This is a genomic window from Nocardiopsis sp. RV163 (assembly GCF_001029525.1).
In the GTDB taxonomy this organism is placed as follows: domain Bacteria; phylum Actinomycetota; class Actinomycetes; order Streptosporangiales; family Streptosporangiaceae; genus Nocardiopsis; species Nocardiopsis dassonvillei.
The window spans coordinates 1-47254 of record NZ_LEKI01000025.1 but is presented as its reverse complement, the minus strand read 5'-3'; the positions used below and the strand labels follow the sequence as shown (position 1 = coordinate 47254).

The following is a 47254-nucleotide window of genomic DNA, read 5'->3' as shown; positions in this document are numbered from 1 at the left end:
CTCCCGGGACCGGGCGGCGGCGCGGCCCCCGCCCGGTCCCGGCCGGTGTGCCCTACCACCGCGTCCTCGCCCACGAGAAGCGGCGCGTCTGGCGCGGCGTCGCCGCCCTCGCCCTCTTCGTCGGCGGGATGCTGGTCTTCTCCTTCGCCGTCGGGCTCCTCGGCGCGTTCGTCGACCTGGCGCTCGGCCGCTCCAGCGTGATGCTGGGCGGAGACGAGTTCACCCCCGTCGCCCAGGCCTCCGCCCTGCTCGGGCTCGCCCTGCTGCTGCCGTGGAGCATGCTCCTCCAACGGTGGCTCTACGGCGTGCGGGGCACCTCGCTGCACTCGGTCCGGTCGCTCTTCCGAGCCGACGTGTTCGGGCGGACCCTCCTGGTGATCCTGCCCGTCTGGACGGTCTACATGGCCGTGTTCTCGGTCTTCACGCCCTATCCCGAGACATCCTGGCTGTTCGCCGACCTCATCGCCATGTTCGCCGTCATCCTGCTGCTGGCGCCTTTGCAGTCGGCCGGTGAGGAGTACGGTTTCCGCGGGCTCGTCTTCCGTGTCGCCGCGAGCTGGGGCCGGAGCGCGCGCACCGGCCTCGTTCTCGGCGTCCTCGTGTCGAGCCTGCTGTTCATGCTGGCCCACCTGGCCTTCGACCCGTGGCTCAACCTGTACTACTTCACGATGGGCGTCGCCCTCGCCCTCATCACGTGGCGCACGGGCGGTCTGGAGTTCGCCGTGGTCGTCCACGCGGTCAACAACACGCTCGCCTTCCTCATCACCGTCATCACGCGCACGGACGTCATGGAGGGGATGGACCGGTCGATGGGCGCCGGGTCGCCCGTCATGCTCGTGCCCTGCGTCCTCCTCGCCGCGGTCACGGCCGCGGTGTGGCTGCGCACGCGAAGGACGGGACCGGAGGCGACGCCCGCGGAGCGGGCCCCGGCCCCTGCGGAACGGAACGCGTGATCGGTCAGGGGGAAGCGGGCCCTGTCCACGGGCCCGGTCCGAGTACCGGGCGGGAGCGTCGGACCCGGGGCGCACCCGTTCTCCGGGTTCGGGGGCGGACCCTTGGCGGTCGGCTACTCGGCGGCGGCGTGCGCCCTGGAGGCGGGGACCCTCATGCCGCGGTCGCGGGCGTAGTCGGCGAGCATCTCGCGGAGCTGGCGGCGGGCGCGGTGCAGCCGGGACATCACCGTCCCCAGGGGCGTCCCCATCCGCTCGGCCACCTCCTTGTAGGCGTAGCCCTCGATGTCGACGAGGTAGATGACCTCCTGGAACTCCTCGGGCAGACGGGCGAGCGCCTGCTTGATGTCGGAGTCGGGCAGGTGGTCCAGGACCTCATTCTCGGCCGACCTCATGCCGGACGACGTGTGCGCCTCGGCGGCGGCGAGCTGCCAGTCCTTGATCTCGTCGGTGGTCTCCTGGCGCGGTTCGCGCTGCTTCTTGCGGTAGCTGTTGATGAAGGTGTTGGTCAGGATCCGGTAAAGCCAGGCTCGCAGGTTCGTACCCGCGCGGAACTGGTGGAAATTCGCGAAGGCCTTGGCGAAGGTCTCCTGCACGAGGTCCTCCGCGTCGGCGGGGTTGCGGGTCATCCGCAGGGCCGTGGGGTAGAGCTGGTCGGCGAACGGCGTCACCGCGGTGGCGAAGTCCAGCGCCTGCTCCCCGTCGCGGGTCTCACCGGTCGTGGAGGCCTGGTCCATTTCGATAGTCGTCAAGATTCCCCCTCAGGACGACCGGACGGTCACTTCCACTCTGTAAGACGCCGCCGAAGGCCTCCAATGATGACATCAATCCGCGTGATACGAGTCACGGGACCCCCGAAACAGTCACCGGCACTGTCCAACGTGGGGTAAAGGCCCGGCGCGCCTCCTGGTCAGGATGCCTACCCGTTTGCGCGTGCCGTACGCTTGCGACGTTCCCCTCCCCGCCGGTCCGGGGAGGCGGCCCGCCCGCCGCAGGCACGTGCGGCACACCCCTTTTCCTTGTGGAGGACCCTGTGGCCCGCGTCGTTGTTGACGTCATGCTCAAGCCCGAGATCCTGGACCCCCAGGGCCAGGCCATCGCCGGGGCCTGCTCCCGGCTGGGCTTCGAGGGGATCGAGCAGGTCCGCCAGGGCAAGCGCTTCGAGGTCGAGGTGGAGGGCGCTGTGGACGAGGCCAAGCTCGCCGACGTCCGCCGCCTGGCCGAGACCCTCCTCGCCAACACCGTCATCGAGGAGTACAGCGTGCGCGTGGAGGACTGACCTCCGGGCATGTGATCCGGAGCACCTCTCGCGCCGCGCCCCACCCGGAATCCGCCGCCGCAAACCCGCGGAGAAACCCGCGGGAATTCGTCCGCACGGCCTCCGACGTGCCCGGGACTCCGGAGAGAACGACCGCTTCCCCGCCGGGGACGCGGTCGTTCGTTTTACTCCGCACGCCCTCGGGGAAGGTTCCTAACATGCCGGGATGAACACGACGACGGAGCACGAGAGGTGTACGAATGGACGCCGATTTCTCGATCTCCCTCCCCAGGCAGGCGTACACGGTCGCCGTCGCACGTGATGTGCTGGGCACCCTCCTCGTTCGCGCGGGAGTGTGCCGGGACTGCGTCGACGACATCCTCCTGGCCGTCTCCGAGGCCTGTGCCAACGCGATCGACCACGGCGGACCGGTCTGTGACTACAGGGTCGAGGCGGAGATGGGCGGGCGATGGTGTGAACTGCGGATATCCCATACCGGGAGAGCGCCCGATCCCGTGGCGCTCGCGGAGCGGTTCACCACTGACCACACGCCCCTCCCCGGTCTGGAAGCGGAATCGGGCAGGGGCATTCTGCTGATGCGCTACCTCATGGACGAGGTCGCCTTCGAGGGGGAACCGAAGACGACGGTCCTGCTGCGCAAGCGGCTCACGGCTTGCGACGAACCGCCGGAGGAGAGAGCCGCCGAGCGGGTGCCGGACCAGCGCTACGCCATGATGTGAGCAGGCCGGGCCGCGTGTTCCCCGGCCCCGGGGCGCGGCGGCCGGGGCCGAGACCGCGCCGACCGCGCGCGTGCCCGCCGCCCCGCAGCGAGCGCGGGCCGCTCCCGTGACGCATCACACAGGGCCCTGCCCACAGCACCGGTCCCGCCTGTGGAATGCCACACCGGAACGCGGCGGGTGACCACGGGAGTTCGGAGCATCCTCCAAGGAAAAGGCCCCCGAGGGGCTCCGCCGTCGTACCCGACCACAGGTGAGCGGGTACGCTGCGGAGTGCGGACGCACCGTCCCCAGGGACGGGGCCAGGCAGCGGCGTCTCCCTCGCCGCACTCTCCCCGTGCACGCGGGGACGGACTCGACCCGATCTCTCGGAGTGTGCTCATGACAGCCCGTGTGGGCGTCGTCACCTTCCCCGGCTCCCTCGACGACAAGGACGCCGCGCGCGCCGTCGCGCTGGCGGGCGCCGAACCCGTCCCGCTCTGGCACGCGGACGCCGACCTCAGGGGCGTCGACGCCGTGGTCCTGCCCGGCGGCTTCTCCTACGGGGACTACCTGCGCTGCGGGGCCATCGCCCGGTTCGCCCCCCTGATGTCGGAGCTGGTCCCCGCCGCCCGTTCCGGCGCGCTGCCGGTCCTGGGCATCTGCAACGGCTTCCAGATCCTGTGCGAGAGCCACCTGCTGCCCGGAGCCCTGACCCGCAACTCCTCGCTGCGGTTCGTCAACCGCGACCAGGTGCTGCGCGTGGAGAACACCGGCACCGCGTGGACCGGCGCCTACACCGAGGGCCAGGAGGTCCTGGTGGTGCTCAAGAGCGGAGAGGGCAGCTACGTCGCCGACGAGCACACCCTGGACGAGCTGGAGGCCACCGGCCGCGTCGTGGTCCGCTACGTCGGCGGCAACCCCAACGGCTCCCGCCGCGACATCGCCGGGATCACCAACGAGCACGGGAACGTCGTCGGCCTCATGCCGCACCCCGAGCACGCCGTCGAAGCGCTCACCGGCCCCTCCGACGAGGGCCTGGGCTTCTTCTCCTCGATCCTCGCCCACCTGGCCGCCGGTTCGCCGGTGAACGCCTGAGCCGCATCCCGAACTGGAGGGTTGGCCGATGATGGGGCTGCTGCGCTCCAGAAGGACGATGTTCGTCCTCGTGGGGCTGGTCGTGGTCGGACTGGTGGTGTCCGCGGGCATCGGCCTGTTCAACGCCATCGGCTCGGCGCCCGTCGCCTCGCCGCCCCCTCCCCAGGGCCAGCAGGACGGGGGCCGGGACGGCGCCCCGCCCCAGGACCCGCCGCCGGACGCGGACGTGCTCGGTCAGGCGCCCTCCGGTCTGAGCTACGTCTCCGACCCGGAGGCCGACGTCTACTGCGAGGGCACCGAGTGCGTCCGGCTGGTCATGGTCATGACCGAGGACGGTGAGCTGACCGAGGACTCGCGCGAGACCGTCGACACGGTGGTCTCCCACCTCCTCGGCCGGGGCTGGGAGGAGCAGGAGCCCCAGGGAGCGCCCGCGGAGCAGGTCTTCCTCAGCGACGGCGAACACATGCTGGCCGACACCTCCGCCCACGACGAGCCCGAGTCCCCGGCGACGCTGATGCTCGGCGACGCGAGCGGGCCCCGAACGCCCTGAACCGACCTTCCGCGCCGTTGGTCGGACGCCACGGCCCGGCTTCCACCCGCACACCCCGAACGGAACCACGCATGTCTGAAGCACCTGGTCTCGACACCGTCGCCGTGGCGCACGACAACCCCGACACACCCCAGCCGTACGCCGAACTGGGCATGGCCAAGGACGAGTACGAGCGGGTACGCGAGATCCTGGGCCGCCGCCCCACCTCCGCCGAGCTGGCCATCTACTCGGTCATGTGGAGCGAGCACTGCTCCTACAAGTCGTCCAAGGCGCACCTGCGCCAGTTCGGGGAGAAGGCGCCCGAGAACGACGCCCTGCTCGTCGGCATGGGCGAGAACGCGGGCGTGGTGGACGTCGGCGACGGCCGCGCGGTCACGTTCAAGATCGAGTCGCACAACCACCCCTCCTACGTGGAGCCGCACCAGGGCGCGGCCACCGGCGTGGGCGGCATCGTGCGCGACATCCTCACCATGGGAGCCCGCCCCGTCGCGGTGATGGACGCGCTGCGGTTCGGCCCGGCCGACGCCGACGACACCAAGCGGGTACTGCCCGGCGTGGTGTCGGGGATCTCCTTCTACGGCAACTGCCTGGGTCTGCCCAACATCGGCGGTGAGATCGGCTTCGGAGCCGGGTACATCGGCAACCCGCTGGTCAACGCCCTGTGCATCGGCGTGATGCGGCACGAGGACATCAAGCTGGCGCAGGCGCCCGGCCCGGGCAACAAGGTGGTGCTGTTCGGCTCCACCACCGGCCCCGACGGGATCGGCGGCGCCTCGGTGCTGGCCAGCGCCACCTTCGACGACGAGTCGCACGCCAAGCGGCCCAGCGTGCAGGTCGGCGACCCGTTCATGGAGAAGCTGCTCATCGAGTGCAGCCTGGAGCTGTTCGAGAAGGACCTGGTCGTCGGGATCCAGGACCTGGGGGCGGCGGGCGTGTCCTGCGCCACCACCGAGCTCGCGGCGGGCGGCACCGGCGGCATGCGCGTCCAGTTGGACCGGGTCCCGCTGCGCGACCACCGGCTCACTCCCGAGGAGATCCTCATGAGCGAGTCGCAGGAGCGCATGATGGCGATCGTCGAGCCCGCGAAGCTGGACGAGTTCCTGGCCATCTGCGACAAGTGGCAGATCCTGGCCACCGAGATCGGCGAGGTCACCGACGTGACCCCCGAGGAGGCCGAGCGCGGCGGCCGCCTGGTGATGACCTGGCACGGCGAGACCGTGGTGGACATGCCGCCGCGGACCGCCTCCGACGAGGGTCCCGTCTACCAGCGCCCGTACGCGCGCCCGGCCTCGCAGGACGCGCTCCAGGCCGACGACGCCGGGAAGCTGCCCCGGCCCTCCGACGACGCAGAGCTACGCGAGCAGGTACTGCGCGTACTGGGCGCCCCGGGCGTGGGCGACCCGACGTGGGTCACCCAGCAGTACGACAGCTACGTGCGCGGCGACACGGTGGTCTCCACCCCGCACGACGCCGGGATGATCCGCGTCTCCGACGACTCCCAGCGCGGCGTGGCCCTGGCCACGGACGGCAACGGCCGCTTCACCCGGCTGGACCCGTACACGGGCACGCAGCTCGCCTACGCCGAGGCCTACCGCAACGTCGCCGCGACGGGCTCGCGCCCGCTGGCCGTGACCAACTGCCTCAACTTCGGCTCGCCCGAGGACCCCGGGGTGATGTGGCAGTTCGCCGAGTCCACCCGCGGGCTGGCCGACGCCTGCCAGCAGCTCGGCACTCCGGTGACCGGCGGAAACGTGAGCTTCTACAACCAGACCGGTGACGTGGCCATCAACCCGACCCCGGTGATCGGTGTGCTCGGCGTGATCGACGACGTGCGCACCCGGCTGCGGACGGCGTTCGACACCGAAGGCGCCCGGGTGTTCCTGCTGGGCGAGACCCGGCCGGAGTTCGGCGGCTCGGCGTGGGCCGACACGGTCCACTCCCACCTGGGCGGGCTGCCGCCGAGGGTGGACCTGGCCGCCGAGGCCGCCCTGGGCGAGGTGCTGGCCGCATCCGCCGAGCGGGGCCTGGCCGAGGCCGCGCACGACCTGTCCGACGGCGGCCTGGCGGTCGCGCTGGCCGAGTCGGCGATGCGCGGCGGCCGGGGCGTGCGGGTGACCGTGGACGGGGACGTGTTCACCGCCCTGTTCAGCGAGTCCGGTGCCCGCGCGGTCGTCGCGGTGCGGCCGGGCGAGGAGGAGGCGTTCGTGGCGCTGGCCAACGAGCACGGCGTGCCGGTGGAGCAGATCGGCGTCGTGGGCGGCGAGGCCCTGTCGGTCACCCACCCCGGCGGCGCCGTGGAGATCGCGCTGACCGACCTGCGCGCCTCCTACGAGGCGGCCCTGCCCGCCCTGATGGACGGCGTGTGACACTGACCGTTCGCGGCGGGGGCGTCCTTCGGGGCGCCCCCGCCGCGTCGTCTCGGCCGCCCCCCATCCGCTCGTCACCGAAGTCGGCGACGACCACCGGGGCCCGCGCCCAGCGCGGAGACGTAGCGGTCCAGGACGTCCCCCTACCGGACCCGGTGGCCGCTCCCGCGCCTTCGTGTACGGCGCCGGAGGAGGTTTTCCGCGTGGTTGCCGCTGGCTGGGTAGGGGACCGGGAAGGAGAGGGGACCGGGCCCCCGCGGCACGCGCGGAGCGCCCGGAGGCCGAGGAGCGTACGGCGACGGAAGGGAGCGGGTCATGCGACGCGGCAGGTTGAAGGGCCCCCTGGGCAGCCACGAGCGTCCGGCGAGCGCCCTGGGTTTCCGTGCGGTGCTGGCCGTGTTCGGCGCCCTGGTACTGCTGTCCGGCGCGATCGCCGCGTACGTGTGGACCGACCAGGCCTGGCTGGTCGTACTGCTCGGCGCGGGCTTCGTCGCCGCGTGCGTGAACGTGTACTGGGTGTCCAGGCGCCGCAGGTACGAGCACCGCTCCCCCTGACGGTCAGGGGACCGGGGTCAGCGCGACGGCCACCGGCCGGTGGTCGGTGGTCGGAGTACGGTGCGTCCGGGTCGGCCGTATCGCCGGGCGCCGGGTCGCCGGTGCGCGGGACGTGGTCGACCTGCCGTTCGGAGCCGGTCTCCCCGGCGGGGTGGGGAAGGGACGCGCGTTCCGGAGGGCGTCGAGCGGTCCGCGCCCGGTGAGCGGGCCCCACACCGGGTCGTCCAGCTCTGGTGCGACGACCGTGGAACGGGTTCCGACCGCGAGCGATACGGCCATGTCATCGACGACGTCACTCGTGTTCGACGCGCCGAGGACGACTCCGACGCGCTTCGCCGCGACCTCGTCGGTGCCCACCGTCTCGCAGCCCTCGGTGATGCGGTCCAGTCCGGCCTGAGGTGGTCCTCCTCGCCGGGTCAGCGCGAGAAGGACAGCGGGCGGCAGAGGACGCCGGCCCGCTTCGGACCCCTCGCGACAGCAGCTCCGCACCCGGCCCCGGGGGTCGGCTTGCGCCGCGCCTTCGGGTTCTCCCGCGCACGGGAATCGGCGGCCCCGGACACGGGGGCGCTCACCGCGCGTCCTCCCCGGCCAGGGCGTCCTGGCGGATGAGGTCGGCGGCGCGCTCGCCCAGGGCCAGGACCGTGACCATGGGGTTGGGCGTCGGCAGGGTGGGGAACACCGACGCGTCGGCCACACGCAGGCCGCGCAGCCCGCGCACGCGCAGGCGCGGGTCGACCACGGCGCCGTCGTCGTCGGCGGCGCCCATCCGGCAGGTGCCCGCCGGGTGGTAGACGGTGTGGGCGGCGCGGCGGCCGTACTCGGACAGCTCCTCGTCGCTCCGCACACCGGGGCCGGGGGCGACCTCCCTGGTGATCCAGGACCGGAACGGCTCGGTGGCGGCGACCTCGCGGGCGATCCTGAGGCCGTCCACGATCGTCCTCTCGTCGTAGCCCTCGGGATCGGTGAAGTACCGGAAGTCCAGCGCTGGCTTCTCACCGGGGTCAGCGCTGGTGAGGCGGAGTTTGCCGCGCGAGCGCGCGCGGGGGACGTTCGGCGTCATGCAGACCGCGTATCCGTCGGGCGGGGACTCGTAGCCCAGCCGCTTCGTGTTGTCGTCGAAGGGGACCTGGTAGATGTGGAACATCAGGTCCGGGCGCGGGTCGGAGTCGTCGCGCCGCACGAACAGGCCCGCGTCGGAGTGCATCACCGTGTTCGTCGGGACCGGCCTGCTGGTCTCCCACATGATGATCGACTCGGGGTGGTCGAGCAGGTTCTCGCCGACGCCGGGCAGGTCGTGGCGGGGCTCGACGCCCACCTCTCGCAGTTCATCGGCGTTGCCGACCCCCGAGAGCATGAGCAGCCGGGGCGAGTCGACCGCTCCCGCGCACAGGATCACCTCGCGGCGGGCGCTGACGGTGGTGCGCGCGCCGTCCGCGTCCGCGGCGCTGACCCCCGTGGCGCGGTCGCCGTCGAACAGCAGCCGGTCCACCCGGGTCTCCAGCATGACGGTGAGGTTGTCGCGCACGTCCATGATCGGGTGGAGGTAGGCCACCGAGGCCGAGGAGCGGTGGCCGGTGTAGGGGTCGTAGGCGATGGACAGGAAACCCGCCCCGCACGTGAACCCGCCTCCGTGCGAGGTCAGGGCGTTGAAGTCCTCCACCACCGGGACGCCGGCCGCCTCGGCCGCCGAGGCCACCCAGTCCTTGACCATGGTGTTGCGGTCCTTCTCGGCGACAGGGACGATGTTGCACCTGATCCGGTCCGCGTAGGACTGCACGGTGGCGTTGTCCCAGCCCTGGGCGCCCGCCGCGACCCAGTCGTCCAGGTCCTCGGCGAACGGCCGGAAGCTGATGAGCGTGTTGTGCGAGGAGCACCCGCCGAGCACGCGGGCCCGCGAGTGCAGGATGTGGGAGTTGCCGCGCGGCTGCTCGACGGTGGTGTAGCCGTAGTCGAGCTCCCCGTCCAGGACGCTCAGCCAGTCGCGCAGGCGCAGGACGTGCTCCAGGCCGCGGTCGTCGGGGCCGCCCTCGACCAGGCACACGGTGGTGCCGGGGTCCTCGGTGAGCCGGTTGGCGATCACCGATCCCGCGGTGCCGCCTCCCACGATCACGTAGTCATAGGTGCTCTCGGTCGGGTCCACGGTCCGGTTCCTCTCGTCGCTCGTCACCGTCAGCCGAACCAGCGCTGCGGTTCGGGGGACAGGTTGCGGTAGACGTGCTTGGCCTCGCGGTACTCGTCCAGACCCGCGAGCCCGAGTTCGCGGCCGATCCCGCTGCGGCCGTAGCCGCCCCACTCGGCGCCGGGGAAGTAGGGGCCGTAGTCGTTGATCCAGACGGTGCCGTGGCGCAGGGCCGCCGCGACGCGCTCCCCGCGGGCGGTGTCGTCGGTCCAGACGCCGCCGGAGAGGCCGTAGTCGGTGTCGTTGCCCAGCTCGACGGCCTGCTGCTCGGTCTCGAAGCGCTCCACGGTCACGACCGGGCCGAACACCTCGGTCTGGACGATGTCCATGGCCCGGTCGCAGTCGACGAACACGGTGGGCCGGTAGAAGTAGCCCTGCGCGAGGTCCGGGTCGTCGGGCCGCCTGCCCCCGGCGATGATCCGGGCGCCCTCCTCGACACCGCGCGCGACCGCGGCCTCCACCTTGGCGCGGTGCTCGGCCGACACCAGCGGGCCGCAGCGCACGCCCTCGTCCTGCCCGCGGCCGATGCGGATGGCCTCGGCCCGGCGGGCGAGTTCGGTGGTGAAGGCGTCGTGGACGCCGTTGTGCACGATGAGGCGGGCCCCGGCCGAGCAGACCTGCCCGGAGTGGAAGAACGCGGCGCTGAGCGCGTAGTCCACGGCGGTGTCCAGGTCCACGTCCGGGAAGATGATGTTGGGGTTCTTGCCGCCGAGTTCCAGGGCGATCTTCTTGACCGTCTCGGAGGCCGCCGCCATGATCCGCCTGCCGGTGGCCAGACCGCCGGTGAAGGAGACCAGGTCCACGTCGGGGTGCTCGGACAGCGGGGCGCCCGCGTCGGGCCCGCTGCCCGTGACCAGGTTGACCACCCCCGCCGGGACTCCCGCCTCGGTGGTGAGCTCGACCAGCTTGGCGGTGGTGACCGGTGTGATCTCGCTGGGCTTGACCACCATGGTGTTGCCCGCGGCCAGGGCCGGGGCCATCTTCCAGGCGAGCTGGAGCAGCGGGTAGTTCCAGGGCGTGATCATGCCGCAGACGCCGACGGGCTCGTAGACCACCTTGCTGTGCACGCCCTCGGGCGCGGAGACCAGGCGGCCCGCGTCCTTGTCGGCGAGACCGGCGTAGTAGCGGAAGACGCCGGTGACGTCGTCGACGTCGATCCCGCCCTCCTCGATGGTCTTGCCGGTGTCGAGGGACTCCATGACCGCGATCTCCTCGCGGTCGCGCTGGAGCAGGTCCGCGATGCGGTCGAGGACGCGCCCGCGCTCCCCCGCGGGCGTGCGGGGCCACTCCCCGCCGTCGAAGGCGCGGCGGGCCGCGGCGATGGCCTCCTCGGAGTCGGCCCTTCCGCCCTCGCTGACGATGGTCAGGACGGAGGCGTCGGCCGGGTTCAGGATCTCCCGCACCCGGCCGTTGCCGGCCGCCCGCCAACGACCGTCGATGTAGATGCTGGTGGCCGTCGCCGACCCCGGTTCCGCCAGGTACGGCACGGACGGCAGGGTTGCGTAGAGCTCGCTCACGGGTCCGGTTTGCCCCGGATCGTTAGTCACAAACAGCCTCGTCTCATCCGACTCTTCCGCCATGTCCGCCCTGGAGACCGGACCGATCTTCGGGGACGGCCCGGCCCGGCGGGGCCACCCGTGGTCCGGCCCGCGCCGCACCCGGGCCAACAACTACTCGGGGTGGCGATCGGGGGAGTCGCGGAACACCCGCGCCTGGGGAAGACGGGGACGAGAGTTTGACGTACATTGAGGTGTGCCCTTAGTTGAGGCATACCTAAGCGGGTTCGTCAGGACTCCCGAGCCCCCGCGGCACGGACCGCGCCCACCGCGCACCCCTTGAGGAAGGCATGCTGCTCGAACAGGAACGCCGCGACGTGTGCCTGACCGCCCGCGCCCTGGCCGCGGACCCGGGCACCGCGCCCGGCGAGTCGGGGACCGTCAGCGTCCGCAGCGGCGACCTGGTGGTCGTCACGCCCCACGGCGTCCGCCTCGACCAGATCCAGCCCGCCGACTGCCCGGTGATGTCGCTCGACGACCGCGTGCTGGAGGGAAGGCGCGACCCCGCCGCCGAGGCCACCCTGCACATGGCCGTGCACCGCCTGTCCGCCGAGCACGACCGCGACGTCACAGCCGTGGTCAACGCGTTCACGACCGACACCGTCGCGGTGTCCTCGGTCCTGGCCGAACTGCCCGCCGTCCACCACCGCGCCGCCGGTCTGGGCGGAGCGGTCGCCGTCACCCCGTACACCACCTACGGAACCGGCGAGATCGCCGACCACGCCGTCAAGGCGCTCAAGGGCCGCGACGCCGCGCTGCTCGCCGACCACGGCGGCCTCGCCCTGGGCCGCGACCTGGGCCACGCGCTGGAGAACCTGCGGCTGCTCGACTGGCTCAGCGGCGCGTACCTGAGGGCCCGCCAGCTCGGCGAGCCCCGTGTTCTGTCCGAGGACGAGCTGGCCCGGGTCCGCGAGCGCGACACCTACGGCTGGGCGGGCCCGGACATCCTCTGAGCCCCGGAGCGCGCCCGCACCGCCCGGGACGGCCCCCGCACCGTCACGCGTCCTCGTCGTCGGGGACCTCGTTCGGCCGTGTCCAGGCCAGGAGCAGTAGGGGGGTCGAGGCGTGCACCATGTAGATCATCCACAGCACGGGCAGGGCCAGCTCGCTGGTGAGGGAGGCGGGGAGGAAGCCCCCGATGACCCCCGCGAGGAACACGACGAGAATGAACACCGACGTCGCGTTGTGCCCGATCCTGGTGGCCCGGTCCAGTTCGGTGCGCTGGCGCTCGTCCAGCCTGCGGTAACCGACCATCAGGTCCGTGGCCTGGCCCAGCCGCGCGTGGACCGCGAACCACGCTCCCAGGAGGCCCACCATCCCGATCGCCTGCAGGAACGACCTCACCGGCCCGGGGTCCGGCTGGGTGGCGGCCCACGTGAGCACCGCGACGGCGAGGGTGATGAGCACGTGCAGCACCGCGTAACAGCGGCGCCTCGTCCGGGAGGCCCGGAGCCGGTGGGGGTAGGGCAGCACGAAGACGTCGTCGAAGAAGGACATGGCATCTCTCCTCTTGTTGGTGCGGGTCGGTCACTGGCCGATGCGGGGGAAGGGCTCGGTGGAGAAGACGACCTCCACCGGAACCTCGAAGTAGCGGGCGATGCGCAGGGCTAGGTGGAGGCTGGGGCTGTACTCACCCCGTTCCAGGTAGCCGACCGTCTGGTAGTGCACGCCCAGCGCCTCGGCCAGTTGGCGGCGGGAGGCGCCGCGCTCCGCCCGCAGCATCGCGATCCGGTTGTAGACGGCCTCGGCGCCTCCGGCCGCGGCCCTGGGGCGGCGGCCGGCCCCCCCGCCGCTCTCAGCGGGCACTCCGCACCGCCTTCCGCCGTACCGCCGCGGCTTGTGCCTCGGCGCCCGACCGGACATGCGCACTCATCACACTGATCCTCCGTTCCGTTATCTTCCTGCTGCCTTTGATAGTACACGTACTACATTCTGAATAACAGGAGATACAGCGCAGGGGCGAAGGTGGACCACGGAACGCGGTGGACCGCCCCCGGTCGGGGAGCCGAGCCGCGACGCGGAGAACGCGTTTCGAACACGGTGCCGGAGAAGACGAAAAACGGGGTGTGGACAACCCCCCACGCGGCTCCCGGAACGGGACAATGGTGCTGACAACGACGCCGAACGGCAGGAGGCCGCATGCGCTGCAGCTACATCAGGCTCCTCGTCAACGACTACGAGGCCTGCTTCCGCTTCTACTCCGAGGTACTCAAGCTCCCCGTGCTGCGCGGGGACGAGGGCAGCCGCTACGCGGAGTTCGACGTCGAGTCGGGGACCCGGCTGGCGATCAACCAGCGCGAGGTGATGGCGGAGGCCCTGGAGACCGACACCGCCGACCCGGCGCTGCCGAACCAGGACCGCTTCGCGGTGGTCTTCGAGGTGGACGACGTCGACGCCACGGCCGCCAGACTGGTCTCGGACGGCGCCCGGCAGGTGATGGAGCCGCGCGACTGGACCGCCTGGGGCATCCGCGCGGCGCACTTCCGCGACCCCGACGGCTACCTGCTGGAGGTCAACAGCCCGCTGATCCCCGCCGCGGATGTCTGATCCCGCCCCCCGGACGGGTTCCCCTCAGCCGGACAGGTGCTCCATCACAAGCTCGTTCACCCGGCCCGCGCGCTCGACCCCGAGCAGGTGCGCGGCGCCGGAGACGACCTCGAACCGGGCGTCGGGAATCCCGTCCGCCAGCCTGCGGCCGTGGCCGGGCGGCAGCACAGGGTCGTGGGCGGCCGACACCACCAGGGTCGGCACCCGCACGGAGGCCACCAGGTGGCGCTGGTCCATCCCGGCCACGGCTTCGCACACCGCGGCGAAGCCCTCCGGGTCGAGCCCGCCGAACTCCTCGGCCAGGCGGGCCACGACCCGCGGCCGCTCCTCGCCCATGTCCGGGGTGAACCAGGGCCGCACCACGTCCGCGGTCACCGACTCCAGGCCCGACGAGCGCACCCGGGAGGCCAGGAGGTCCCACCGGTGCGTCCGCGGGGTGCGGGGCGCCGCGGCCAGCAGCACGAGGCGTTCCAGGGTGCGCGGCGAGTTGGCCGCGATCCACACCAGCAGCGACCCGCCGAGCCCCGCGCCCACAGCGTGGACCCGGGTCAGCCCTTCGGCCTTCAGGACGCCGAGCAGGTCCAGGGCGAGTTCCTCGACGGTGTAGGGGCCTTGCGCGGCCGGAGAGGAGCCGTGCCCCCGGTGGTCGACCCTCAGGACCCTGTAGTCGCGGGTGAGTTCGGGCAGTTGCGGTTCCCAGACCGACATCGTGGTGCCGAAGGGCGGCACGAGCAGTACGACGGGCGCGTGCCGGGGACCGTCGAACCGGTACTGGAGCGGAATCAAGGTCATGGAACCTCCGAGTCGCCAGAACGCCAGGCTATCGGCAGAGCCCCGCTCGGGGCCGCACCCCTTCTTCCGCTTTCCGTCCGGTGGAGGACCGCAACTGACCTCCACGCTTCCTAGAGTCATCGCGTACCGGGTCGGACAGGGTGGAAAGCGGTGGTCATGGTGGTCACGACGGCGACGGGCACGGTGGACGTGGAGCGCGCGAGCCTTCTGCGGTTCCTGGAGGACCAGCGAGACCTCCTGCGCCTCACGGTCCGGGGCCTGGACGACGAACAGGCCGCACGGCGCACCACGGTGAGCGAACTTACCCTCAGCGGACTGGTCAAGCACGTGGCCCGGGCCGAGCGCGACTGGATCGGGTTCGTCCGCGACGGGGAGGTCCACCCGAAGGCGGACTACGGGGACCCGGCCACCTGGGAGGAGCACACCGACAGCTTCCGGTTGCTGGAGGGCGAGACCCTCGACGGCGTCCTGGCCGACTACGCGCTGGCCGCGCGGGAGACCGAGGCGTTCGTCAACGGCCTGCCGGACCTGGAGGTCAGCCACCGGCTCCCGGACGCGCCGTGGTTCCCCGAGGGCGGCTCCTGGTCCGCCCGCGACGTGCTGCTGCACATCATCCGCGAGACCGCGCAGCACTGCGGGCACGCCGACATCCTGCGCGAGGCACTGGACGGCCGGAAGAGCATGGGCTGACACGGCGCTCCCCCCGTCGGCGGACCATCGTGACGATGCGCTGTCGTCGGTGGACCCGCTCATCGCCGCCACGGCCGCCCACCGCGGAATGGTCGTCCTCCACGACGACAACGGCTTCGCGACGGCCGCGCGCCACCTCACCGGCCTGAGGGAGCGCCGGATCCGGGGCGCCCCCGGAGAGGACTCCCGGGAACGGTGGGAAAGCGACGGGGGCGCCCCCACCGAACAGTGGGAACGCCCCCGGCTACGAGGTGGCGAGGGTCGCTTCCGCATCCCCCCTCAAAGTACGGAAGCGACCCTCGCGCTGGGAAGCGGCCAGCGACTCCTCCCCCCTGGAGTCGCGGCCTTGAAGGCCTGCCGCGGAAACGACCCGGTCGTTCCGCGTTGATGGAGACACTACCCACCACAACCTCGAAGAACAACCCTGAGTCACGATGAACTACTTAAAGTGATCGTCATTCCTCGGCAGATGGCGGACCAAGCGTGTGTGCGTAGGGTCAAACCGGGGTCATGACGGGGCGCTCGGGGGCCGCGCTTAGCCTGGTCTGGTGAGATCACCGCTCCTCAGCCCACGGTGGCTCGGCATCCACCTGCTCGCCGTGCTGGTCGGCGTCGTCTGCGTCGCCGGTACCGCCTGGCAGTTCGTCCGCGCATTCGAGCCCGACCGCGAGGTCATCACCAACCCGGCCGAGGACCTGGCCGGTGCCGTGCCCGTCTCCGACCTGCTCGAACCGGGCCAGTACATGCGCCCGGACTCCTTCGCCAACAGCGCGGTGGAGGCCAGCGGCAGCTACGACGCCGATGCCCAGCTACTGGTGCCGCGCGTCGTGGACGGCGTGCTCGGTTACGACGTCATCGTCCCCCTGGTCACCGACGACGGCGCCGCCGTCACCGTCAACCGGGGCTGGGCCGAGGAGGGCCAGGACATCCCGCCCGCACCGGGCGGCGAGGTCACGGTCACCGGCTGGCTGCTTCCTCCGGCGGGCTCGGAGGGGGTCGTGCCGGTGGACGTCTCCGAGGGCCAGGTCGAGCGCATCGCCGCGTCCGTGCTCGTCAACGAGTGGGACCACCCGCTCTACGAGGGCTACGTCACCCTGCCCGAGACGGACCCGGCCACGGCCTCACTCGTCCCGGCGCCGCCGCCCGAGCCGCCCACCGGGTTCACCGTCAACTGGCGCAGCCTCAGCTACACCGTGCAGTGGGCGATGTTCGGCGTCTCCGCCGTGGTCTTCTGGGTCCTGCTGATGCGCCGGGAGCTGCGCGAGGGCGGCTCCCGGGAGGATCAGCCCGCGGTAGCGGGCTCCTGAGCCCGTCCGGCCTCGCGGTCCTTGGCCCGCTCCGAGCGCACGATCCGGTGCTCGACCACGAAGCCGAGCACGGGGATGGTGCCCGCGAGCGCCACGCCCAGTGTGCGGGAGGCGCTCCAGCGGCGGTCCAGGGCGACCCACAGGACCACGAAGACGTAGGCCATGTAGATGTAGCCGTGCGGCATCGCGATGTAGAGCATGAGCGGCGACTCGGGGCCGAACCACTGCTCCAGGCCCTGCGGCGCGGCCACCAGGGAGAACCGGGCGGTCTCTCCCACCAGGTACTTGGCGGGCATGGCCACGAAGGTCAGGCCCACCAGGAAGACTCCGGTCACGTACGCGAGCACCCGGTACAACGCGAACGACACGCGCCTCTTGTCCACGGCTGATCCCCCTCAGACGACTGCGTCCCCGCTCGGCAGGACAGGTCCGCGGGCGGGCGAAAATCAGCCTAAACGCTGTCCGGCACCCCGGACGCCCGGGGTACCCGGGGCCGGACGATCCCACATCACCGCAGGTCGGGTCACCTGCCCGATACGCGGTCCGGGCTGCTCCACCGGCCGTCGGACTCGGTGGTCCACGCCTTGGGGATCATCCGCAGCGCGAGGTAGGCGTCCACGAGCCGGATCGGCAGGAAGAGCAGGCCGTAGACCAGGTAGGACGGCCGCCGCCGGATGGCCGCCATCAGGCAGGTGAGCATGTAGTCCGGGATGAACAGGCCGATGGCGATCACCAGCAGCGGCAGGAAGGCCGTCACCGCCGTGAAGGCCTCACCGGCGAACGGCAGGCTCAGGAAGAACTCGCCGCCCAGCGTCCCCGCCAGGACGAACAGGCCGACCACGGTGGTGGCCAACAGCACGGCGGAGACCAGGACGACCTCCAGGATGTACAGCGCCAGGCAGGCCCAGAACAGGCTCGGCCACACCCGGTGGCGCCGGACGGTCTGCCAGAAGCCCAGCGTCCACCTGGTGACCTGCTTGTAGTAGTCCCGGAAGGTGAACGGGTCCTGGCTGTAGGCCTTGGTGTCGGGGTTCATCGAGACCCTGCCGAGGCGCTTGTGGTGCACCTCGAAGGTCATGTTGAAGTCCTCGATCACCAGCCCCCTGGGGTTGATGTCGATCTCCCTGAGCGCCTCGCTGCGGTAGACGCTGGCGAAGCCCGGCACGATGAAGGCCGTGTTGGCGTGCCGCCAGGTCTGCCCGAAGCGCATGAGGTACTGGAGCATGAAGTACAGGCGGTCCCGGTAGGCCGAGATCATCCGGCCGACGAAGCCGCGCTCCTTCGGCTTCCACTCCGAGACGACGAAGCCCGCGACCGCCGCCACCGACGGGTCGGCCAACTGCCGCCGTGCGCCCTCCACGTACCCGGGGTCGAGCTCGGTGTCGGCGTCCAGGATGAGGACGCCGTCGTATTCGTCGGTCAGCGAGAACTCCTCGATGACCGCCTCGATGGCCCCCGCCTTGCCGCGGTTGGTGAGGAGTTCGAGGACGTTCACGCCGGTCTCGGCCGCGATCCGGGCGGTGGAGTCCCTCGACGAGTCCGAGACCACGTAGACGTCCCAGCGGTCGAACAACCCCGTCGCGGAGGCGATTGCGCCGCCGATGACGGGTTCCTCGTTGTGCGCCGGGATGATGACGGCAAGGGACAGCTCCCGCGCGGGAGCCGCCGCCCGGGCAGCCACGGCCGCCGAGGCGCCCACCTCGGAGGCGTCGCCGCCCCGCTCGGCGAGAGTGCTGCCGCCGGAACCGCCCGCGCCCACAAGGACGTGTTCGCGGGCCCCGCCCCCGACGGCGCCGCGGTGTCCGGCGCGCGGTGGCCGGAGCACGGCGCGCACCGAGTCCTCGCCCAGGCGCACGAGTCCGACAACGGACCACAGCAGCAGGTTGGCGCCGAAGGCGAGCCACAGGAACACGTAACCCAGGGCGCCGAGGCCGGAGGCCTCGGCCACGTCCGTCGCGTAGCCGAACCAGTAGACGAAGAGTGCCGCGGCCAGGGCGAGGGCGATGAGCCCGATCAGCAGGCCGCCTATGAAACGTGCGGTACGCACAGCGCTAGGTCCCTCCGAAGTTCTCGGTTTCGGACCGACATCAACCCGCAAAGTCGGTGTTAGCTTGACGCTCTATGACACAGAGAGGTTCACTCGGTTTCGCGTCCTATGTAGGCCACACAAATCGTATACACGGGCTTGCGGAAGATGGTAACCATAAGAGGATATTTGTGAGCTGTAGCTACGACTCGTCTGTGGTTTGTCCAACATTGTCCAGATCCTAGAAAAATCTGCGGAAAGTGATCAACGGAGTGAAGGAGAATGCTCGGAGTGATCGACGTTCCGCCCTCATCCTCATCCGGTTCCACTCGAATCCCACAGGCCACCAGCCCGGGGGTTGATCCGCTATGAGCATCCAGAACGGCGCGCCACCCACCGTGGCCCTGCACCAGCCGCACTACCTTCCTTGGCTGGGGCTTTTGGATAAAATTGACCGTTCCGACCGTTTCGTCATCCTCGACAACGTCCAGTTCGAGCGCCGTGGATGGCAGAACCGCAACTACGTCGGCGGCGGCGGAAAACCCGTCCTGCTGACCGTTCCGGTCACCCAGGGCAGTCGGAACGACCTCATACGGGACAAGGCTGTTGATAACAGTCAGAATTGGAAGTCAAGACACTACAAGTCACTCGCGGAACACTGCTACCGCAAGGCGCCCTACTGGAAGGATTACCGCGACGAAATCGCCCACCTGTACGAACAGGAGTGGGATGGTCTCGCGGAGCTGTGCGTAGCGACCACGCGCATGCTGATGCGGTGCTTCGGGATCGACACGCCGCTGCTGCTGGCCAGTGAGATCGGAGACTTCCCCGGGCGCAAGAGCGAGCTCCTCGCCCAGATCTGCGCCAAGACCGGCGCGCGGACCATGCTCTCGGGCGACGGCGCCCGGGACTACCTGGAGCCCGAGACCCTGCGCCGTTACGGGATCGGCGTCCGGTGGCAGGACTTCCGCCACCCGGTGTACCCGCAGCGCGGGCGCGCCCCGGCCGACTTCGTCCCCCGTCTGTCGGCGATCGACCTTCTCCTCAACACCGGCCCGGAGGCACTGAACGTGCTCAGGCAGGCGAGAACCCAGAGCTGACCCGGACACGGGTCCACCACAGCGCCGCGCCGCCGGGTGCGGCGCCGCTCCCCGGGAAAAACCCGATCGCTCGATAGGCAAAGGACGGGAAACGGTATGACGACGGACTGGTCCCAGGAACGCATCCTGGTGTTCGCGCCCCACCCCGACGACGAGACTCTCGGCTGCGGCGGCCTCATGGGCAAGGCCAAGGCGGCCGGCGCCGAGGTGTTCGTCCAGTTCCTCACCGTCGGGGACACGGCCGACATGTCTCCCAAGGGCTTCTCCACGGCGACGGAACGGTACGCGGAGATCAAGAAGGTCGCCGACCACTTCCGCTGGGACGACTGGCACATGGCCCTGCCCGGCGACCAGTACCACCTGAGGCTCGACTCCGTCGCCCGGGTGGACCTCGCCCAGCTCATCGAGCGCGAGAGCCCGCTGTCCATCGAGCGGCTCCGCCCGACCGTGGTGCTCGGACCGCACCACTCCAGTTACAACCAGGACCACCGGGCCGTGGCCGAGGCGGTGCACACCGCCCTGCGCCCGTCCAACACCGCGCTACGCCACCACCCGCGCCTGGCCCTGGCCTACGAGGAGGCCGCCGACCACTGGCGCTCGGAGCCGCTGTGCCCGCCCAACCTCATCGTCGAACTGGACGAGGTGCAGGTGGTCGACAAGCTCCACGGCATGCAGTTGTACGGCTCACAGTCCCACCAGCACCCGCACACACGCTCCGAGCCCACCCTGCGCAGCCTCGCCGTCCTACGGGGCATGCAGGCGGGCGTGGCGCTCGGGGAGGGCTTCCACGTGCTGCGCTGCCTGGCCTGAGCGCTCCCGAGACCGCTGTCGGCGGTGCCGTGCGCCGCCCCACCGCGCGCACGGCCGCGACGACCGCGCACACCCGCCGCTCCCAGTCGGGGAACGGCGGGAGAGAACACCGAGTGGAGGGGAAACCATGAAGGCTGTAGTCACCGGAGGAGCCGGCTTCATCGGCTCGCACCTGTGCGACCACCTGATCGCCCGGGGCCACCAGGTCACCGTCCTGGACGACCTGTCGACCGGGTCCCCGGCGAACCTGGCCCAGGCGCAGGGCTCGCCCGGGTTCCGGTTCGTGGAGGGGAACGTCCTGGACCGGGAGCTGGTCGATTCCCTTATCGCCCCGGCGGACGCCGTGTTCCACCTCGCGGCCGCCGTGGGCGTGTACAACATCGTCGACAACCCGCTGCACTCCCTGCGGATCAACCTGCACGGGACGGAGAACGTGGTGGAGGCGGCCGTGGCGCACCGCGTGCCCTACATGGTCGCCTCGACCAGCGAGGTCTACGGCAAGAACGACGCCGCCGGACTGAAGGAGAGCGATGACCGCGTCTACGGTCCGGCGACCAAGAGCCGCTGGTCCTACGCCGCGGCGAAGGGGCTGGACGAGCTCGTCGGCTACGTGCACGGCGTCGAGTCGGGCGTGCCGTGCGTCATCACCCGCTTCTTCAACGTGGTCGGACCCCGCCAGACGGGCCGCTACGGGATGGTGGTCCCGCGCTTCGTGGAACAGGCGATGGCGGGCAAGCCCATCACCGTGTACGGGACGGGGACGCAGCGCCGCTGCTTCGGCTCGGTGTTCGACGTGGTGCCCGCGCTCCTGCGGCTGATGGACACCCCCGAGGCCCACAACCAGGCCGTCAACCTCGGCGGGCACGAGGAGGTCTCCATCAAGGGCCTGGCCGACCGGGTCGTGGAGCTGACGGGTTCGAGGAGCGCGATCACCTACGTCGACTACGAGGAGGCCTACGGCGAGGGCTATGAGGACATGCAGCGCCGCTACCCGGACACCTCGCTGGCAGCGCGGCTGATCGGGTACCGCCCCGAGCGCGACCTCAACGACATCATCCGTTCGATCATGGAGCACCGCCGCGCGGTCGGCTCCGTACCGCAGCCGGCGTAACCGAACCGGAAGGGACCGGTCCGGGGCGCCCTCTCCGCCTCGGCCGACCGAAACGGGACGGGACGGAGAAGGGCCAGGGCTCCTGCCCTTCGCCCGACGGGACGGCCGCGCGGCCCGGCCGCCTCCCGGTGCTCGCCCGTGCCCGCACGAGGACGACCGGCGCCGGTGGACCGCAGGCCCGCAGAGGGCATGGACGGGTGCGTCCGCCCCCGGGCGCGCCGACGACGGGGCCGGGCCCTCAGTGCGCCAGCAGCACCGTGACCACCAGGACGCAGCTCAGGGCGAGCACTCCCGCGCACAGGAGCGCCATCGCCCACGGGTCCGCCACGGACGGCGGGGGCCGTCCGGTTCCCGGAGCGGGCGCGCCGTGCCCGCCCGCCCGCCACCGCAGCCACACGTGCGCGGCCAGCACCCCCGCAAGGAGCAGCAGTCCGACCGCGGTGGCCACGCGCACCTCGGGCGGAGCCTGCGGGAAGGTGTCGTCGCCGGGAGCAAGGGAGCCGCGCAGGAACAGCAGCCCCACCACGACCAGCAGGGCGATCGTGCGGTGCCAGGACATCAGGGTGCGCTCCGGTTGCATGCCGGGGTCGCGTTCGCCGGGAATGGTCACAGCAGGCGGCCCAGCAGGACCAGGGCGCACACCAGCCCCACCGCCAGGGCGGTGACGAGCGGGAGCGCGCTCAGTCTCAGGTCCGCGCCGCGGCTCATGAGGCGCTGCACGCGGTACCAGCGCAGCGGGGCGTAGACGGTGATGACCCCGGCCAGCACCGCCAGCAGCAGGCCGACCGCGGTGCGCGGCCCCTCCGACCAGCCCAGCGGGAGCAGGTGCAGGACGGCGACGGCGCCCGCGAGCAGGGCCAGCGCGGTGCGCACCCAGGCGAGGAAGGTCCGCTCGTTGGCGAGGGTGAACCGGTAGTCCACGGAAGGACCCCCCGCGTCCCGCGGAGAGGCTTCAGAACCCATCCAGCACCCCCTTTCAACAGGGAAGATCCCTGATTCGCCCCCGAACCGGGCCGGGCCCGCCCCGTGGGGGCCGCGTCCCTCCAGTCGACACTAGCCGTCGTCCCTCTTTCCTCCCAAACAGGTATGCAAGGCGTGTTATTGCGCAAAACCACCGGGGTGAGGGGTGGCTCACCGGCCGAGGCAGGCATGCGGAACAAACGAACGGGCACGACCGCTGTAGCACTGAGAGATGGCGGTTGGCCGACGGTCGACACCAACCAACGAACAGATACAGGAGACCACGTGCCCACGGTCGAGCTCACCAAGGACAACTTCGCGGAGACGCTGAAGGACAACGACTTCGTCCTCATCGACTTCTGGGCGGACTGGTGCGGTCCCTGCCGACAGTTCGCCCCGGTGTTCGAGACCTCCTCGGAGAAGCACACCGACATCGTCCACGCCAAGGTGGACACCGAGGCGCAGCGCGAACTCGCCTTCGAGTTCAAGATCCAGTCCATCCCGACTCTGATGATCGTGCGCGAGCGCACCGTCATCTACAACGAGCCCGGGGCGCTGCCCTCCGAGGCCCTGGAGAGCCTCATCACGCAGGCCAAGGAGCTGGACATGGACGAGGTGCGGGAGAAGATCGCCGAGCAGGGCGGCTCCCCGGAGTAGTACTTCCCGGGGAAGTAGTCCCCGGAGCGGCAAGAGCCGGTCCCGCGCGCCCCGGACGCCCCCTACCTTCACGGAGGGCGGAGTCCGGGGCGTTCGCGGGTCCGGACGGGTCCGGCCGTGAGGGCGCGGCGGCGGCCTCCGGGCGGGACGCCGTCCCGCGTCCCGGCAGGAGACCGGACCTCCGCCCCAGCAGGACCGAAAAGTTGATATTGAGAAGACCGAAAAGTCATCAAGAGGTTTGGGGCCGGTCACCTGTCCACCCGTCCGGCGAGTTTCGGCCCGCCCGGAGCCTGATCCCCCCGGACGGGAGGAACCGCACTCCAGAGGCGGTCCGCACCTCCTTCGGTGACGGGAGGGCAACGCCTCGCGATCGCTACGCCTCCGAGTTCACCGCCCACGTTCACCTTCGCCACGGGGTTCGTTCACCGTTGCTTCATACGGACATATTTGCATGGGTTCGACCGCGCTCCGCGGCTCCGGCCGCGCACCTCCCGCGCACGCACAGTCCGACCCGGAAGTGGCCTCATGTCTGTCAGCAACACCGCCTCCCCTCGCGGCACCGAGACCGGTCGCGGCGTCGCCCCCGACACCGTCCGGTACAACCGCGAGGTTCCCGACCTGGGCGACCCCGTCTTCGACGTCTCCGGGCTCTCCATCTACTACGGCTCCAACAAGGCAGTGCGCGACGTGGACCTGAAGGTGGGCCCCCGTCAGATCACGGCGATGATCGGGCCGTCCGGTTGCGGTAAGAGCACCGTGCTGCGGACCCTGAACCGCATGAACGACCTCATCCCCGGCGCCCGCGTCGAGGGCAAGGTCACCTACCACGGCGAGGACCTGTACGCCTCGGAGGTGGACCCCATCGAGGTGCGGCGCCGGATCGGCATGGTCTTCCAGAAGCCCAACCCGTTCCCCAAGTCGATCTACGACAACGTGGCCTACGGCCCCAAGATCAACGGCGTCCGCGGCAACATGGACGACCTGGTCGAGGAGACGCTGACCAAGGCCGCCCTGTGGGACGAGGTCAAGGACAAGCTCAAGGAGAGCGCCTTCGCCCTCTCCGGCGGCCAGCAGCAGCGCCTGTGCATCGCGCGCACCATCGCGGTCAACCCCGAGGTGATCCTGATGGACGAGCCCTGCTCGGCGCTCGACCCCATCGCGACCCTCAAGATCGAGGACCTGATGTACGAGCTGGCCAGCGAGTACACCATCGTCATCGTCACGCACAACATGCAGCAGGCGGCGCGCGTGTCCGACCGCACGGCCTTCTTCACCGCCGGGGTGGACGACGCGGGCGACCGCTACGGGAGCCTGGTGGAGTTCGACGAGACCGCCACGATCTTCAGCAAGCCGTCCGACCAGAGGACCGAGGACTATATCAGCGGTCGCTTCGGCTAAACCGCCGGCCTTGAGCCCTCCCACGGACCGGGACCGCTGATCGGTGGGGTCGCTTCGGCTAAACCGCCGGCCTTGAGCCCTCCCACGGACCGGGACCGCTGATCGGTGGGGTCGCTTCGGCTAAACCGCCGGCCTTGAGCCCTCCCACGGACCGGGACCGCTGATCGGCGGGGTCGCTTCGGCTAAACCGCCGGCCTTGAGCCCTCCCACGGACCGGGACCGCTGATCGGCGGGGTCGCTCCAGCCAAACCGCCGGCCTTGAGCCCTCCCACGGACCGGGACCGCTGATCGGCGGGGTCGCTCCAGCCAAACCGTCGGCCTTGAGCCCTCCCACGGACCGGGACCGCTGATCGGCGGGGCGTTTCGGTCAGGCCGGAGCCCCCCGGGGATCCGCCCCACTGTTCCTTCGACGAAGTGGACCTCCCATGCCCGCGCTCACAACGTCCGCACCCGTCCCCTTCCCGGGCACCCCGGTCGAGGACGAAACGGTCGAGCGCTCGGAACGGTCGGAGGGACCCCTCCGGGTCCTGCTGGTGGAGCCCGAGTCGGAGCAGTCGCACCAGTTGGTGCTGTCGCTGAGCGGGCACGACGTGGACATCACGGTGTGCGTGGACGGCGCCGAGGCGCTGTTGCGGGTGGGGATGATGCGACCGGACACCCTGGTCACCAGCGCCGCTCCGCCCGAGGTGGACCTGGAGACACTGGTACGGGTGACCCGGCGGGCGACGGACATCCCGATCCTCATCGGGGTGGGCCCCGGCGACTCCCAGCGGGCGATGCGCGCGCTGGCGGCCGGAGCCACCGCGTGCGTCAACCGCCCCTACCGGATCCCGGAGCTGGCGGCGCTGCTGCGCGGCTCCCTCCCGGGACCGGACGGCGGAGGCCCGGACGGCACCGTCTCCTCGGCCGCGCTGCGTTCGGGCGCCCTGGAGCTGGACGCGCTGGGGCACCGGCTCTTCGTGGACGGCAACCCGGTCAACCTGGCGCTGCGGGAGTTCGGGATCATGGACTTCCTGCTGAGGCACAGCGGCAGGGTGGTCAGCCGCGAGGAGCTGTGGACCGAGGTCTGGCACAAGCCGCTGCCCCCGGTGAACAACACCATCGCCGTGCACATCCGTCGCCTGCGGCACAAGCTGGGTGACTCCGAGGCACAGCCCAGGTTCATCCACACGGTCCGCGGGATCGGCTACCGACTGGACACGGCGAACGGTTCCTGAGCGGAGGGAAAGAGCGGGGCGGGGTTCGTGAATTCTCCTCCGCCGGGTCCTTTCGGTGATGCCGAAGAGACCCCTTGTTCATCTTCACGTCACCTCAATCCGAGACGAACGCGAAGATGAAGCGCCGAACAATGCGACGCGTCACCTCCACCACCGGGGAACCACCGCGCCACCCCGGCATCCACGGCCATACCCGCAGGTCATCACCGCCTGTCCCCGGAGCATGACAGAATCCGCGCGGAGCCGGAAAAACAAACCCGTTATCAGATGGTTACCGCCATTCACTTCGCATTCATCCTTCTTCTACCATCCCGCCTTCATTTCGATGACACAGCGTCTTCCTGCGCACTTACTGTCGTTTCACGTCAGCCCCGACAGCGGTGATTCAACGAGGAGAACTACGACATGCGCAACGGGCGTTCCAAGCTCGCCGTCCTGGCGGCCATCCCCCTGCTCGCGGCGGCGTGCAGCAGCGGAGGCGACACCGCCGGTGACGGCTCCGGCGGCGGCGGGGGCGACCTCAGCGCCTCCCTGACCGGTGCCGGCGCCAGCTTCCCCGACCCCCTGTTCCAGGACTGGATCTACACCTACTCCAACGACGTCCAGACCGGCGTCAGCGTCAACTACCAGAGCGTGGGCTCCGGTGCCGGCGTGGAGCAGTTCCTGGAGCAGACCGTCGACTTCGGCTCCTCCGAGGAGCCCCTGGACGAGGAGGACCTCGCGGCAGCCTCCGAGGCTCGCGGCTGTGAGGCCGTGCAGTTCCCGGTCGTCTTCGGCGCGGTCGTCGTCGCCTTCAACAACCCCGAGCTGGACGGCCTGGTCCTGGACCCGGCGACCATCGCGGCCATCTACGACCGCGAGATCACCACCTTCGACGACCCGGCCATCGCCGAGCTCAACCCGGACATGGAACTGCCCGGCGACGAGATCATCCCCGTCCACCGCTCAGACAGCTCCGGCACCACCTACGTGTTCTCGCACTACCTGAGCACCGAGGTCGACTCCTGGGCCGAGAAGTACGGCGAGGGCAAGGAGATCGAGTGGGCCGACGGCCTGGTCGGCGGCCAGCAGAACGACGGCGTCGCCCAGGGCATCACCCAGAACCCCGGCGGCATCGGCTACGTGAACCAGTCCTTCGCGCAGGAGGCGGGCCTGTCCGTCGCCCACATCGTGAACGAGGACGGCAACCCGATCGAGCCGACCCTGGAGTCCACCATCGCGGCCTCCGAGGAGGCCGAGATCCCGGAGAACTTCCAGTTCGCGATCGACGACATCGGCGGCGAGGGCTACCCGATCGCCGGTTCCAACTGGATCTTCACCTACACCTGCGGCTACGAGCAGGCCAGCGCCGACGCCATCATCGACTTCTGGACCTGGGCCCTGACCGACGAGGGCGCCCGCGAACTGGCCGGTGAGCTGGGCTACGCGCCGCTGGGCCAGGAGCTGACCGACCGCGTCGTCGCCGAGCTGGAGAAGACCAACTCCGCCGAGGGCGGCGCCGAGGCCGGTGCCGAGGAGGAGGCCGGTGCCGAGGAGAGCGCCGAGGAGAGCGCTCCCGAGTCCGAAGCCACCACCGAGTAGGAACGCCCCGCGGGGCCGGGAGGGTCGTCCCGGCCCCGCACGCCTTCTTCCCGACCTCCGCCCCCGCCCCGGGGCGGGACCGCTCTCCACTCCCCACGAAAGCCACAGAGGAGAAGCACATGTCCACCGAGGCCCGTGAGGCCCCCCAGGCCCCCGAGGACTCCCGGCGGGGGACGCTGAAGTCCGGCAAGGGGCGCCTGGGCGATCCGATCTTCAAGTGGGCCGTCGCGGCCTGCGGCACCCTCGTCCTGATCATCCTGGCGCTGATGGTCATCCGGACCACCAGCGAGGCCTGGCCGGTCTTCGCCAAGGAGGGCTTCTTCGGCTTCCTCCTCGGGCAGGACTGGCAGAGCGGCGGCTCGCGCACGGAGATCACCGGCGTCTACGGCGCCTGGCCCTTCATCTACGGCACCCTGGTCACGGCGGCCATCGCGATCGTCATCGCGCTGCCGCTGGCGATCATGGTCGCCGTCTACCTGACCCACCTGGCCCCGCGCCGCCTCGCCAAGCCGCTGTCGTACACGGTCGAGCTGCTCGCCGCCGTGCCCAGCGTCATCTTCGGCCTCTGGGGCCTGCACTGGTTCCTGCCGAACGTGATGCGGCCCTTCTTCGTCTGGCTGGAGAGCACGTTCGGCTGGTTCTTCCTCTTCGAGGGGCCGGTGCGCGGTGTCGGCTACCTGCCCGCTGGCATCGTGCTGGCCATCATGATCCTGCCGATCATGACGGCGCTCATCCGCGAGGTCGTCGTCGTCCAGCCGATCGAGCAGCAGATGGCCGCCTACGCCCTGGGCTCCACCCGGTGGGAGGTCATCACCAAGGTGATCCTGCCGGCCAGCTTCTCCGGGATCGTGGCCGCGGCCATGCTGGGGCTGGGCCGCGCCCTCGGCGAGACCATCGCCGTGCTGATGCTGATCGGCGGCACCCAGGGGTGGAGCGGAAGCCTGTTCGGCACCGGAAGCAGCATGGCCTCGCACATCGCCGCGTCCTTCGGCGAGGCCTCGCCCGAGGTCCGGACGGCGCTGATGGCGATCGGCGTCGCCCTCTTCCTGGTCACGATGATCGTCAACATCCTGGCCCGCGTCATCGTCTGGCGCCTGGGGCAGTTCACGGGAGACTCCGCCGTATGAGCACAGCAACCACCACTCCTCCGGACGCCCGGCACACCCCCCTGAGCCAGCGCCCGCCCGGCTCGGGCTTCCGCAGGTTCAAGGACCGCTCGGCTTCGGTGGCACTGACCGCCGCGATGGTCCTGGCGATGATCCCGCTGGTCCTCATCATCTTCGAGGTCACCCGGCGCGGCATCGGCGTCGTCAACCTGGAGTTCTTCACCGCGACCGAGCCCCCGCCCCGACGCGAGGGCGGCGGTTACGCCGCCGGGTTCTTCGGCACGCTCTACATCATGGCTCTCGCGGTCGCGATGTCGATCCCGTTCGGCATCGCCACGGCCGTCTACGTCGTGGAGTACGGCCCCAACCGCCTGACCGGCGCGATCCGCTTCTTCACCGACGTGATGACGGGTATCCCCTCGATCTTCGTCGGTCTGTTCGTGTACGGCCTGGTCGTCATCGGCTGGGGCCAGATGGGCTTCGGCACCTTCGCCGGCGCCCTGGCGATCGCCATGATGATGCTGCCGATCGTGACGCGGTCCGCGGAGGAGATGCTGCGGCTCGTGCCCAACGAGATGCGCAACGCCAGCTACGGCCTGGGCGCGCGCAAGTGGCAGACCATCGTGCACACGGTGCTGCCCGCCGCCGCCCCCGGTCTGACCACCGGTTCGATGCTGGCCGTCGCCCGCGGCATCGGCGAGACCGCCCCGCTGCTGCTGACCGCGTTCGGCACCGGCCTGGTCGTGACCGCCTTCCAGGGCGAGCCGCAGGGCGCCGTGCCGATGCAGTTGTACCGGGGCGCCATGCAGCCCTTCGAGGCCGGTATCGACCGCGCGTGGGGCGCCGCCCTGTGCCTGTTCCTGCTGGTGCTGCTGTTCACCGTGATCGCGCGGTGGATCGGCTCGCGGGCCTCCGTGGGCAGCCGCTAGCGACCCTCCCCGAGGGGCCGTGCGCCGGAGAGCCCTCCGGTACGCGGCCCCTTCTGCTCTGCGGGCGCCGGCGTCCCGTCGGCTTCCCGAACCGCCGCCGCACCGGTAATCTTGCGCCGGACCCGCCACCGCGACTACCTGGAGACGAACGCAGATGCCCGACACCAACGAGTACGCGACGACCTTCGCGTTCGTCGACGCCGACAGCGACGGTCTCATCTCCGCGCAGGAGTACGCCGACCTGATGCACCGCCTCGGGGACAGCTGCACCGAGGAGCAGGCACTGGGGGCGATCGCGGCCATGGACCAGGACGGCGACGGGCTGATCACCCTGGACGAGTTCACGGCCTACATGTCCGACACCGGGAACTGAGCCCCCGGCGGGGGCCGCCCCTCGGTGCCGCCCGCGGTGGCACCGCAGCGAACGCGGCCGCCCGCCTCAGCGCGGATCGCGCGCCAGGTAGACGGTGTCGGGCACGCCGCGGGCGACCGGCACCTCGATGACCTCCACCGATGCGAACCCGTCCCGCAGCGACTCCTCGAAGGCGGGCACCGCGTTGGCGCTCCAGAAGGCCAGGACCCCGCCGGGGGCGAGCAGGCGGGTGAGCCGTTCCAGCCCGGCCGCCTCGTAGAGGCGGTTGTTGCTCTCCACCACCGTCCAGTCGGGCCCGTTGTCGGTGTCCAGGCAGACCACGTCGTAACGGACGGGGTCCGGAGCCGAGGACGCCTCCTCCAGCCAGGCCACGATGTCGGCGTTGACCACCCGGCAGCGCGGGTCCCGGTGCACGTACTCGGCGGCCTCGCCCAGTTCCCCGTCGTGCCAGGCGATGACGTGGGGTTCGAGTTCCACCACGTCCACCACCGCCACCCGGGGGTGCTCCAGGGCCTCGCGGGCGGAGAAGCCCACGCCCAGGCCGCCGATGAGCACCCGGGAGCGCGAGCGGCCCGCGGGGAGGGCGGCGAGGCCGGCGCGCACCATCTCGCGCTCCGAGGTCCCGTCGCGGGTGTCCATGAGGAAGACCCCGTTGGAGTAGATCTCGTAGTGCGCGCCCACGCGGCGCAGCACGAGGTCGCCGCCGGTCTCCCCGGTAACCCTCGCCAGCGTGACGGTCTCCTCCTCGGGCTCGCGGAAGGCGGGGGCGGTGTACGTCGTCGGCTGGTCCATACCCCACATTGTGCCCGCCGGGCGCACGCGCCCGCGTTCCCGCCCGAGGGCACGGACGGCGCTCCGCTCCGGGGGCCGTCGCGGACCACGGGATTACCGAAGAGTAGGGTCGGCATCCACCCCACCGAAGGAGTCTCGATGAAGTTGTCAAGCCGCCTGCGGGACCGGGTGCGCGGGGCCGCTCCCTACGCCCTCGGCGGCCTGTTCGCGGCTTCGGGCGTGCTGCACTTCGCGGCGCCCGGGCCCTTCCAGGCGATCATGCCCCGCTGCCTGCCCGCGCCGCGAGCGTGGGTCTACGGCAGCGGCGCGGCCGAGCTGGTCTGCGGCGCGGGGCTGCTGACGCGCAGGGCGTGGGCCGGACCGGCGAGCGCGGCCCTGCTGCTCGCCGTGTGGCCCGCCAACGTCCAGATGGCCCTCGACTCGGGCACGGGCAGGCTCCGGGGCCCGGCCGACAACCGCCTCTTGGCCTGGGGCCGCGTGCCGCTCCAGATCCCGCTCGTCTGGGCCGCCCTCCAGGCCCGCCGCGGGGACCGGGAGGGCTGACCGGCGGCAGCCCGCGCCGGGGCGTCGGCGGGCCCGGAGCGCCCGCTTGCCCCTCCCCTTGGGTGAGGAGCCACAGTGGAACCATGCTTCCCATCGGTTCCTTCAGTGAACTCACCGGCCTCTCGCACAAGGCGCTGCGCCACTACCACTCCCTCGGGCTGCTGGTACCGGCCCGCGTGGACGAGGACACCCAGTTCCGCTGGTACGGCGTCGACCAGATCGAGCGCGCCGGGCAGATCGCCGCCCTGCGCCGCGCGGGCATGGGCCTGGACACCGTCCGGCGTGTGGTGGACGACCCCGGCCTGGCCCCGGACGCGCTGCGCCGGCACGCCGAGGACCTCCGGCGCGAGCGGGAGGACCAGGACCGGGCGCTGGCGGAGGCCCTCGCGGTCCTGGCGTGGAAGCCGGAGGTGGAGGTGCGGCCCCGGCGGGCGCGCACGGCCCTCACGGGGGTGGCCGCGCTCTCCCCGGACGGCGGCTTCGACCTGGACCGGGAGCGCGCCGAGGCGCACGCCCTGGCCGCGCGGCTCGGCGCGCTGGCCGACGAGCGCGGGTGGCGCGCCGACGGACGGTGGTGGAAGAGCCTGGAGCCGAGGGCGGACGAAGCGGGCTACCGGGTGTGCGTGCCGGTCGCGGAGGCCGGGCCCTCCCCGCACCCGCTGCCGGAGGGCGTGGAGCTGGTGGAGTACGCGGAGGGCACCGAGGTCCGGCTGCTGATCCCCGGCCGGGAGAGCCTCGGCGGCCTCACCTTGGCACTGACCCACCTGTTCGGGCACGAGGTCGAGGGCGTGTTCGCCGACGTGGGCGCCCTCCGTCAGTCGGAGTACGACGGAGGCGTGGAGTTCGCCGTCGGGTTGCGGCCCCTGGCGGATGCTCCGGAGTGAGGGCCCGCGGACCCGGCTCCCGCACCCGGGGCTTCCGTGTCCTCGTGCCCCGTGTCCGGGGCCCGCGTCGGCCGCAGCAGGGCGCCGAGCGCGGCGGCGCCTTCGAACAGGGCCGCCGACCGGGTGTCGATGCTCGCGTCCCGGGCGGCCAGCGCGGCCGTCACCTCGTCCCACCGGTGGGCGCGGCGCAACTGCGGCATCAGGGTGCGCAGCGGTGCGACGCGGTAACCGGCCATGCGCAACTGGTGGACGATCCGCGCGTCCCGGGCGTCGGCGGGCGAGTACCTCCGCGCTCCGCCGGGGGAGGCGCGGCCGGGCACGACGAGCCCCTCGGCGTCCCAGTGCCGCAGCGTCGAGGGCCGGACACCGAGCGCCGCGGCGAGCTCTGAGACGCCCATGGAGTCCGCCGGGCGGACGTCCCCGACCGTCTCCGCGGCGATCGCCTCCGCGGCCTCCCTGGCCAGTCCGATTTCCCGTCGCTCGGTGTGGAGCCGGGCGTGCGCGGCGTCCAGGAGGGCGAGCAGGTCCGAGGCCGGATACCCGTGCGCGGCGCGCACGATCCGCCCGGCCTCGACCGGGCCGGTCCCGGCCGCGAGGGCCCGGTAGGCCAGGGCCGAACGCACGTGGGCCTCGGCGTAGACCCGGTAGCCCGAGGCCGTGCGCGCCGCCGGGGGCAGTACGCCATCGCGTTCGAGGTTGCGCACCTGCTGGACGGAGTACCCCGAGCGCCGGGCGACGTCGATCGTGCGCAGGGCGGTCGATTTGCGACTTCCCACTCCCCCACCTCGCACTCCTCGGGGAAAAGCCTCCACAAGCACATGAATGTAACGCTGGAACGCATGAGCATCGAAGAGATCACCGCGTTCCTCGGGAGCCTGGAGGGCGTGCTGACCCTCAGACCGGGGCCGGGCGACGGCTCGCCCGAGATCAGCTGGGGCGACACGTTCTTCTACTACGCGCCCGACGGCGCCGTTCCCACCGCGGCCCAGCCCTTCGCGACGGTCGTGACGAAGGACTACCCCGACGACCGGGCGTCGCGGCTGGACCGGCCCGGCGCCTTCCGGCTGAACGTCGCCGCCGGAAGGGAGGCCTTCGTGAGCTGGACGGGCCGTGAGCCGCGCGAACCGGCCGACCCGGGCGCGGACCCGGGCGCGGCGGACACGGTGGTGGCGCACCCCGTCTACGGCGGCCTGGGCTGGCTCTCCGTGGTGAACCCCGGGCCGCGGACCGGGGAGGCGGCCCGGGAGCTGCTGCGCACCGCCCACGGCCTCGCCCGCGCGCGCCGTCAGCGGCGCACCGGGACGGAGCCGGACTGACGGGCGGTGTCGGGCCCGGGGGCGGCTGGGAGGGGCGCGGACATCCCGTGCGGCACCGAAGGAGCGGTGGGGGACGGCGTGACGCCGGCCCCCGCCGGTCCGGTGTTCAGGACACCGCCTACAGGCGGCAGGCGTAGATGTCGGTGACCAGGATGGCGCGGGCGCCGAGCTGCCACAGGTCGTCCATGATCCGCTGGGCGTCCTTGCTCGGCACCATCGAGCGGACCGCGACCCAGCCCTCCCGGTGCAGCGGGGAGACCGTCGGCCCCTCCATGCCCGGGGTGAGCGCGACCGCCGCCTCCAGGCGCTCGGCGTGCACGTCGTAGTCCATCATCACGTAGTCGCGGGCGACCAGGACACCGCGCAGACGGCGCAACAGCGTGTCGAACTTGGGGTTCTCGGGGGCCCCGGACGGGCGGATGACCACCGCCTCGGAGACCAGGATCGGCTCGCCGAAGGTCTCCATGCCCGCCTGGCGCAGGGTGGTGCCGGTGGAGACCACGTCGGCGACGGCGTCGGCGACGCCGAGCTGGACGGAGCTCTCGACCGCGCCGTCCAGGTGGATGACGCGGGCGTCGACGCCCTGCTCGTCCAGGTAGGAGCGCAGGAGGCCGTCGAAGGACGTGGCGACGCGCTTGCCGTTGAGGTCGGACACCTCCATGCCGGCGCCGCCGGGCGCGGCGAAGCGGAAGGTGGAGCCGCCGAAGCCCAGCGGCAGGACCTCGTCCACGGCGGCCCCGGAGTCAAGCAGCATGTCGCGGCCGGTGATCCCCGCCTGGAGGATGCCCTCGCCGACGTAGACGGCGATGTCCTTGGGGCGCAGGAAGAAGAACTCGGTGTCGTTGTCGGGGTCGATCATGACCAGGTCGCGGCTGCTCTTGCGCTGCCGGTACCCGGCCTCGCGGAGCATCTCCACGGCGGGTTCGGAGAGCTGGCCCTTGTTGGGCACGGCGATTCTCAGCATGTCGGGCATGTTCACGGCTTTCTCGTGGCTGCGTGTACGGGGACGTGGCGTCGGTGGCCGGATGCGCGCGGGCGGCGCGTCGGCCTACAGATGCTTGTAGACGTCCTCCAGACGCAGGCCGCGGGCCAGCATCAGGACCTGGAGGTGGTAGAGGAGCTGCGAGATCTCTTCGGCTGCCTGGTCGTCCGACTCGTACTCGGCGGCCATCCAGACCTCCGCCGCCTCCTCGACGACCTTCTTGCCGATGGCATGGACGCCGGCGTCGAGCTGGGCGACGGTCCCGGAGCCCTCGGGGCGGGAACGCGCCTTCTCGGACAGCTCTGCGAACAGCTCTTCGAAGGTCTTCATGGTGTCTTTCCTCGACAGACAGATGCGCTACCAGCGTAGGCGGTCCGGCGCCCCGGTGCCGCACCCTCGCGGGGATGTCTCATCATGTGGGCGGCGGCGTGCGCCACACCGCGCCGCCCCGCGCCGGGACCGTCCCGGCGCGGGGCGGCCGTCGCGCCCGGTCCGCCGTGCCCTCGCCCGGCTCACCACACCCTGCGGGCGGCGGCGCGCACGATCGGCTTGGGGATGAAGCGCAGCAGCCCCGTGGCCGCCTTGTACTGGGCCCCGGCCACGACGCTGGAGCGCCCGGCCGCCCAGGCGGTGAGGGACTCGCGCACGACCTGCTCCTTGGGGACGAACGCGAACGCGGGCATCCCGCTCTCCTGGACGCCCCTGGTCATGTCGGTGCGCACGAAGCCCGGCAGGACCGCGGTGACGTGCACGCCGTGCTCGGCGACCTCGGCGGCCACGCTCTCGCTCCACAGGGACACGAACTTCTTGCCCGCCCCGTACACCGAGCCTCCGGGGTTGGCGGTGATCTCGCCCGCGACGGAGGACAGGTTGATGACGCCGAGCCTGGTCCGGCTCGGCAGGCTCCCGCGGCGGGCGATCTGCACCGGCAGGACGGCGCGGGTCAACTGGAGGACCGCGCGCACGTTGAGGTCGATCATGGCGTCGATCTCGGAGGGCTCCTGCTCGGCGAAGGGGCCGCCGTCGCCCCGCCCGGCGTTGTTGACGAGCAGGTCCACGGGGGCCTCGTCGCCGCTGCCGTCGGCGGACAGGCGTTCGGCGACGAGCGAGAGGCCCTCGACGGCGCCCAGGTCGGCGGGCAGGGGCTGGACGCCGACCCCGTAGCGTCCGCCGATCTCCTCGGCGAGGGCCTCCAGGAGTTCGCCCCGGCGGGCGACGAGGACGAGGGAGTAGCCGCGTTCGGCGAGCCTGCGGGCGTACTCCTCGCCGATCCCGGTGGAGGCCCCGGTGACCAGCGCGGTCCGTGGGTGGGCGGGGGTCTCGGAGGTGCTGGCCGGTTCGCTCATCCCCCCAGGGTAGGCCGTCGCCGGACGCGGGGACAGGGGCCTCGTCGGGCGCCGGAGCGGAGTGCGCGCGCGGCGGCGCCCTGCGGCGCCCCGGCCCGCGCGGCGCTCCCCTCGGCACCGGAGTTCCCCCTCGCGCGGTGGGCATGGACACACACGGTTTCACATGGTTTTTCCCAGAACGCGGCCGCGCCGACTCCCTTCCGGGAGGGGTGAGGCGTTAGCGTGCGTGTATGTCCGAGACCCACAGCCCTGCCGGACCCCTTTCCTCCCTGAGGTTGGACGAGCGCCTGCGTGACACCCGACTGTTCTTCAGCCAGGCGCTGCGCACCTTCCACGCCACCGGTTCCATCCTCCCCAGCAGCGGTGCGCTGGCGCGTGCGATGGCCGAGTACGTCCGGCGCCGACCCGAACCCGACCGCCCGCTGCGCATCCTGGAGGCCGGAGCCGGGACCGGAGCGATCAGCCGCGGGATCGCCGCCTCGATGCAGCCGGGGGACACCCTGGACCTGGTGGAGGCCAACCCCGAGTTCGCCGCCCACGTGGAGGGACTGCTCAAGACCGACCCGGCCATGTCGCGGGTGGCCGACGCCTCCCGCGTGCACGCCAAGCTCGTCAACGACATGGGCACCGACCGGTCCTACGACGTGATCGTGTCGGGCCTGCCGTTCGCGAACTTCACCGCCGACGCCGTCCGGGAGATCCTGGACTACTACTTCGAGGTGCTCGAACCGGGCGGCACCATGTCCTTCTACGGGTACCTGTACACCAAGGAGGTCAAGGCGGTCATCGCCCGCCGCGAGGACTACCTGCGCCAGGCCCGCACGAGCTGGCTGGTCCAGGAGTGGATCGACCGCTACGGCATCGGCTCCGAGAAGGTGTTCGCCAACGTCCCGCCCGCGTGGGTGCACCACCTGCGCAAGCCGGGGAGGGGCTGAACCCGCTCCCCCGCAGCCGCTGACAGGGCCCGCCACACTCGTGGCGGGCCCCTGCGTTGCCCGGGGCGCGCTCGGCCCTCAGGCCAGCGCGGTCCGGATGAGGCTGTCCAGCAGCTCGGGGTACTCCAGGCCCGCCGCCCGCCAGATCTGGGGGTACTGCGAGTGCGCGGTGAACCCGGGCAGGGTGTTGACCTCGTTGACGACGGGTTCGGTGCCCCCGCGCAGGAAGAAGTCCACGCGCAGCAGACCGGAGCAGCCGACCGCCTCGAACACTCCCAGGGCGAGGTCGCTCAACTGCGTCCGGAGCCCGACCGGCAGGTCGGCGGGGATGTCGAAGACCGCGTCGCCCCCGTACTTGGTGTCGTAGTCGAAGAAGCGCTCCGCGTCCGCGACCCGGATCTCCAGCGGCGGCCCGGCCTTGAGCGCGCCGTCGGGCAGCTCCAGGACGGCCAGGTCGACCTCGCGGCCGACGACCGCCTCCTCCACCAGGACCTTGGTGTCGAACTCGCGCGCGGTCTTGACGGCGGCCTCCAGCTCCGACCAGTCGCCGACCCGCGTCACCCCCAGGCTGGAGCCGCTGCGCGCGGGCTTGACGAACACGGGCAGCCCCAGCTCGGCGCGCTCCTGCGGCGAGACCTCGTCGTCCGGTCCGCGCAGCACCACGTCCCGCGCGACCGGCAGCCCGGCCGCGCGCAGCAGCGTCTTGGTGGTCGCCTTGTCCATACCGGCGGCGCTGGCGAGCACGCCGTTGCCCACGTACGGCACTCCCAGGAGTTCGAGCATCCCCTGGATCGTGCCGTCCTCGCCGTAGGGGCCGTGGATGACGGGGAAGACCACGTCCGCCTCGCCCAGCGCGAGGATCGCCTCGCCCAGGCCGTCGCCCGTGCGCCGCTCCTCCCCGCCGCCGGGCTCGGGGGTCAGGGCCAGCAGGCGCTCGGCGTCCAGCGCGGCGGGGTCGTCGGTGTCGGCGCCCACCACCCACGCACCGGCGCGCGTGATCCGCACCGGGACGGCCTCGTACCGCTCGCGGTCCAGGTGGGCCAGAACCGACAGCGCCGACGCGCACGAGACGTCGTACTCCCCGTTGCGTCCACCGAAGACGACGGCGACGCGTGTCCTTGCCTCAGGCACTCGATCTCTCCTTGCTCGGTACGCGCGGCACGGGCCGCGCCAGGTCCTGGTGGAGGCGGGGCACGCGCGCGCCCACGCCGGTGAGAATCTCGTGGGGGATGGTTCCGGCCCAGTCGGCCCACTCCTCGACGGTGGGCTCGCCTCGGTCGCCGGGGCCGAACACGACCACCTCGTCGCCCTCGCGCACGTCCATGCCGCCGACGTCGACCACGAACTGGTCCATGGCGATGCGTCCGGCCACGGGGCACCGCCGTCCGGCGATCCACACGTAGGCCCGGTCCCCCGCCGCGCGGGGTACGCCGTCGGCGTAGCCGAGCGGAACGAGGGCGAGCAGGCTCTCGCGCGAGGTGGTGTAGGCGTGGTGGTAGCTGACGCCAGTCCCAGCGGGGACCCGCCGGACCATGGCCACCCGGGCGCGCAGGGTCATGGCCAGGCGCAGGCCGAAGCGCCTGCCCTCGACGGGCTCCACTCCGTAGAGGCCGACCCCGGCCCGGACCAGGTCGAAGTGGGTGGCGGGTTCGTTGAGGATCGCGGCCGTGTTGGCCAGGTGCCGCAGCGACGGGTCGAGCCCGGCCGCGCGCGCCTGGGAGAGCGCCCCCTCGAAGGCGGTGACCTGCTGCGCGGTGGTCGCCGCGCCGGGCAGGTCGGCGGAGGCCAGGTGCGACCAGACGCCGCGCACCCGGACCAGGCCGTCCAGTTCCAGCACGCGGGCCAGTCCGACCAGCCCGGGCCAGGCCTCCGGCGGCGCGCCGTTGCGGCTCAGCCCGGTGTCGGCCTTGAGGTGGACGTGCGCGACACGGCCCGTGCGCACGGCGGCGTCGGCCACGGCGCGCAGGTGGCCGACCGAGGGGACGGACAGGTCCACGTCGGCGGCGACGGCTGAGTCGAAGTCCTGGTCGGCGCGGTGCAGCCAGCACAGCACGGGGGTGCGCAGCCCGGCGCGGCGCAGGGCGAGCGCCTCCTCCAGTGAGGTCACGCCCAGCCAGGTCGCTCCGGCCTCCAGGGACGCGCGGGCCACCTCCACGGCCCCGTGGCCGAAGCCGTTCGCCTTGACGACGGCAAGAATTTCGGAATTGGTCCGCTTTGCCATGAACCGTACATTGTGGGCGATCGCGCTTATATCAACGAGGGCCTCACCCAGGGGCGAGGCCGGGTGTCCGGGGACGTGGAGCGAGCGCTCCCCGGGGTCGGTCGACGGCATGACCAAGAAGTAGACACGACGCGCTGTGAACAGAGCGTGAGCGCCGCCCCCGCCCCCGGAAGACGCCTGCCGAGCGCGGAGGGAGAAGGAAGAGCGTATGAGGGTGTTGGTCGTGGACCACGGAGAGGACCCCGCACAGCCGACCGCCTCATGGCTGCGGGAGGCCGGCTTCGCCGTGGACACCGCCCCGGACGGGGAGACGGCGCTGTACAAGCTCGCCGTCAACGAGTACGGGGTCATGCTGCTCGAACGGACGCTGCCGGGGTTGAGCGGGAACGAGGTGTGCCGCGCGGCCACCACCCTGCACGGCCAGGTGCGGGTGCTCATGGTGAGTTCTCCCACCAGCCCGGAGGAGCGGCTCGCCGGTTTCGAGCTGGGCGCGGACGACTACCTCATCAGGCCCCTCGACCGCGAGGAGATGATCGCACGGGTCCGCGCCCTGGCCCGGCGGCCCGGCAGGGCCGAACCGCCGGTTCTGGAGCGTTCGGGCCTGCGGCTCAACTCCACCCGCTACGAGGCCTCCCGCGACGGCAGGCCCCTGCACCTGTCGCCCAAGCAGTTCGGGGTGCTGGAGGAGCTGCTGCGCGCCGACGGCGCCCCGGTGTCGGCGGAGGCGCTGCTGGAGAGGGTGTGGGACGAGAACATCGATCCGTTCACCACCATCGTGCGCGTGACCATCCGCTCCCTGCGGCGCAAGCTGGGCGCCCCGAACCCCATCCAGACCGTGCCCCGGGTGGGTTACCGGCTGAGGTGACCCGGGGTCCGGGCGGAGCGGGGACCGACGGGCCGGGCGGTGGCCGGGGTCCGCCACCGAGCACCGACGTGTCCGGCGGCCCGTCCCGCGCCGCCGGAGCGCACGCGCTCCCCTCCGCCGCCCCGATCCTCCGCGACGGTGGGTGATCACGGGCTCGCCCGAGTCGGGATCCGCCCCCTCTGCCCTGTTTTGCGACTGATTCGTGACCTGCATCACTGGAATCTGAGGTCGCAGGTACCGGTGCGACGCAGGTAGTCTCGCGTTGACTTCTTGCGGACCGGATCTTTGCGTTCGGCACCACCTCTCGCCGACGCACACGTGAAGAGCTCCTGAGGATCCCTCTGACGTCCCCGGAAGTCCCATCCCGCGCCACAAGCCCTGGGCCCACCTTTTGCGCACACCCGTATCAGCGTGGACCAGAAGCATGCGCGCACAATCCGACAGATCATCCGATTCCCCAGGTCAACGCGGACCAACGGAGGAGGCAGCGTGACGGTCACCCAAGCGGTCGAAGCGGTTCCGGGCGTCCCGGAGGACACCGCTCCCGCGCTCATGCCCGTGGACGTCAGGCAACGCGTCTCCGCCCTCGCCAGAACCTCGCGGCTCCTGGTCGCCTGCGACTACGACGGCGCCCTCTCCACGGTCGACCCGGCCGACCGGCGCCCGCTGCCGGAGGCCCTGCGCGCGCTGCGCGACCTGGCCGACCTGCCCGGCACCGTGTGCGCGGTCATCTCCGGCCGTCCCCTGCGCGACCTGGCCGCGCTCTCGCGCCTGCCCGCCGAGGTGCGCCTCGTGGGCGCCCACGGCACCGAGTTCGACACCGACGTGACCGTCGACCCCGACCACCGCACCGCCGACTCGCCCTCGGACAAGGCCGCCGCCCTGGAGCTGCTGAGCGCCCAGGTCGAGGCCACCGCCATCCTCTACATCGGCGGCGGCGAGGGCGAGGAGCCCGTCTTCACGCGGCTGACCGGCGCCGACACGGGCGTGCGGGTCGGCGAGGGGCCCACAGTGGCCTCCCACCGCGTGGCCGACACCCCGACCGCCGCGGCCCTGCTGTCCGCGCTGGCCGCCGAGCGCCGCTTCTGGGTCTTCGGCGAGCGCCCCACGCCCATCGAGCGCATGTCGATGCTCTCCAACCAGGGCTCCGTGGCCCTCGTCGGCCCGGACGCGCGCCTGCTGTGGTTCTGCCACCCCGAGCCCGACTCGAACGCCGTGTTCGCCGAGGTCCTGGGCGGCCGTCAGGCGGGCGTGTTCGCCGTCGCCCCCGCCCACGGCGGCCGTCCGCTGGGCCAGCGCTACCTGCCCGGCACCATGACAGTGCGCACCCGGTGGTCGCGCATGGACGTCACCGACTACCTCGCCCACGGCACCCCGCAGGGGCGCACCGACCTGATCCGGGTGATCAGCGGTGTCACCCCGGCCACGGTGGAGTTCGCCCCCCGGCCCGACTTCGGCCGCGCACAGGTGCGCATCACGCGGCGGGAGGACGGCCTGATCGTCGAGGGGGCCGACTTCCCGATGGCCCTGTACTCGCCCGGCGTGGAGTGGGAGATCGACCACGACGGCGTCTCCGACATCGCCCGCGCGGTCGTCCACCCGCGCTCGGAGCAGCCCGTGGTGCTGGAGCTGCGCTGCGGCACGGACTCCCTCGTGCGCGGCACACTGCCCGAGTCTGAGCGCCAGCGGACCTCCGGCGAGCACTGGTCGCGCTGGCTCGACGGTCTCACGCTGCCCGACACCGCCCAGCAGTTGGCGGCGCGCTCCGCGCTCACCCTGCGCGGCCTGTGCACCCCCTCCGGGGGCGTGATGGCCGCCGCGACCACTTCGCTGCCCGAGGAGATCGGCGGCGTCCGCAACTGGGACTACCGGTACTGCTGGCTGCGCGACGGCGCCCTGACCGTGCAGTCGCTGGTCTCCCTGGGCTCGACCGCCGAGGCCGAGGAGTTCCTGGACTGGGTGCACCGGGTCGTGGACTCGCTGCCCGGCCCGGAGACGCTGCGCCCGCTGTACTCGCTGCGGGGCACCAATCTGGGTCCGGAGGAGGTCGTCGAGTCGCTGTCGGGGTACGCGGGCTCGCGGCCGGTGCGGATCGGCAACCTGGCCGACCACCAGGTGCAGTTGGACGTGTTCGGCCCCGTCGTGGAACTGATCGAGAAGCTGTCCTCGGTACGCGGCACCCTGGCCGACCGCGACTGGGACCTGGTGCGGTCGATGGCCGAGGCGGTCGCCCGCCGCTGGCACGAGCCCGACCACGGCATCTGGGAGGAGCGCGACGAGCCCCGCCAGCGCGTCTACTCCAAGGTGATGTGCTGGGTGACCCTGGACCGCGCCGTCGGCCTGGCCCGCGCCTACGGCCGCGAGGTGGACCCGTCCTGGCCGGACCTGCGCGACGGCATCGCCGCCGAGGTGCTGGACAAGGGCTGGAACGAGGAGGCGCAGGCCTTCACCACCGCCTACGACGGCACCGACCTGGACGCCGCGTCCCTGCACATCGGCCTGTCCGGGCTGATCGACCCGGCCGACGAGCGCTTCCAGGCCACCGTGACCGCTGTGGAGGCGGAGCTGCGCAGCGGCCCGACCGTGTACCGGTACCACCGCGACGACGGCCTGCCGGGCGGCGAGGGCGGCTTCCACCTGTGCACCGCGTGGCTGATCGAGGCGTACCTGCTGACCGGCCGCCGCGCGGAGGCGGACGAGCTGTTCAAGCACCTGGTGGACTGCGCCGGACCGACCGGGCTCATCCCGGAGGAGTTCGACCCGGTCACCGAGCGGGCGCTGGGCAACCACCCGCAGGCGTACTCGCACCTGGGCCTGATCCGCTGCGCCCAGCTGCTCGACCGCCTCTGAGAAGGAACCGCCGGGGCGTCCGCGGCGCGCTCCCGGGCCCGTGGGGGCCGTGGGAGCGCATCCGCGGACGCCCCTTCGCGGCGGTGCGGACCCGCGGCGTCCGGCGGGGCACGGTCAGTGACCGGAGGGGCCCGCCTGGCCGGGCCGGCCGCCGTAGCCCGGCTGCCCCGGCTGCCCCGGGTGCCCGGGGTGACCGGGGTGACCGGGCCGTCCGCCGCCGTCGAGGTGTCCGCCTTGGCCCGGCTGAGCCGGGTACCCGCCCTGGCCCGGGTATCCGCCCGGGAGGGGCTGGTGGCCGGGGTCGGTCACGCGGAACCACTCCTGGGCGCTCCCGGTCCGGATGAGCAGCAGGATGACCGCCATCAGGACCACGCCCAGGGCCGGGTTGGACGCGTCGGTGAGCAGGTTGAGGAGCGCGCTGGCGAACCCCAGAGCCACGACGACGAGCACGAGCGTGCGCGCCCTGTTCCCGCCCTTGCCCAGGGCGACCACGACGTAGACCTCGAAGGCCGTGAGGGCCAGGCTGAAGAGCAGGATGGCCGCGAGGCCGCCCACCCCCGTGTCCATCTCCGCCTCGACCTGCGCGCTGGGCAGGTTGGCGAGGGCGACGAGGCCGATGAGGGCCAGGGAGTAGATGACGGCGGCGAGCACGATCCGGATGATGAGGATGACGCGGACCGCCTTGAGCGGGCCGGGCATCGGAGGTGCGGGAGTGTGGGGGTTCACGGGGGAGAAGCCTTCCCGGTCGGGGCCGTGAGCGGGACGAGGGATGTTTCGTGTCTACGACTTCCGCGGGGCGGAAACGGTTCCCTCCCGGGCTGCAACCGTGTTCGAACCGCGCACACAGAGCGGGCGGCTCCCAGGGGATGGGAGCCGCCCGTGACACCGGGGGGCGGTGTTGGTTCTGGTGTCTTCCCTCTGCCGGGCGACCTAATCATCCGCCGGTCCGGAATCGGGCGGGAGGACCCGTCCGCCGCGGACGCGGACCTCACCGGAAGCGCGGGCCCTCCTCCAGGCGCTCGCGCACGCCCGGCCACTCGTTGCGCAGCACCGAGTAGTACACGGCGTCCCGGCGGCGTCCGCCCGGCATGACGTTGTAGCTGCGCAGGACGCCCTCCTCCGTGGCTCCGATGGAGCGCAGGCCGCGCCGGGCCCGCTCGTTGAGCACGTCGGTCTTGAACTCGACCCGCTCCGCGCCCATCTCCTCGAAGGCGTGCCGCAGCAGCAGGTACTTGGACCAGTGGTTGACCCCCCGGCCCCTGAAGTCGCGCCCCAGCCAGGAGCTGCCGACCTCCAGCCGCAGGTCGGGCTCGGACATGTGCCCGTAGCTCATGCTGCCCGCGATGCTCCCGCTCGCCTTGTCGGTGACGGTGAACGTGGAGCGCTCCCCGCCGTCGCTGGCGGCCAGGCAGGAGTAGAAGAACCGGACGAAGCTCGCCTCGTCGTCCACACGGGTCACGAAGTGCGTCCAGATGTCGGAGTCCATGGCCTGTTCGCGCCACCCCTCGCGGTCCGTCTCCACGAGGGGAGTGAGCAGCACGTGCTCGTTCTCCAACCGGACACGCGACTGCTCGGACCACGGCATGGGCACTCCTCCGATGTACGGCGTTATGTCCGTTGCGGATTGTAGTGTCGCCCCCCGGGCCGCCCGTCGAGTGGGGTACCCCACACGGCCGCCGCCCCGCTCGCCGCCCGGGAACGCAACGGGCCGCCTCGCGCGCGACGCCCGCCCGTCGGACCCGGCCGGTAGTGTGCCCCGACCGACCGGCAATCCTGGAGGAGCCGAGCGATGGCCGCCACCGACACCGTCCTCTCCCCGCGTGCGCTCAACCGCGCCACCCTCGCCCGCCAGTTCCTCCTGCGGCGCGTGGACCGCCCGGTGACCGAGGTCGTCTCCCACCTGGTCGGCCTCCAGGCGCAGACCACGCACACCTGGTACGTCGGGCTCCAGAACCGGATCGAGGACCCGTCCCCCGAGGACGTCGGGCGCCAGCTCACCGACGGCGAACTCGTCCGCGCCACCCTCATGCGCGGCACCCTGCACCTGGTCACCCCCCAGGACTTCCGCGCGCTGCGGCCCACGGTCCAGCCCGTCATCGCCAGCGGCCTGGCGCACAGCGCTCACGGGAAGGCCACCGCCGGAACCGACCTGGACGCCGTGGCGGACGCCGGGCGCGCCCTGCTGGTGGAGCAGCCGCTCACCCCCGGCGAGCTGGGCGCGCGCCTGGCCGAGCGGTGGCCCGGGGTCCCCGGTGACGACCTGTCCTACGCGGTGCGCTCCCTGCTGCCCGTAGTGCAGATCCCCCCGCGCGGGGTGTGGGGCTCCTCGGGGCCGCCCGCGTTCGCCCCAGCCGACACCTGGACCGGTCTGGCCATGGACGCCGAGCCCGATCCGGAGGCGCTCGTGCTGCGCTACCTGGCCGCGTTCGGGCCGGCCACCGTGAAGGACGTGCAGGCCTGGTCCGGGCTGACCCGGCTGCGCGCGGTGGTCGACCGCCTGCGCGAGCGGCTCGTGGTCCTGCGCGGCGAGGACGGCGCCGAGCTGTTCGACCTCCCCGACGCCCCGCGCCCGGGACCGGACGTCCCGGCGCCGGTCCGCTTCCTCTACGACTTCGACAACGTGCTGCGCGGCCACGCCGACCGCGGCCGGATGCTCTGCGCCGAGGATCTGGGGCGGCTCGCCTCCCGCAACGGGATGCCGCCCGCCACGGTGCTCGTGGACGGCCGGGTGCGCGGCTCCTGGAAGGTGGTCCGCGCCAAGGGGACGGCAACCGTTGAGGTGACGCCGTTCCGGCAGATCGGGGCCGCCGACCGCGAGGAGGCCGAGGCCGAGGGTCTGCGGCTGCTTGCTTTCCTGGCGCCGGAGCGCGACGCGCACGAGGTCCGGTTCGCGTCGCCCGCCTGACCGCCGCACGTACCCGTGGCCCCCGACGGATCCTTCCCGACGGGGTTCTTCCGGTGTCCGACATCGACGCATGTGACCGGACCACGGACACTACGTGTGGATATGGAAGGATTCACAGGTGACCGATGAGTTCCGTGCCGCGTTCCAACGCGTGCTCGACACCGCAGCCAGCCAGGCACCCGCGTTTCCGGCGGCCGTGCACGACGTGTTCCGGCTGTCCTCCCAGGTACCCGTCGAAGAACTCGCCATCGCCATGGAGGCGCTGGCCCCGGTCCTGGGCGACAGTGAACCCGTCGCCGGGATCGCGGCCGACCTCGCCGTCCTGGCCGGCGCCCTCGTGGAGGCCGGAGCGCCCGCGGGACAGGTGGGGCTGGAGGTGCTGCGCCAGCTCGGAAGTTACGGTCAGGCCGCAGTCGCCTTCATGCACGCGTGGGACAAGACCGGCGGCGGACGGCTGCCAGCGCCCAACGACGTGTCGGCGGCCGACGAGCAGCGCGTCGAGGAGGTCCTCGGTGACAACGCCCCGCTGGCCACCGTGGGCTGGTGGACGTCCCTGCGCTACGGGCTGGCGGCCAAGGCCATGCTGGGCGACCCCGGGGTGCGGGCGGCCGTGCGCGCCGACGCCAGCGCCTTGGAGGGGCTGACCCAGATCGTGCACGCGCTGTCCACACAGCTCAGCGAGTTCGTCGAGGTGAACGAACTGCTGCGGATGGCGGAGGCGAGCACGCTCCTGGTACTGGACCGGACCTCGCGCCGGGGCTTCCAGGTGCGCTTCGACGGGATCGGCGACAACTTCCAGCTGCACACGCTGCTCGCGGACGCGCTGATCGGCAAGGAGGGACGGCTGGTGCCCGGCACCCGGCCCGACCCCCGCTGGACCGCCGCGTGCCTGGACGCGCCGGTGGACCCGCTGGCGGACGTGGTGCGCGGCGAGTGGGACCTGGTCGGCGGCGACGGCACGTGGGTGGGCAACGAGGCGCTCCCCGGGGACATCCCGCTGGTCGACGGCACGCGGGTGCTGGTGCTGGAACCGCAGTCGCTCAGCCACTCCTGGCGGGCCGGGCGCAGGCACCCCCACATCCCCGGGTCGCTGGAGGTGCTGGAGGAGCTGCGCCACGAGGACGCGGCCGCGTGGTGGAACCGGATCCACATGGCCGGTTCGGTGCGCCATCCGATGGCGCCGCCGATCGAGCACGACGAGACCGGGACCCACCGGACGCAGGCGCCCCGCCACTTCGGTGTGGCCGCGCACTTCGCCGAGGTGGACTCGGGCCCGATGTCGGCCTCGTTCCGGTCGCTGGAACCGGAGGCCGATGACGACCTGCTTACCGGGGAGAGCGGCACCGCGGCCGAGCGGCCGCAGTCCCCGCCGGAGCCGTGGGGTGACCCGTCGCAGGACCGGGGTGAGCCGTCCGGGGCCGAAGCGCCCGAACCCCGCCCTTGGGCCGCCGACCCGCTGCCCTCCCGGACGTCTTCGGAACCGCCGGAGGCCCCCCGGCCCGGGGATCCGCTCGCGGACCCGCTCTCGGACCCCTTCTCGGACCCGCTCCCGGGTCCGCAGGGGCCCTGGCGGTCCGGAGGAGAGGTGGAGGGACCGGACTCCTGGGGCGCCGCCGAACCCGCGGAGCCGATGAGCGAGTGGCGCAGCCCCGAGCCGCTGGGCTTCCGGACCCCCACGGAGGCCGACGAGAGCACGGACCGGGCCCGGCCCTGGCCCCTGGCCGCTTCGGAGAACTCCTGGAGCTCCGCGGAGCCGATTAGCGAGTGGCGCAGCCCCGAGCCC

General features: G+C 71.9%; 48 protein-coding genes. 29 read left to right on the top strand and 19 right to left on the bottom strand.

Annotated features, from left to right (window positions below):
• On the top strand, nt 1-953 hold a 953-nt coding region (locus ABD54_RS07425), incomplete at its 5' end, for a CPBP family intramembrane glutamic endopeptidase (protein WP_047868679.1).
• Nucleotides 954-1066: 113 nt separating this feature from the next.
• Here the strand turns inward: ABD54_RS07425 and ABD54_RS07420 are convergent.
• A complete protein-coding gene (locus ABD54_RS07420; protein WP_047868673.1) occupies nt 1067-1702 on the bottom strand; it encodes a sigma-70 family RNA polymerase sigma factor in 636 nt (211 codons plus the stop codon).
• Nucleotides 1703-1983: 281 nt separating this feature from the next.
• Between ABD54_RS07420 and purS the strand changes: the two genes are divergently transcribed.
• From purS to ABD54_RS07390, 6 genes are all read left to right on the top strand, one after another.
• Nucleotides 1984-2229: a phosphoribosylformylglycinamidine synthase subunit PurS gene (purS, locus tag ABD54_RS07415; protein ID WP_013156400.1), complete on the top strand. Its 246-nt coding sequence runs from the start codon at nt 1984-1986 to the stop codon at nt 2227-2229.
• Nucleotides 2230-2468: 239 nt separating this feature from the next.
• The gene (locus ABD54_RS07410) at nt 2469-2948 is read left to right on the top strand and encodes an ATP-binding protein (protein ID WP_047868672.1); all 480 of its coding nucleotides are present in this window, start codon (nt 2469-2471) and stop codon (nt 2946-2948) included.
• 378 nt (nt 2949-3326) lie between these two features.
• Nucleotides 3327-4022 carry a phosphoribosylformylglycinamidine synthase subunit PurQ gene (gene purQ / locus ABD54_RS07405; protein WP_047868671.1) on the top strand — a complete coding sequence of 232 codons (696 nt, stop codon included), beginning with the start codon at nt 3327-3329 and terminating at the stop codon, nt 4020-4022.
• A 28-nt stretch (nt 4023-4050) separates the two neighbouring features.
• Nucleotides 4051-4572 carry a hypothetical protein gene (locus ABD54_RS07400; protein ID WP_047868670.1) on the top strand — a complete coding sequence of 174 codons (522 nt, stop codon included), beginning with the start codon at nt 4051-4053 and terminating at the stop codon, nt 4570-4572.
• A 71-nt stretch (nt 4573-4643) separates the two neighbouring features.
• Entirely contained in the window at nt 4644-6938 is a 2295-nt protein-coding gene (gene purL / locus ABD54_RS07395) for a phosphoribosylformylglycinamidine synthase subunit PurL (RefSeq protein ID WP_047868669.1), read from the top strand.
• Nucleotides 6939-7253: 315 nt separating this feature from the next.
• Nucleotides 7254-7493 carry a hypothetical protein gene (locus ABD54_RS07390; RefSeq protein ID WP_047868668.1) on the top strand — a complete coding sequence of 80 codons (240 nt, stop codon included), beginning with the start codon at nt 7254-7256 and terminating at the stop codon, nt 7491-7493.
• Between the two features lie 568 nt (nt 7494-8061).
• On the opposite strand, the gene ABD54_RS07380 is transcribed toward ABD54_RS07390, so the two are convergent.
• On the bottom strand, nt 8062-9633 hold the full coding sequence (locus tag ABD54_RS07380; protein ID WP_047868678.1) for a GMC family oxidoreductase: 1572 nt from the start codon (nt 9631-9633) through the stop codon (nt 8062-8064).
• 29 nt (nt 9634-9662) lie between these two features.
• On the bottom strand, nt 9663-11159 hold the full coding sequence (locus ABD54_RS07375; RefSeq protein ID WP_394324532.1) for an aldehyde dehydrogenase family protein: 1497 nt from the start codon (nt 11157-11159) through the stop codon (nt 9663-9665).
• Between the two features lie 359 nt (nt 11160-11518).
• Between ABD54_RS07375 and ABD54_RS07370 the strand changes: the two genes are divergently transcribed.
• Nucleotides 11519-12181, top strand: coding sequence for a class II aldolase/adducin family protein (locus ABD54_RS07370; RefSeq protein WP_047868665.1), 663 nt, complete (start codon nt 11519-11521; stop codon nt 12179-12181).
• Between the two features lie 43 nt (nt 12182-12224).
• Here ABD54_RS07370 and ABD54_RS07365 read toward each other — a convergent pair whose 3' ends face one another.
• Together ABD54_RS07365 and ABD54_RS07360 are read right to left on the bottom strand one after the other, a co-directional pair.
• A complete protein-coding gene (locus ABD54_RS07365) occupies nt 12225-12725 on the bottom strand; it encodes a hypothetical protein (protein ID WP_047868664.1) in 501 nt (166 codons plus the stop codon).
• Nucleotides 12726-12755: 30 nt separating this feature from the next.
• Entirely contained in the window at nt 12756-13034 is a 279-nt protein-coding gene (locus ABD54_RS07360; protein ID WP_047868663.1) for a helix-turn-helix transcriptional regulator, read from the bottom strand.
• Between the two features lie 333 nt (nt 13035-13367).
• Here ABD54_RS07360 and ABD54_RS07355 point away from each other — a divergent pair, with 333 nt between their 5' ends.
• Nucleotides 13368-13775 carry a VOC family protein gene (locus tag ABD54_RS07355; RefSeq protein WP_047868662.1) on the top strand — a complete coding sequence of 136 codons (408 nt, stop codon included), beginning with the start codon at nt 13368-13370 and terminating at the stop codon, nt 13773-13775.
• Nucleotides 13776-13799: 24 nt separating this feature from the next.
• Here the strand turns inward: ABD54_RS07355 and ABD54_RS07350 are convergent, their stop codons facing one another.
• Nucleotides 13800-14567: an alpha/beta fold hydrolase gene (locus ABD54_RS07350; RefSeq protein WP_047868661.1), complete on the bottom strand. Its 768-nt coding sequence runs from the start codon at nt 14565-14567 to the stop codon at nt 13800-13802.
• 156 nt (nt 14568-14723) lie between these two features.
• On the opposite strand from ABD54_RS07350, the gene ABD54_RS07345 reads away from it, so the two are divergent.
• Entirely contained in the window at nt 14724-15257 is a 534-nt protein-coding gene (locus ABD54_RS07345) for a DinB family protein (protein ID WP_047868660.1), read from the top strand.
• Between the two features lie 548 nt (nt 15258-15805).
• Complete coding sequence (locus ABD54_RS07340) at nt 15806-16564, top strand: SURF1 family protein (RefSeq protein ID WP_047868659.1); 759 nt, start codon at nt 15806-15808, stop codon at nt 16562-16564.
• Here ABD54_RS07340 and ABD54_RS07335 read toward each other — a convergent pair.
• Nucleotides 16540-16947, bottom strand: a complete 408-nt coding sequence (locus ABD54_RS07335) for a DUF3817 domain-containing protein (protein WP_082166725.1) — start codon at nt 16945-16947, stop codon at nt 16540-16542. The two genes, ABD54_RS07340 and ABD54_RS07335, sit on opposite strands and share 25 nt — an antisense overlap.
• A gap of 140 nt (nt 16948-17087) precedes the next feature.
• Nucleotides 17088-18611, bottom strand: a complete 1524-nt coding sequence (locus ABD54_RS07330; RefSeq protein WP_047868658.1) for a glycosyltransferase — start codon at nt 18609-18611, stop codon at nt 17088-17090.
• A gap of 347 nt (nt 18612-18958) precedes the next feature.
• Here ABD54_RS07330 and ABD54_RS07325 point away from each other — a divergent pair, with 347 nt between their 5' ends.
• The 3 genes from ABD54_RS07325 to ABD54_RS07315 all read left to right on the top strand — a co-directional run bounded on the left by ABD54_RS07325 (nt 18959) and on the right by ABD54_RS07315 (nt 21611).
• Nucleotides 18959-19690, top strand: a complete 732-nt coding sequence (locus ABD54_RS07325; protein ID WP_047868657.1) for a WbqC family protein — start codon at nt 18959-18961, stop codon at nt 19688-19690.
• A 96-nt stretch (nt 19691-19786) separates the two neighbouring features.
• Complete coding sequence (locus ABD54_RS07320; RefSeq protein ID WP_047868656.1) at nt 19787-20500, top strand: PIG-L deacetylase family protein; 714 nt, start codon at nt 19787-19789, stop codon at nt 20498-20500.
• 127 nt (nt 20501-20627) lie between these two features.
• Nucleotides 20628-21611, top strand: coding sequence for an NAD(P)-dependent oxidoreductase (locus tag ABD54_RS07315; protein WP_047868655.1), 984 nt, complete (start codon nt 20628-20630; stop codon nt 21609-21611).
• 238 nt (nt 21612-21849) lie between these two features.
• On the opposite strand, the gene ABD54_RS07310 is transcribed toward ABD54_RS07315, so the two are convergent.
• Both ABD54_RS07310 and ABD54_RS07305 read right to left on the bottom strand, forming a co-directional pair.
• Nucleotides 21850-22221 (bottom strand): DUF202 domain-containing protein, encoded by a 372-nt coding sequence (locus tag ABD54_RS07310; RefSeq protein WP_047868654.1) that lies wholly within the window; start codon nt 22219-22221, stop codon nt 21850-21852.
• Nucleotides 22218-22574 (bottom strand): YidH family protein, encoded by a 357-nt coding sequence (locus tag ABD54_RS07305; RefSeq protein WP_047868653.1) that lies wholly within the window; start codon nt 22572-22574, stop codon nt 22218-22220. The genes ABD54_RS07310 and ABD54_RS07305 overlap by 4 nt, the downstream gene beginning before the upstream one ends.
• A gap of 282 nt (nt 22575-22856) precedes the next feature.
• On the opposite strand from ABD54_RS07305, the gene trxA reads away from it, so the two are divergent.
• The 7 genes from trxA (at nt 22857) to ABD54_RS07270 (ending at nt 29832) form a co-directional block, all read left to right on the top strand.
• Nucleotides 22857-23228 carry a thioredoxin gene (trxA, locus tag ABD54_RS07300; RefSeq protein WP_013156378.1) on the top strand — a complete coding sequence of 124 codons (372 nt, stop codon included), beginning with the start codon at nt 22857-22859 and terminating at the stop codon, nt 23226-23228.
• A gap of 525 nt (nt 23229-23753) precedes the next feature.
• Nucleotides 23754-24626: a phosphate ABC transporter ATP-binding protein PstB gene (gene pstB / locus ABD54_RS07295; RefSeq protein WP_047868652.1), complete on the top strand. Its 873-nt coding sequence runs from the start codon at nt 23754-23756 to the stop codon at nt 24624-24626.
• 425 nt (nt 24627-25051) lie between these two features.
• Nucleotides 25052-25843: a response regulator transcription factor gene (locus ABD54_RS07290; RefSeq protein ID WP_047868651.1), complete on the top strand. Its 792-nt coding sequence runs from the start codon at nt 25052-25054 to the stop codon at nt 25841-25843.
• Nucleotides 25844-26248: 405 nt separating this feature from the next.
• Nucleotides 26249-27424 carry a phosphate ABC transporter substrate-binding protein PstS gene (pstS, locus tag ABD54_RS07285; RefSeq protein WP_047868650.1) on the top strand — a complete coding sequence of 392 codons (1176 nt, stop codon included), beginning with the start codon at nt 26249-26251 and terminating at the stop codon, nt 27422-27424.
• A 119-nt stretch (nt 27425-27543) separates the two neighbouring features.
• A complete protein-coding gene (pstC, locus tag ABD54_RS07280) occupies nt 27544-28551 on the top strand; it encodes a phosphate ABC transporter permease subunit PstC (protein ID WP_047868649.1) in 1008 nt (335 codons plus the stop codon).
• Complete coding sequence (pstA, locus tag ABD54_RS07275; RefSeq protein WP_047868648.1) at nt 28548-29459, top strand: phosphate ABC transporter permease PstA; 912 nt, start codon at nt 28548-28550, stop codon at nt 29457-29459. The genes pstC and pstA overlap by 4 nt, the downstream gene beginning before the upstream one ends.
• A gap of 154 nt (nt 29460-29613) precedes the next feature.
• The gene (locus tag ABD54_RS07270) at nt 29614-29832 is read left to right on the top strand and encodes an EF-hand domain-containing protein (protein ID WP_047868647.1); all 219 of its coding nucleotides are present in this window, start codon (nt 29614-29616) and stop codon (nt 29830-29832) included.
• 66 nt (nt 29833-29898) lie between these two features.
• Here the strand turns inward: ABD54_RS07270 and ABD54_RS07265 are convergent, their stop codons facing one another.
• On the bottom strand, nt 29899-30624 hold the full coding sequence (locus ABD54_RS07265; protein WP_047868646.1) for a spermidine synthase: 726 nt from the start codon (nt 30622-30624) through the stop codon (nt 29899-29901).
• A 138-nt stretch (nt 30625-30762) separates the two neighbouring features.
• Here ABD54_RS07265 and ABD54_RS07260 point away from each other — a divergent pair, with 138 nt between their 5' ends.
• Nucleotides 30763-31167, top strand: coding sequence for a DoxX family protein (locus ABD54_RS07260; protein WP_047868645.1), 405 nt, complete (start codon nt 30763-30765; stop codon nt 31165-31167).
• Between the two features lie 83 nt (nt 31168-31250).
• Nucleotides 31251-32051: a MerR family transcriptional regulator gene (locus tag ABD54_RS07255; protein WP_047868644.1), complete on the top strand. Its 801-nt coding sequence runs from the start codon at nt 31251-31253 to the stop codon at nt 32049-32051.
• Here ABD54_RS07255 and ABD54_RS07250 read toward each other — a convergent pair.
• The gene (locus tag ABD54_RS07250) at nt 31982-32827 is read right to left on the bottom strand and encodes a MerR family transcriptional regulator (RefSeq protein WP_152692016.1); all 846 of its coding nucleotides are present in this window, start codon (nt 32825-32827) and stop codon (nt 31982-31984) included. The two genes, ABD54_RS07255 and ABD54_RS07250, sit on opposite strands and share 70 nt — an antisense overlap.
• A 63-nt stretch (nt 32828-32890) precedes the next feature.
• Here ABD54_RS07250 and ABD54_RS07245 point away from each other — a divergent pair, with 63 nt between their 5' ends.
• Complete coding sequence (locus ABD54_RS07245) at nt 32891-33367, top strand: DUF6194 family protein (RefSeq protein WP_047868643.1); 477 nt, start codon at nt 32891-32893, stop codon at nt 33365-33367.
• Between the two features lie 118 nt (nt 33368-33485).
• Here the strand turns inward: ABD54_RS07245 and hisG are convergent, their stop codons facing one another.
• The 3 genes from hisG to ABD54_RS07230 form a co-directional block, all read right to left on the bottom strand.
• Nucleotides 33486-34340: an ATP phosphoribosyltransferase gene (gene hisG / locus ABD54_RS07240; protein ID WP_047868675.1), complete on the bottom strand. Its 855-nt coding sequence runs from the start codon at nt 34338-34340 to the stop codon at nt 33486-33488.
• Between the two features lie 75 nt (nt 34341-34415).
• The gene (locus tag ABD54_RS07235) at nt 34416-34679 is read right to left on the bottom strand and encodes a phosphoribosyl-ATP diphosphatase (RefSeq protein ID WP_013156366.1); all 264 of its coding nucleotides are present in this window, start codon (nt 34677-34679) and stop codon (nt 34416-34418) included.
• A gap of 182 nt (nt 34680-34861) precedes the next feature.
• Nucleotides 34862-35695, bottom strand: a complete 834-nt coding sequence (locus ABD54_RS07230; RefSeq protein WP_047868642.1) for an SDR family oxidoreductase — start codon at nt 35693-35695, stop codon at nt 34862-34864.
• Nucleotides 35696-35925: 230 nt separating this feature from the next.
• Here ABD54_RS07230 and ABD54_RS07225 point away from each other — a divergent pair, with 230 nt between their 5' ends.
• Nucleotides 35926-36630, top strand: coding sequence for a class I SAM-dependent methyltransferase (locus tag ABD54_RS07225; protein ID WP_047868641.1), 705 nt, complete (start codon nt 35926-35928; stop codon nt 36628-36630).
• A gap of 78 nt (nt 36631-36708) precedes the next feature.
• Here ABD54_RS07225 and ABD54_RS07220 read toward each other — a convergent pair whose 3' ends face one another.
• Together ABD54_RS07220 and alr are read right to left on the bottom strand one after the other, a co-directional pair.
• Nucleotides 36709-37761, bottom strand: coding sequence for a D-alanine--D-alanine ligase family protein (locus ABD54_RS07220; protein ID WP_047868640.1), 1053 nt, complete (start codon nt 37759-37761; stop codon nt 36709-36711).
• A complete protein-coding gene (gene alr / locus ABD54_RS07215; protein ID WP_200904060.1) occupies nt 37754-38962 on the bottom strand; it encodes an alanine racemase in 1209 nt (402 codons plus the stop codon). The genes ABD54_RS07220 and alr overlap by 8 nt, the downstream gene beginning before the upstream one ends.
• A gap of 97 nt (nt 38963-39059) precedes the next feature.
• Here alr and ABD54_RS07210 point away from each other — a divergent pair, with 97 nt between their 5' ends.
• On the top strand, nt 39060-39716 hold the full coding sequence (locus ABD54_RS07210) for a response regulator transcription factor (RefSeq protein WP_047868638.1): 657 nt from the start codon (nt 39060-39062) through the stop codon (nt 39714-39716).
• A gap of 489 nt (nt 39717-40205) precedes the next feature.
• Complete coding sequence (locus ABD54_RS07205; protein WP_082166724.1) at nt 40206-42566, top strand: trehalase-like domain-containing protein; 2361 nt, start codon at nt 40206-40208, stop codon at nt 42564-42566.
• Nucleotides 42567-42680: 114 nt separating this feature from the next.
• On the opposite strand, the gene ABD54_RS07200 is transcribed toward ABD54_RS07205, so the two are convergent.
• Together ABD54_RS07200 and ABD54_RS07195 are read right to left on the bottom strand one after the other, a co-directional pair.
• Nucleotides 42681-43292 (bottom strand): hypothetical protein, encoded by a 612-nt coding sequence (locus tag ABD54_RS07200; RefSeq protein ID WP_152692015.1) that lies wholly within the window; start codon nt 43290-43292, stop codon nt 42681-42683.
• A 262-nt stretch (nt 43293-43554) separates the two neighbouring features.
• The gene (locus ABD54_RS07195) at nt 43555-44151 is read right to left on the bottom strand and encodes a GNAT family N-acetyltransferase (protein ID WP_047868636.1); all 597 of its coding nucleotides are present in this window, start codon (nt 44149-44151) and stop codon (nt 43555-43557) included.
• A 204-nt stretch (nt 44152-44355) separates the two neighbouring features.
• On the opposite strand from ABD54_RS07195, the gene ABD54_RS07190 reads away from it, so the two are divergent.
• Together ABD54_RS07190 and ABD54_RS07185 are read left to right on the top strand one after the other, a co-directional pair.
• Nucleotides 44356-45471: a winged helix DNA-binding domain-containing protein gene (locus ABD54_RS07190; protein WP_047868635.1), complete on the top strand. Its 1116-nt coding sequence runs from the start codon at nt 44356-44358 to the stop codon at nt 45469-45471.
• A gap of 118 nt (nt 45472-45589) precedes the next feature.
• Nucleotides 45590-47254 (top strand): hypothetical protein (locus tag ABD54_RS07185; protein ID WP_047868634.1); only part of this gene is annotated, 1665 nt, incomplete at its 3' end.

What these genes read in the sequence shown, in the direction of transcription:
- ABD54_RS07410 (WP_047868672.1), top strand. Translation starts at nt 2,469, where the DNA reads ATGGACGCCGATTTCTCGATCTCCCTCCCCAGGCAGGCGTACACGGTC.
- purQ (WP_047868671.1), top strand. Translation starts at nt 3,327, where the DNA reads ATGACAGCCCGTGTGGGCGTCGTCACCTTCCCCGGCTCCCTCGACGAC.
- ABD54_RS07400 (WP_047868670.1), top strand. Translation starts at nt 4,051, where the DNA reads ATGATGGGGCTGCTGCGCTCCAGAAGGACGATGTTCGTCCTCGTGGGG.
- purL (WP_047868669.1), top strand. Translation starts at nt 4,644, where the DNA reads ATGTCTGAAGCACCTGGTCTCGACACCGTCGCCGTGGCGCACGACAAC.
- ABD54_RS07390 (WP_047868668.1), top strand. Translation starts at nt 7,254, where the DNA reads ATGCGACGCGGCAGGTTGAAGGGCCCCCTGGGCAGCCACGAGCGTCCG.
- ABD54_RS07370 (WP_047868665.1), top strand. Translation starts at nt 11,519, where the DNA reads ATGCTGCTCGAACAGGAACGCCGCGACGTGTGCCTGACCGCCCGCGCC.
- ABD54_RS07365 (WP_047868664.1), bottom strand. Translation starts at nt 12,725, where the DNA reads ATGTCCTTCTTCGACGACGTCTTCGTGCTGCCCTACCCCCACCGGCTC.
- ABD54_RS07355 (WP_047868662.1), top strand. Translation starts at nt 13,368, where the DNA reads ATGCGCTGCAGCTACATCAGGCTCCTCGTCAACGACTACGAGGCCTGC.
- ABD54_RS07350 (WP_047868661.1), bottom strand. Translation starts at nt 14,567, where the DNA reads ATGACCTTGATTCCGCTCCAGTACCGGTTCGACGGTCCCCGGCACGCG.
- ABD54_RS07345 (WP_047868660.1), top strand. Translation starts at nt 14,724, where the DNA reads ATGGTGGTCACGACGGCGACGGGCACGGTGGACGTGGAGCGCGCGAGC.
- ABD54_RS07325 (WP_047868657.1), top strand. Translation starts at nt 18,959, where the DNA reads ATGAGCATCCAGAACGGCGCGCCACCCACCGTGGCCCTGCACCAGCCG.
- ABD54_RS07320 (WP_047868656.1), top strand. Translation starts at nt 19,787, where the DNA reads ATGACGACGGACTGGTCCCAGGAACGCATCCTGGTGTTCGCGCCCCAC.
- ABD54_RS07315 (WP_047868655.1), top strand. Translation starts at nt 20,628, where the DNA reads ATGAAGGCTGTAGTCACCGGAGGAGCCGGCTTCATCGGCTCGCACCTG.
- ABD54_RS07305 (WP_047868653.1), bottom strand. Translation starts at nt 22,574, where the DNA reads ATGGGTTCTGAAGCCTCTCCGCGGGACGCGGGGGGTCCTTCCGTGGAC.
- pstB (WP_047868652.1), top strand. Translation starts at nt 23,754, where the DNA reads ATGTCTGTCAGCAACACCGCCTCCCCTCGCGGCACCGAGACCGGTCGC.
- ABD54_RS07290 (WP_047868651.1), top strand. Translation starts at nt 25,052, where the DNA reads ATGCCCGCGCTCACAACGTCCGCACCCGTCCCCTTCCCGGGCACCCCG.
- pstS (WP_047868650.1), top strand. Translation starts at nt 26,249, where the DNA reads ATGCGCAACGGGCGTTCCAAGCTCGCCGTCCTGGCGGCCATCCCCCTG.
- pstC (WP_047868649.1), top strand. Translation starts at nt 27,544, where the DNA reads ATGTCCACCGAGGCCCGTGAGGCCCCCCAGGCCCCCGAGGACTCCCGG.
- pstA (WP_047868648.1), top strand. Translation starts at nt 28,548, where the DNA reads ATGAGCACAGCAACCACCACTCCTCCGGACGCCCGGCACACCCCCCTG.
- ABD54_RS07270 (WP_047868647.1), top strand. Translation starts at nt 29,614, where the DNA reads ATGCCCGACACCAACGAGTACGCGACGACCTTCGCGTTCGTCGACGCC.
- ABD54_RS07265 (WP_047868646.1), bottom strand. Translation starts at nt 30,624, where the DNA reads ATGGACCAGCCGACGACGTACACCGCCCCCGCCTTCCGCGAGCCCGAG.
- ABD54_RS07260 (WP_047868645.1), top strand. Translation starts at nt 30,763, where the DNA reads ATGAAGTTGTCAAGCCGCCTGCGGGACCGGGTGCGCGGGGCCGCTCCC.
- ABD54_RS07255 (WP_047868644.1), top strand. Translation starts at nt 31,251, where the DNA reads ATGCTTCCCATCGGTTCCTTCAGTGAACTCACCGGCCTCTCGCACAAG.
- ABD54_RS07245 (WP_047868643.1), top strand. Translation starts at nt 32,891, where the DNA reads ATGAGCATCGAAGAGATCACCGCGTTCCTCGGGAGCCTGGAGGGCGTG.
- hisG (WP_047868675.1), bottom strand. Translation starts at nt 34,340, where the DNA reads ATGCCCGACATGCTGAGAATCGCCGTGCCCAACAAGGGCCAGCTCTCC.
- ABD54_RS07235 (WP_013156366.1), bottom strand. Translation starts at nt 34,679, where the DNA reads ATGAAGACCTTCGAAGAGCTGTTCGCAGAGCTGTCCGAGAAGGCGCGT.
- ABD54_RS07230 (WP_047868642.1), bottom strand. Translation starts at nt 35,695, where the DNA reads ATGAGCGAACCGGCCAGCACCTCCGAGACCCCCGCCCACCCACGGACC.
- ABD54_RS07225 (WP_047868641.1), top strand. Translation starts at nt 35,926, where the DNA reads ATGTCCGAGACCCACAGCCCTGCCGGACCCCTTTCCTCCCTGAGGTTG.
- alr (WP_200904060.1), bottom strand. Translation starts at nt 38,962, where the DNA reads ATGCCGTCGACCGACCCCGGGGAGCGCTCGCTCCACGTCCCCGGACAC.
- ABD54_RS07210 (WP_047868638.1), top strand. Translation starts at nt 39,060, where the DNA reads ATGAGGGTGTTGGTCGTGGACCACGGAGAGGACCCCGCACAGCCGACC.
- ABD54_RS07195 (WP_047868636.1), bottom strand. Translation starts at nt 44,151, where the DNA reads ATGCCGTGGTCCGAGCAGTCGCGTGTCCGGTTGGAGAACGAGCACGTG.
- ABD54_RS07190 (WP_047868635.1), top strand. Translation starts at nt 44,356, where the DNA reads ATGGCCGCCACCGACACCGTCCTCTCCCCGCGTGCGCTCAACCGCGCC.